48 protein-coding genes and 3 pseudogenes are annotated in these 53,460 nt (G+C 70.7%); 27 read left to right on the forward strand and 24 right to left on the reverse strand.

From position 1 onward, the window contains the following. A partial coding sequence (locus tag AC3ETA_RS41665) for a methyltransferase (RefSeq protein ID WP_432198158.1) occupies positions 1–1,130 on the reverse strand: 1,130 nt, incomplete at its 3' end. Between the two features lie 85 nt (positions 1,131–1,215). On the opposite strand from AC3ETA_RS41665, the gene AC3ETA_RS41670 reads away from it, so the two are divergent. The 3 genes from AC3ETA_RS41670 to AC3ETA_RS41680 all read left to right on the forward strand — a co-directional run bounded on the left by AC3ETA_RS41670 (position 1,216) and on the right by AC3ETA_RS41680 (position 3,692). Beyond that, positions 1,216–1,860 carry an alpha-ketoglutarate-dependent dioxygenase AlkB family protein gene (locus AC3ETA_RS41670; protein WP_432198114.1) on the forward strand — a complete coding sequence of 215 codons (645 nt, stop codon included), beginning with the start codon at positions 1,216–1,218 and terminating at the stop codon, positions 1,858–1,860. A gap of 36 nt (positions 1,861–1,896) precedes the next feature. Then, on the forward strand, positions 1,897–3,135 hold the full coding sequence (locus AC3ETA_RS41675; RefSeq protein WP_432198115.1) for an ROK family protein: 1,239 nt from the start codon (positions 1,897–1,899) through the stop codon (positions 3,133–3,135). Positions 3,136–3,242: 107 nt separating this feature from the next. Continuing rightward, positions 3,243–3,692 (forward strand): RpiB/LacA/LacB family sugar-phosphate isomerase, encoded by a 450-nt coding sequence (locus AC3ETA_RS41680; RefSeq protein WP_432198116.1) that lies wholly within the window; start codon positions 3,243–3,245, stop codon positions 3,690–3,692. On the opposite strand, the pseudogene AC3ETA_RS41685 reads toward AC3ETA_RS41680, so the two are convergent. The 3 genes and pseudogenes from AC3ETA_RS41685 to AC3ETA_RS41695 form a co-directional block, all read right to left on the reverse strand. Beyond that, a pseudogene (locus AC3ETA_RS41685) lies at positions 3,589–4,441 on the reverse strand (phosphotriesterase family protein). The gene AC3ETA_RS41680 and the pseudogene AC3ETA_RS41685 sit on opposite strands and share 104 nt — an antisense overlap. After that, the gene (locus tag AC3ETA_RS41690; RefSeq protein ID WP_432198117.1) at positions 4,438–5,022 is read right to left on the reverse strand and encodes a DUF4865 family protein; all 585 of its coding nucleotides are present in this window, start codon (positions 5,020–5,022) and stop codon (positions 4,438–4,440) included. Before AC3ETA_RS41690 ends, AC3ETA_RS41685 begins: the two are co-directional and overlap by 4 nt. A 36-nt stretch (positions 5,023–5,058) precedes the next feature. Then, the gene (locus AC3ETA_RS41695; protein ID WP_432198118.1) at positions 5,059–5,649 is read right to left on the reverse strand and encodes a TetR/AcrR family transcriptional regulator; all 591 of its coding nucleotides are present in this window, start codon (positions 5,647–5,649) and stop codon (positions 5,059–5,061) included. A gap of 192 nt (positions 5,650–5,841) precedes the next feature. On the opposite strand from AC3ETA_RS41695, the gene AC3ETA_RS41700 reads away from it, so the two are divergent. Genes AC3ETA_RS41700 through AC3ETA_RS41710 form a run of 3 tightly spaced genes read left to right on the forward strand, consistent with a single transcriptional unit; the run spans position 5,842 to position 9,439 of the window. Then, on the forward strand, positions 5,842–6,126 hold the full coding sequence (locus tag AC3ETA_RS41700) for an SHOCT domain-containing protein (RefSeq protein WP_359043680.1): 285 nt from the start codon (positions 5,842–5,844) through the stop codon (positions 6,124–6,126). Next, complete coding sequence (locus tag AC3ETA_RS41705; RefSeq protein WP_432198119.1) at positions 6,123–6,881, forward strand: ABC transporter ATP-binding protein; 759 nt, start codon at positions 6,123–6,125, stop codon at positions 6,879–6,881. Before AC3ETA_RS41700 ends, AC3ETA_RS41705 begins: the two co-directional genes overlap by 4 nt. Beyond that, positions 6,878–9,439, forward strand: coding sequence for an ABC transporter permease (locus AC3ETA_RS41710; protein ID WP_432198120.1), 2,562 nt, complete (start codon positions 6,878–6,880; stop codon positions 9,437–9,439). The genes AC3ETA_RS41705 and AC3ETA_RS41710 overlap by 4 nt, the downstream gene beginning before the upstream one ends. A gap of 109 nt (positions 9,440–9,548) precedes the next feature. On the opposite strand, the gene AC3ETA_RS41715 is transcribed toward AC3ETA_RS41710, so the two are convergent. Continuing rightward, positions 9,549–10,100, reverse strand: coding sequence for an ATP-binding protein (locus AC3ETA_RS41715; protein WP_432198121.1), 552 nt, complete (start codon positions 10,098–10,100; stop codon positions 9,549–9,551). A gap of 184 nt (positions 10,101–10,284) precedes the next feature. Then, positions 10,285–10,608: a hypothetical protein gene (locus AC3ETA_RS41720; protein WP_030955556.1), complete on the reverse strand. Its 324-nt coding sequence runs from the start codon at positions 10,606–10,608 to the stop codon at positions 10,285–10,287. Positions 10,609–10,948: 340 nt separating this feature from the next. Between AC3ETA_RS41720 and cds1 the strand changes: the two genes are divergently transcribed. Continuing rightward, complete coding sequence (cds1, locus tag AC3ETA_RS41725; RefSeq protein WP_432198122.1) at positions 10,949–12,073, forward strand: L-cysteine desulfhydrase Cds1; 1,125 nt, start codon at positions 10,949–10,951, stop codon at positions 12,071–12,073. A gap of 155 nt (positions 12,074–12,228) precedes the next feature. On the opposite strand, the gene AC3ETA_RS41730 is transcribed toward cds1, so the two are convergent. Together AC3ETA_RS41730 and AC3ETA_RS41735 are read right to left on the reverse strand one after the other, a co-directional pair. Then, entirely contained in the window at positions 12,229–12,702 is a 474-nt protein-coding gene (locus tag AC3ETA_RS41730; protein ID WP_432198123.1) for an SRPBCC family protein, read from the reverse strand. A gap of 59 nt (positions 12,703–12,761) precedes the next feature. Then, positions 12,762–13,592: a DeoR/GlpR family DNA-binding transcription regulator gene (locus AC3ETA_RS41735; RefSeq protein ID WP_432198124.1), complete on the reverse strand. Its 831-nt coding sequence runs from the start codon at positions 13,590–13,592 to the stop codon at positions 12,762–12,764. 338 nt (positions 13,593–13,930) lie between these two features. Between AC3ETA_RS41735 and AC3ETA_RS41740 the strand changes: the two genes are divergently transcribed. Then, positions 13,931–16,240, forward strand: a complete 2,310-nt coding sequence (locus tag AC3ETA_RS41740; RefSeq protein ID WP_432198159.1) for a hypothetical protein — start codon at positions 13,931–13,933, stop codon at positions 16,238–16,240. Between the two features lie 20 nt (positions 16,241–16,260). On the opposite strand, the gene AC3ETA_RS41745 is transcribed toward AC3ETA_RS41740, so the two are convergent. The 4 genes from AC3ETA_RS41745 to AC3ETA_RS41760 all read right to left on the reverse strand — a co-directional run bounded on the left by AC3ETA_RS41745 (position 16,261) and on the right by AC3ETA_RS41760 (position 20,900). Next, entirely contained in the window at positions 16,261–18,702 is a 2,442-nt protein-coding gene (locus tag AC3ETA_RS41745) for a right-handed parallel beta-helix repeat-containing protein (protein ID WP_432198125.1), read from the reverse strand. Between the two features lie 109 nt (positions 18,703–18,811). Next, positions 18,812–19,417, reverse strand: coding sequence for an Rv1733c family protein (locus AC3ETA_RS41750; protein WP_432198126.1), 606 nt, complete (start codon positions 19,415–19,417; stop codon positions 18,812–18,814). A gap of 180 nt (positions 19,418–19,597) precedes the next feature. Beyond that, a complete protein-coding gene (locus AC3ETA_RS41755; RefSeq protein WP_432198127.1) occupies positions 19,598–20,425 on the reverse strand; it encodes an MOSC domain-containing protein in 828 nt (275 codons plus the stop codon). 43 nt (positions 20,426–20,468) lie between these two features. After that, complete coding sequence (locus AC3ETA_RS41760; protein WP_432198128.1) at positions 20,469–20,900, reverse strand: DUF6643 family protein; 432 nt, start codon at positions 20,898–20,900, stop codon at positions 20,469–20,471. A 299-nt stretch (positions 20,901–21,199) separates the two neighbouring features. On the opposite strand from AC3ETA_RS41760, the gene AC3ETA_RS41765 reads away from it, so the two are divergent. After that, positions 21,200–22,498, forward strand: coding sequence for a TerD family protein (locus tag AC3ETA_RS41765; RefSeq protein ID WP_432198129.1), 1,299 nt, complete (start codon positions 21,200–21,202; stop codon positions 22,496–22,498). Here AC3ETA_RS41765 and AC3ETA_RS41770 read toward each other — a convergent pair whose 3' ends face one another. Next, a complete protein-coding gene (locus AC3ETA_RS41770; RefSeq protein WP_432198130.1) occupies positions 22,499–23,674 on the reverse strand; it encodes a glycosyltransferase in 1,176 nt (391 codons plus the stop codon). A gap of 57 nt (positions 23,675–23,731) precedes the next feature. Between AC3ETA_RS41770 and AC3ETA_RS41775 the strand changes: the two genes are divergently transcribed. Then, the gene (locus AC3ETA_RS41775) at positions 23,732–24,517 is read left to right on the forward strand and encodes a glutamate racemase (RefSeq protein WP_432198131.1); all 786 of its coding nucleotides are present in this window, start codon (positions 23,732–23,734) and stop codon (positions 24,515–24,517) included. Between the two features lie 144 nt (positions 24,518–24,661). After that, complete coding sequence (locus AC3ETA_RS41780) at positions 24,662–25,204, forward strand: hypothetical protein (protein ID WP_432198132.1); 543 nt, start codon at positions 24,662–24,664, stop codon at positions 25,202–25,204. 208 nt (positions 25,205–25,412) lie between these two features. Here the strand turns inward: AC3ETA_RS41780 and AC3ETA_RS41785 are convergent, their stop codons facing one another. After that, entirely contained in the window at positions 25,413–26,480 is a 1,068-nt protein-coding gene (locus tag AC3ETA_RS41785) for an O-antigen ligase family protein (protein ID WP_432198133.1), read from the reverse strand. 462 nt (positions 26,481–26,942) lie between these two features. On the opposite strand from AC3ETA_RS41785, the gene lnt reads away from it, so the two are divergent. The 4 genes from lnt to AC3ETA_RS41805 all read left to right on the forward strand — a co-directional run bounded on the left by lnt (position 26,943) and on the right by AC3ETA_RS41805 (position 32,028). Further along, positions 26,943–28,553: an apolipoprotein N-acyltransferase gene (gene lnt, locus AC3ETA_RS41790; RefSeq protein ID WP_432198134.1), complete on the forward strand. Its 1,611-nt coding sequence runs from the start codon at positions 26,943–26,945 to the stop codon at positions 28,551–28,553. A gap of 109 nt (positions 28,554–28,662) precedes the next feature. Then, positions 28,663–29,142, forward strand: coding sequence for an NUDIX hydrolase (locus tag AC3ETA_RS41795; protein ID WP_432198135.1), 480 nt, complete (start codon positions 28,663–28,665; stop codon positions 29,140–29,142). A gap of 54 nt (positions 29,143–29,196) precedes the next feature. Beyond that, positions 29,197–30,006: a 3-hydroxybutyrate dehydrogenase gene (locus AC3ETA_RS41800; RefSeq protein WP_432198136.1), complete on the forward strand. Its 810-nt coding sequence runs from the start codon at positions 29,197–29,199 to the stop codon at positions 30,004–30,006. A gap of 75 nt (positions 30,007–30,081) precedes the next feature. After that, positions 30,082–32,028, forward strand: a complete 1,947-nt coding sequence (locus tag AC3ETA_RS41805; protein WP_432198137.1) for a helix-turn-helix domain-containing protein — start codon at positions 30,082–30,084, stop codon at positions 32,026–32,028. A 55-nt stretch (positions 32,029–32,083) separates the two neighbouring features. On the opposite strand, the gene AC3ETA_RS41810 is transcribed toward AC3ETA_RS41805, so the two are convergent. Then, complete coding sequence (locus AC3ETA_RS41810) at positions 32,084–33,475, reverse strand: MFS transporter (RefSeq protein ID WP_432198138.1); 1,392 nt, start codon at positions 33,473–33,475, stop codon at positions 32,084–32,086. A gap of 919 nt (positions 33,476–34,394) precedes the next feature. Here AC3ETA_RS41810 and AC3ETA_RS41815 point away from each other — a divergent pair. The 4 genes and pseudogenes from AC3ETA_RS41815 to AC3ETA_RS41830 form a co-directional block, all read left to right on the forward strand. Continuing rightward, positions 34,395–34,703, forward strand: a pseudogene (locus AC3ETA_RS41815) (IS5/IS1182 family transposase); the annotation flags it as partial. A 237-nt stretch (positions 34,704–34,940) separates the two neighbouring features. Next, complete coding sequence (locus AC3ETA_RS41820) at positions 34,941–35,402, forward strand: lipocalin-like domain-containing protein (protein WP_432198139.1); 462 nt, start codon at positions 34,941–34,943, stop codon at positions 35,400–35,402. A gap of 694 nt (positions 35,403–36,096) precedes the next feature. Next, complete coding sequence (locus AC3ETA_RS41825; protein ID WP_432198140.1) at positions 36,097–36,231, forward strand: hypothetical protein; 135 nt, start codon at positions 36,097–36,099, stop codon at positions 36,229–36,231. 54 nt (positions 36,232–36,285) lie between these two features. Beyond that, the gene (locus AC3ETA_RS41830) at positions 36,286–37,056 is read left to right on the forward strand and encodes a transposase (RefSeq protein ID WP_432198141.1); all 771 of its coding nucleotides are present in this window, start codon (positions 36,286–36,288) and stop codon (positions 37,054–37,056) included. A gap of 110 nt (positions 37,057–37,166) precedes the next feature. Here the strand turns inward: AC3ETA_RS41830 and AC3ETA_RS41835 are convergent, their stop codons facing one another. Then, positions 37,167–38,102, reverse strand: a complete 936-nt coding sequence (locus AC3ETA_RS41835; RefSeq protein ID WP_432198142.1) for a transposase family protein — start codon at positions 38,100–38,102, stop codon at positions 37,167–37,169. Between the two features lie 43 nt (positions 38,103–38,145). Between AC3ETA_RS41835 and AC3ETA_RS41840 the strand changes: the two genes are divergently transcribed. The 3 genes from AC3ETA_RS41840 (at position 38,146) to AC3ETA_RS41850 (ending at position 39,469) form a co-directional block, all read left to right on the forward strand. After that, positions 38,146–38,343, forward strand: a complete 198-nt coding sequence (locus tag AC3ETA_RS41840; protein ID WP_432198143.1) for a DUF2255 family protein — start codon at positions 38,146–38,148, stop codon at positions 38,341–38,343. A 154-nt stretch (positions 38,344–38,497) separates the two neighbouring features. Further along, complete coding sequence (locus tag AC3ETA_RS41845) at positions 38,498–39,022, forward strand: cyclophilin-like fold protein (RefSeq protein WP_432198144.1); 525 nt, start codon at positions 38,498–38,500, stop codon at positions 39,020–39,022. Between the two features lie 162 nt (positions 39,023–39,184). Next, a complete protein-coding gene (locus tag AC3ETA_RS41850) occupies positions 39,185–39,469 on the forward strand; it encodes a hypothetical protein (RefSeq protein WP_432198145.1) in 285 nt (94 codons plus the stop codon). A gap of 149 nt (positions 39,470–39,618) precedes the next feature. Here the strand turns inward: AC3ETA_RS41850 and AC3ETA_RS41855 are convergent, their stop codons facing one another. The 7 genes and pseudogenes from AC3ETA_RS41855 to AC3ETA_RS41885 form a co-directional block, all read right to left on the reverse strand. Further along, positions 39,619–39,807, reverse strand: coding sequence for a hypothetical protein (locus AC3ETA_RS41855; RefSeq protein WP_432198146.1), 189 nt, complete (start codon positions 39,805–39,807; stop codon positions 39,619–39,621). Between the two features lie 162 nt (positions 39,808–39,969). Next, on the reverse strand, positions 39,970–41,076 hold the full coding sequence (locus tag AC3ETA_RS41860) for an XdhC family protein (RefSeq protein ID WP_432198147.1): 1,107 nt from the start codon (positions 41,074–41,076) through the stop codon (positions 39,970–39,972). Positions 41,077–41,239: 163 nt separating this feature from the next. Beyond that, on the reverse strand, positions 41,240–43,435 hold the full coding sequence (locus AC3ETA_RS41865; protein ID WP_432198148.1) for a xanthine dehydrogenase family protein molybdopterin-binding subunit: 2,196 nt from the start codon (positions 43,433–43,435) through the stop codon (positions 41,240–41,242). Beyond that, entirely contained in the window at positions 43,432–44,412 is a 981-nt protein-coding gene (locus AC3ETA_RS41870) for an FAD binding domain-containing protein (RefSeq protein ID WP_432198149.1), read from the reverse strand. Before AC3ETA_RS41870 ends, AC3ETA_RS41865 begins: the two co-directional genes overlap by 4 nt. A 6-nt stretch (positions 44,413–44,418) precedes the next feature. Continuing rightward, on the reverse strand, positions 44,419–45,066 hold the full coding sequence (locus tag AC3ETA_RS41875) for a (2Fe-2S)-binding protein (RefSeq protein ID WP_432198150.1): 648 nt from the start codon (positions 45,064–45,066) through the stop codon (positions 44,419–44,421). A 142-nt stretch (positions 45,067–45,208) separates the two neighbouring features. Then, on the reverse strand, positions 45,209–45,931 hold the full coding sequence (locus AC3ETA_RS41880) for an SDR family NAD(P)-dependent oxidoreductase (protein WP_432198151.1): 723 nt from the start codon (positions 45,929–45,931) through the stop codon (positions 45,209–45,211). Positions 45,932–46,569: 638 nt separating this feature from the next. Then, a pseudogene (locus tag AC3ETA_RS41885) lies at positions 46,570–46,689 on the reverse strand (IMP dehydrogenase); the annotation flags it as partial. Positions 46,690–46,855: 166 nt separating this feature from the next. Here AC3ETA_RS41885 and AC3ETA_RS41890 point away from each other — a divergent pair. Then, positions 46,856–47,746, forward strand: a complete 891-nt coding sequence (locus AC3ETA_RS41890) for a helix-turn-helix transcriptional regulator (protein WP_432198152.1) — start codon at positions 46,856–46,858, stop codon at positions 47,744–47,746. A gap of 432 nt (positions 47,747–48,178) precedes the next feature. On the opposite strand, the gene AC3ETA_RS41895 is transcribed toward AC3ETA_RS41890, so the two are convergent. Beyond that, a complete protein-coding gene (locus AC3ETA_RS41895; protein ID WP_432198153.1) occupies positions 48,179–48,832 on the reverse strand; it encodes a TetR/AcrR family transcriptional regulator in 654 nt (217 codons plus the stop codon). A 163-nt stretch (positions 48,833–48,995) separates the two neighbouring features. On the opposite strand from AC3ETA_RS41895, the gene AC3ETA_RS41900 reads away from it, so the two are divergent. From AC3ETA_RS41900 to AC3ETA_RS41915, 4 genes are all read left to right on the forward strand, one after another. Further along, entirely contained in the window at positions 48,996–50,201 is a 1,206-nt protein-coding gene (locus tag AC3ETA_RS41900) for a cytochrome P450 (RefSeq protein WP_432198154.1), read from the forward strand. Positions 50,202–50,257: 56 nt separating this feature from the next. Next, the gene (locus tag AC3ETA_RS41905) at positions 50,258–50,455 is read left to right on the forward strand and encodes a ferredoxin (RefSeq protein ID WP_432198155.1); all 198 of its coding nucleotides are present in this window, start codon (positions 50,258–50,260) and stop codon (positions 50,453–50,455) included. After that, entirely contained in the window at positions 50,452–51,642 is a 1,191-nt protein-coding gene (locus AC3ETA_RS41910) for an NAD(P)/FAD-dependent oxidoreductase (protein WP_432198156.1), read from the forward strand. The genes AC3ETA_RS41905 and AC3ETA_RS41910 overlap by 4 nt, the downstream gene beginning before the upstream one ends. 690 nt (positions 51,643–52,332) lie before the next feature. Continuing rightward, positions 52,333–53,337, forward strand: a complete 1,005-nt coding sequence (locus tag AC3ETA_RS41915) for an alpha/beta hydrolase (RefSeq protein WP_432198157.1) — start codon at positions 52,333–52,335, stop codon at positions 53,335–53,337. The last annotated feature ends 123 nt before the right edge of the window (positions 53,338–53,460 follow it).

Genomic DNA, 53,460 nt, shown 5'->3' on the forward strand with positions numbered 1-53,460 from the left:
CGCTTGACGGCGCGCAGCACCACGAACTTCGGGTCCCCGGCGACCAGTTCACTGTTCCCGAACAGCCGCCGCAGCTTCACGTGGTACCCGAGATGCCGGTTGCCGATCACCCACAGCTCGCCGCCCGGCCGCAGGGCGCGCCTGGCGCCCGTGAACATGCGCCAGGCCGTCGCGTCGGTCGTCGCCTGGTGCGAGTGGAACGGCGGGTTGTTCAGGACGAGGTCGACACTGCCGGCCGGCACGCCCGCCATGCCGTCGCCCACCCGGAACTCGGCGTGCCCGGGCACCCCGTTGGCCCGGTACGTCGCCTCCGCCGAGGCCACGGCCTGGAACGACTCGTCCACGAACAGCACCTCGGCCTCGGGATTGGCCAACCCGACCGCCGTACCGACGATGCCGTTGCCGCAGCCGAGGTCCACCACCCGCTGCGCGCCCTTGCCGTCGGGCAGATGCCCCAGGAAGAACCGCGTCCCGATGTCGAGCCGGTCGGCGCAGAAGACGCCCGCGTGATTGACCACCGTGCCCTGCGAGACCGCACCGATGCCGTCGGGGAGCGTGTAGGCGTACGGCCAAGGGTTGGCGGCCGGCTCCTGGGACGGCTCGGGTGTGCAGAAGATCAGCCGGGCCTTCTTCTCCGCGAGCGAGGTGCGGGTCGGGCCGAGGATCCGCTCGAACAGCTGCAGCGTCGAGGTGTGGATCTCCTTCACCATGCCCGTGCCGACCACCACCGTGCCCTCGTGCACCGCGGGCGCCAGCCTCAGCAACTGGTCCTCCAGCAGCGCCAGGCTCTTCGGCACCCGCACCAGCAGGACGTCGATCCGGTCCGGCGGCGCGTCCTGCGTGGTGAGCAGCCGGACCGTGCCGGGCTCGACGCCGTGCCGGGCGAGGTTGGCGCGGGTGGCCTCCTGCGTGAGGTACGAGTCCGTGATCTGCGTCGGCCGGTGCGCGGCGAGCGCCGTGACCAGTGCGCCCCAGCGGTCGCCGACGACCACGACCGTGCCGGACAGCGGGACCTCCCGCTCCGCCAGGTGCCTGAGGAGGTACTCGTCGGAGGCGTCCCAGGCACGCAGCCGCTCGCGCGGGTCCTCGGGGAAACGGGTCAGGGCCAGGTCGCCCCAGGGCGTCGTCATACGGTCGTTCATCGTGCGTCCAGGCTAGCCGAGCCGCAGCTCACGGCCGGTGGGGAGGAAGAGCCGGTGGGGGAGGATGGGAGACATGGACGCCGAGCTGTTCCCCCGGGAGCGTACGGAGGTCACGCCGGGGGCGGTGCATCTGCCCGACTGGCTGGACCCGCCGGCCCAGCGCGAGCTGCTGGAGGCCTGCCGTGACTGGGCCCGCCCACCGGCCGGCCTGCGCACGGTCCGCACCCCCGGCGGCGGCACCATGACCGCCCGGCAGGTCTGCCTGGGCCGGCACTGGTACCCCTACGCCTACGCCCGCACGGTCGTCGACGGCGACGGCAGCCCGGTGAAGCCGTTCCCCGACTGGCTCGGCGAGCTGGGCCGCCGCGCGGTGCGGGACACCCTGGGCGAGCCGCACGCGGCGGCCTACGACATCGCACTGATCAACTTCTACGGCGCCGACGCCCGCATGGGCATGCACCGCGACAGCGACGAGAAGTCGCACGCGCCGGTCGTGTCCCTGAGCCTCGGCGACACCTGCGTCTTCCGCTTCGGCAACACCGAGACCCGGACCCGGCCCTACACGGACATCGAGCTGCGCAGCGGCGACCTGTTCGTGTTCGGCGGCCCCGCCAGGCTCGCCCACCACGGAGTGCCGAAGGTGTACCCGGACACCGCACCGCCGGAGTTGGGGCTGACCGGGCGGCTGAACATCACGCTCAGGGTGGGCGGGCTGTAGGCCGGCCCGCTCGCGGATCATGGGAGACTCGCCCTCATGAGCGGCAAGGCGGACCCCCGGCCGGCGGGGGAAGGGACCACCTCGAGGACGCGGTTGGACCGGGGGCGCGGTGCGCTCGGGCCCGCGTTGGAGCTCGTGCACACCGGACGGGCGCCCACGCGTGCCGTCCTCACCGCCGAGCTCGGGGTGACCCGGGCCACGGCCGGCGCGGTCGCCGCCGAGCTGGAGGCGCTCGGGCTGATCCGGGTCGACGCCCGGCCCGCCGCGGCGGCCGGTTCGCAGGGGCGGCCCTCGCACCGGCTGTCGGTCGCCGAGGACGGGCCCGTCGTCCTCGCCGCACAGGTCCACGCCGACGGGTTCCGCGCGGCGCTGGTCGGCCTCGGCGGACGTATCGTCGCCACCGCGCCCGGCTGCGAGACCGTGGACGCCGATCCGGCCAAGGTGCTCGGCTCGGTCGTGGAGGCGGGCGCCGACCTGCTGCGCACGACCGGGCGGCGCTGTGTCGGGGCCGGACTCGCCGTACCGTCCGCCGTCGCCGAGCCCGACGGTCTCGCACTCAACCCGCTGCACCTGGCCTGGCCGGTGGGCGCGCCGGTGCGCCGGATCTTCGCCGAGTGCGTGCGCGCGGCGGGGATCACCGGTCCGGCGTTCACCGGCAACGACGTCAACCTCGCCGCGCTCGCCGAGCACCGGCACGGCGCGGGGCGCGGTGCGCGTGACCTGCTGTGCGTGGCCACCGGGCACCGGGGCGTCGGCGGGGCGCTGGTGCTGGACGGCCGTCTGCACACCGGCAGTTCGGGCCTGGCCCTGGAGGTCGGGCACCTCACCGTGAACCCCGAGGGCAGACCCTGCCACTGCGGCAGCCGCGGCTGTCTCGACGTCGAGGCCGATCCGTTGGCCTTCCTCACCGCGGCGGGGCGGGAACCGGGCCCCGAGGTCTCGCTGCTCCAGCAGTCCAAGGACCTCATCGGCAACCACTACGACGACCCCACCGTCCGCACGGCCACCGAGGCCCTCATCGACCGCCTCGGCCTGGGCCTGGCCGGTCTGGTGAACATTCTGAACCCGGACCGCATCATCCTCGGCGGCCTGCACCGCACCCTCCTCGACGCCGACCCCGAACGCCTGCGGGCCGTCGTCGCCGACCGCAGCCTGTGGGGCCAGAGCGGCAGCGTCCCGATCCTCGCGTGCACCCTCGACCACAACAGCCTGGTCGGAGCGGCCGAGTTGGCATGGCAGCCGGTGCTCGACGATCCGCTGGGAGCATTGACCTGACAGACCGACGGCCCACCGAGTCCGGGGGTGGGCATGTCCGCCTTCACCCCCACGACGGACGGCCGCCCCACCCGTGGGCGGTGTGCCTCGCCGAGTAGGCTCGGAACATGCGGATCTCCGTTTCCTCGGACATGGACGAATCGGTGGCGCGCTCGCTCGTCTCCGAACTGCGCGAGCGGGGCCATGAGGTGGTGGCCTACGGCGCACTGAGCCCCGGCTCCGACCCGCAATGGGCCGCCTGCTCCGAGGCAGCCGCCCGAGAGGTGGCCGCCGGCACCGCGGACCAGGCCGTGGTGTGCTGCTGGACCGGCACGGGCGCCTCGATCGCCGCGAACAAGGTGCCGGGCGTACGGGCCGCCCTGTGCACGGACGCCTACACGGCGGACGGCGCCCGCCGCTGGAACGACGCCAATGTGCTGGCCCTCGGCCTGCGGCTGACGTCCGAGCCGCTGCTCAAGGAGATCCTCGACGCCTGGTTCGCCGCTGAGGCCGGCACGGATGCCGAGGACCGGGAGAACGTGGCCCGTATCGAGCGGCTGGACCTCGGCCGGGCGTAGGCGCCGCATCGACGGCTGGACCTCGGCCGGCCCAGGGGCGGCACAGCACCCTCATCCGGCCGCCCGCACCTCCGGCACCCCGAGATCCTCGTACAGCCGGTGACGCTGGCCGGGGCCGAGCGTGCCGCACACGCGGCGAGCGTGCGGTCCGCCGGCCCGTGCGGGGCGGCCGAACCACCCGGTGCGGCGGGACGCCCGACTCGCCGCACAGAAGCTCCAGTACGTCGACCGCGCCCGTCCCCGCCTCCAGATGCACGGCGATCGGCGTGTCCGTCGCGTGGTGGGCCTCGGCCGCGGCGGTCATCGTCCAGCGGGCGTGCGCGTCGAGGGCGTGGAAGCCGCCCACGACCTTGACGATCCCCGCGCGCACTCCGGAGGTCCCGATGCCCACGGTCAGCTCGGACACGAGGACGTCGGCGAGTTTCCCGCGCACTTCATGGAGCAACTCCGCGGCGTGTGCGCCGCTTGGTGCAACCCCGTCGCGCAGACCAGGTGCACCCCGGCGGCCCGGGACGGCGGCGGCAGACCGGCGGCCCGGCGCCCCATGCCGTACGGCGTCCACTGCACCACCGCCGAACCGCCGAACCGCCCGCCGCCCGGAACGCGTCCAGCTCGGCACGCGCGGCGGAGGCGTCGTTCGGCTCCTGGCCGGGCAACGGAGGGCTGCTCAGGAAGAGGCTGTCGTGCGCGTCGCACCCGCCGGGCTCCTCGGACCGCACATCGCCGAGGACCGTACGGACCGCGCTCACCACTGCCTGCCGCGCGGCAGCGCACCGCGTCCCGGCGACGACAGGTGCAGCACCTGGTACACCTCGCCCTCGGCCTTGGGTGCGTCGTGCTCCCAGAGCGAGAAGTGGACCACCTCCCACGCGTGCGTGTCGACGACGGCAGCCGCCAGCACGGCACCGGCCCGCTCCGCCAGCCGCGCGGTCTCGTCCACGGCCTCCGCCACGACCGCGGCCAACTCCACGCCCTCCGGGACCCGTTGACACCGGCGCACCGCGAATGCCGCGGGGGAGTGGGCCGCGCCGCCCGCCTCGTGAGCGAGGCCCGTCCACTGCCGCACCCGTGGCCGCCCGAAGTCGTTCACGGGCCCCTGGAAGGCGCCGCCCCACAGGAAGGCGTTCATGCCCGCCACGGTGTTCCAGAGGTAGAAGGGCCCGTACTGGTTCACCGCCGACCCGCGCACCCCGCGCTCGCGCAGCAGATACGCCTTGACGCCGAGGCCGTCCCAGTCGTCCAGCAGATGCCCGACGCGGGCGACACGGGAGCGGATGACGTCCATGTCGTAGTCGGCGGGCAGGGTGAACTCGTACTGCATGGCGTGCATGCCAAGTCCCTCCTCAGGACGGGGAGTCGGACCTTCTCACGGAGTGCGGGTGTCCTCCCGCGGGGCGAGCAGCGACAGCAGCCCTCTGACACCCGCGTCGAAGGCGGCGGGTGCACCGGACGCGCGGGCCAGGACATAACCGCCCTGTACGGTCGCGACGACGGTCGCCGCGATCGACTCGCCGTCGAGGCCGGCCGCGAACTGCCCCTGCTCCTTGCCCTCCTCGACGATCCCGGCGAGCCGCTCCCGCAGCCAGTCCAGCGTCTCGTCGACGGGCGCCCGCAGTTCGTCGCTCGCGATCACGTCCGGGTCCATCGTCAGCCGCCCGACCGGGCAGCCGCGCAGCACATCGCGCTCACGCCGCAGATACGCCTCGATGCGCTCGTACGGTGTGCCCGGCCCGTCGAGTACTCCCGCGGCGGTAGCCCGCATCTCCTCGGCGGTCCGCCGGATCGCGGCCAGCGCGAGATCGGGTTTGCCCTTGAAGTGGTGGTACATGCTGCCCTGCCCGGCGCCCGCGCGCTCCAGGATGGCCTTGGGGCTGGTGCCGACATAGCCGCGCTCCCACAACAGCTCGCGGGTGGACTCGATCAGCCGGTCCGAGGTGCTCATACCGTCACTGTACATACTAGTAGTTACAGGAGTCGAGAGCGAAAGCGCCCCGCACGAGCTCCTCCGGAGCAGCGGAACCGGCCTCCCGTACTCCCCGCGAGGTACACGCACTGCCGCTTGCCGTACGACGACCCGGACCCCCTCCCGGCGCGAGTCTCGAGACATCACCGAACGATCCCACCGAACCGACTCGGGAGATGACTCGAGATGCAGACCCTGGCTCACTTCGCGGACGGCGGCCCCGGGCCGTGGATCCTCCTCTTCCCGCTGATCTGGGCGGCCGTCGTGGTCGGCGGCATCACGCTGCTGCGCCGCACGGTGTGGCGCGGACGCCGCGGCCCCTGGCGCGCCCCTGAGGTCGACGACAACTCGCCCATCGCCGTGCTCGGCCACCGCTTCGCCTCCGGCGAGATCGACGAGGACGAGTACTGGCGCCGGCTGTCCGTCCTGGACGAGCAGTTCGGCCGCAAGGGCAAGGGCGGTGCGGCATGACCGCCACGACCGCCACCACGATCACGCCGACGGCCGCCCGCGTGGTCGACGCCGTCAAGGTGTACGGCAGCGGCGACACCGGCGTGCGGGCCCTGGACGGGGTGAGCGTCGACTTCCCGGCCGGCCGCTTCACCGCGATCATGGGGCCCTCGGGCTCCGGCAAGTCCACGCTGATGCACTGCGCGGCCGGCCTCGACACCCTCACCTCGGGCACCGCCCACATCGGCGACACCGAGCTCAGCAGCCTCGACGACCGGCGCCTCACCCTCCTGCGCCGGGATCGCGTCGGCTTCGTCTTCCAGTCCTTCAACCTGGTGCCGACGCTGACCGTCGCGGAGAACATCACGCTGCCGCTCGACCTCGCGGGCGGCGACGGCGACCCGGAGTGGATCAGCGCCCTGATCGACGTCGTCGGCCTGCGTGACCGGCTCCACCACCGCCCCTCCGAGCTCTCCGGCGGCCAGCAGCAACGCGTCGCCGTAGCCCGGGCCTTCGCCGGCCGGCCGGAGGTCGTCTTCGCCGACGAGCCGACCGGCAACCTCGACTCCCGCTCCGGCGGCGAGGTCCTGGGCCTGCTCGGCCGCGCGGTGCGCCGGACCGCCCGGACGGTCGTCATGGTCACCCACGACCCGGTGGCCGCCGCCCACGCCGACGAGGTCGTCTTCCTCGCCGACGGGCGCCTGGTGGACCGTATGGAAGCGCCCACCGCCGACAAGGTCCTGGACCGCATGAAAGCCTTCGAGGTGCCGTCGTGAACGCCTCTGTCCGCCTCAGCGCCTCCTCCCTGCGCGCCCACAAGCGGCGCTTCGCCGGTACGTTCCTCGCGGTGTTCCTCGGTGTGGCGTTCCTCGCCGGCACCCTCGTCATGGGCGACACACTGCGTGCCAGTTTCGACACCATGTTCGGCAACGCGGCCGGCGGCACCGACGCCGTCGTGCGCAGCGCCGACGCCATCACCACGCCGGGCGAGAGCGAGGGCGTACGCGAACCGGTCGCCACCGACCTCGTCGGCACGATCGAGAAGGTCCCCGGCGTCGCGGCCGCCGCACCCAACATCCAGGGCGCCGGCCAGCTCATCGGCAACAACGGCGACCCCATCGGCGGCCAGGGCCCGCCCACCCTCGCCGGTAACTGGATCACCGACCCCGAGCTCAACGCCTACCAGCTCGCCGAGGGCCGTGTCCCACACAGGTCCGGCGAGGTCGTCATCGACCGCGGCACCGCCGAGCGCGGCGACCTGAAGATCGGCGACACGACCACCCTGCGCACACCCGACCCCGTCGAGGTGACCGTCGTCGGCCTCGCGACCTTCGGCGGCGAGGACGGTATGGCCCAGGTGACCTTCACCGGCATGACCCGCGCCGACGCGGAGAAGTACCTCACGGCCGCGCCCGGCGAGGCGGCGACCATCCAGGTGCGGGCCGGCCCCGGCGTCAGCCAGCAGGAGCTGGTCGACGCGCTGACTCCCGTGCTCCCCAAGGGAGTCGAGGCCATCACCGGCCAGGAGTCGGCCGAGGAGAACACCGACATGATCTCCGGCCGGTTCCTGTCGGTCTTCACCACCTTGCTGCTGGTGTTCTCCGGCGTCGCGCTGCTCGTCGCGACCTTCTCCATCCACAACACCTTCGCGATCGTGGTTGCCCAGCGCACCCGCGAGAACGCCCTGTTGCGGGCCCTGGGCGCCGCACGCCGTCAGGTCACCGCCGCCACCCTGGTCGAGGCGAGCGCCGTGGCCGTCACCGCGTCGGCGGCCGGCCTGGCGGGCGGCATCGGCATCGCGGCCGGACTCCAGGCACTGTTCCCGGCGATCGGATTCCCCTTCCCCGACGGTGACTTGGTGATCAGCGCCCTGTCCATGGCCCTGCCGCTGGCCGTCGGCGTCGTGGTCTGCCTCGGCTCCGCCCTGCTGCCCGCGGTACGCGCCGGCCGCACCGCGCCGCTGGCCGCCCTGCGAGAGACGGCGGTCGACACCTCCGGCGCCTCCCGCACCCGTGCCGTCACCGGCCTGGCGCTGATCGCCCTCGCGCTCGGCGTGACGCTCACCGGAGTCCTCGCCTCCCCGTCCATCTGGCTCGCGGCCACCGGCGCGGTCCTCGCCCTGATCGCCTTCGTGGTCCTCGGCCCGGTCGCCTCCACCACGGCCGTACGTGTCCTCGGCGGCCCCCTGGACCGACTGCGCGGCGTCACCGGCGGCCTGGCCCGGCGCAACGCCCTGCGCAGCCCGAAGCGCACGGCCGCCACCGCGAGCGCCCTGATGATCGGCGTGGCGGTGGTGTCCCTGTTCACCGTGTTCGGCGCCTCGCTGAAGGCGACCATGGACCAGACCGTGGCCCGCTCCTTCGCCGGCGACGTGGCCATCAGCACCCCGTCGTTCGGCGCGGGCGGCAGCGGCCTGAGCCCGCGCCTCGCCGGCGCGGTCCAGCGGCTGCCCGAGGTGGACACGGCCGTCGGACTCGGCCGCGGCGTCGCCGAAGTCGACGGCAGGGGACGGGCGCTGACGGTCACCGACCCCGTCGCCCTGGAGCGCACCTTCGACCTCGGCGAGATCCGGGGCTCGATGGACGGCCTCGGCACCGACGGCATCGCCGTCACCGAGAGCGAGGCCGGCAAGCAGCACCTGACGACCGGTGACAAGGCCCGGCTCACCTTCACCGACGGCCGTACGCGGACCTTCACGGTCCGCGCGGTCTACGGCCGGTCCGAACTCGCCGGCGACTACGTCATCACCCGCGACGCCTGGGCCCCGCACCGCACCCAGGACGCCGACACGCTGGTCGCCGTCTCCTTCAAGGACGGCGTCGGCACGGCCGACGGCAAGGCGGCGGTCGAGAAGGCCGCGGCACAGTACGGCAACCCGGAGGTGCAGACCCGCGACGAGTACGCGCAGTCCGCGGCGGGCGGCATCGACATGATGCTGACCCTCGTCTACGCGCTGCTCGCCCTCGCGGTACTCATCGCACTCCTCGGCATCGCCAACACGCTCAGCCTGGCGATCCACGAGCGCACGCGCGAACTGGGCCTGCTGCGGGCCGTCGGCCAGACCCGCGCGCAGGTGCGCGCCATGGTCCGCTGGGAGTCGATCCTGGTCGCGGCCTTCGGCACGGTCGGCGGCCTCGCCCTCGGCGGCTTCCTCGGCTGGGTCCTGGTCGAGGCGTCGGACGGCGCGTCCGACAGCGCCTTCGCCTTCGCGATGCCGCCCCTGCAACTCACGGTGGTGGCCCTGGTCGGCCTCACCGCAGGAGCCCTGGCAGGGCTGCGCCCGGCGCGCCGCGCGGCACGGCTGGACGTACTGCGGGCCATCGCCACGCAGTGACACGCGCGTGCCCCGCGCCCACGGGGTGCGGCAGGGCCCTCAGGGCCGACGGCCTGTCCACGGCCGCCGGTCCTGAGGGCCCACCCGTCGAAGCTCTCTCACCGCCCGGTCAGCCGACAACGGCCGACCGGGCGGGAGCGTGTTCGGGCCGGCGCAGGTCGACGCGCTGTCCGACCTCCGCGAACCGCCGCGCGGGCGTGTCCACGGCCACGGCCGTCGTCCGCTGCGGCGGGCGTGCGGGCGTGGCCCGTACCGCCGCCACGGGCGCCGGCAGCGAGAACCACACGACCTTGCCCGACTCGTCGGGCCGCACACCCCAGCTCTCGCTGACCGCGGCCACCATCGCCAGCCCGCGTCCGCAGGTGGCGAGCGCGTCGGTGCCCGCGGCTTCCGCCAGGACCGGCAGTCGGGGGTCGCAGTCACGCACCGAGACCGTGAGCCGGTCGAGCAGCAGCTCGATCTCGACGGTGCACGTCTTGTCGGGCTGGGCGTGCTGGTGGACGTTGGTCAACAACTCGGTCACACCGAGCGCGGCGCGGTCTATCAAGGGGTCCAGATGCCAGTAGCGCAACTGCGCAGAGACGATTCTGCGGACCTGGCCGATCCGCGACGGCAGGGCTTGGAGCTCCACCGTGCAGTGCCTGCTTGGGTAGCTGATCACGGCTGCGACTCCCCGACTGAAGAGGTCCGGAAGAACACGGAGTACGGATCCAGCAGGGTGCTTGAAGAAAACGGCCGCCTGCTGTCATGGCCGGCGGGCTGGTTCGCAGCGTTGTCGCCGGTAAACCCAGAGTGACGTGAGACCAGAGTGACGCAGGAGTTGCGACACCGCAACTCGCCGTGACTCAGCCCTTACGCCCCGCAGCCTTCCGTACGGCCTCGATGAACCGGCGCGCCGCGGGCGGACCGGGCTCTCCCGGAGCGGGGTCGTGGTCGCCCAACGTCAGTGAGTAGCGGTTGCCGTTGAGGTCGGCGAGCGCCCGGTCGTCGGCGGCGAACCAGGGCTTGGACGCCCGTACCGCCTGCACCGGCGCACTGTCGATCTCGCTGCCGTAGCTGGTGAGCAGTTGCAGCCTGCCGTCGCTTATCCGCACCTGTCCGGCCCGGGTCAGGGAGCGCAGTCGCTTCCCGATCCGCACGCCCGTGGCCCTGAACTCCGGCTCAGCCATGCCCCGCCCCTTAGCGCGTGTCGGTGTGCCGGTCCGTCCTTGTGGGCCGTGGCCGGCTCTGGTCGTGATCCAGTGTGCCCCCGTTCGGGAAACGCTGTCCCGTCCGGTGCAGTCTGCCCGCGGACCGCGTCGAGCACCAGTACGCACGTCATGCCGGGAAGGGGGCGTTCGGAGCACTCGCGCGAATGCGCCCCCGAGGGCTCGGTGAGACATCGGTCCAGGGCTGCCTTTGAGGCTCTCAAAGGTGTGTTTATGCAGGTGAGAAGCGTGCGGAAGATGTTTATGCTCGAAGCGACGGCGGCGCGAGCCGGTGCTGCCGCACAGCTTGAGGAGTACCGCCGTGAGCACCGTCCAGCAGACCCCGTCCGGCGTGACCCTCGACGTCGACCGCACCGACGCCGCCTACCGTGACTGGCTGAAAGAAGCCGTGCGCAAGGTCCAGGCCGACGCCAACCGTTCGGCCGACACGCACCTGTTGCGCTTTCCGCTGCCGGAGCGGTGGGGCATCGACCTGTACCTCAAGGACGAGTCGACGCACCCGACCGGAAGCCTCAAACACCGGCTCGCCCGCTCGCTGTTCCTCTACGGCCTGTGCAATGGCTGGATCCGGCCGGACCGCCCGGTGATCGAGGCGTCCAGTGGTTCGACGGCCGTCTCCGAGGCGTACTTCGCGAAGCTGATCGGTGTGCCCTTCATCGCGGTCATGCCCCGCACGACCAGCGCCGAGAAGTGCCGTCTCATCGAGTTCCACGGCGGACAGTGCCACTTCGTGGACGACTCACGGAAGATGTACGAGGAGTCCGCCCGCCTCGCGGTGGAGACCGGGGGCCATTACATGGACCAGTTCACCTACGCCGAACGGGCAACGGACTGGCGTGGCAACAACAACATCGCCGAGTCCATCTTCCGTCAGCTGGGGCTGGAGCGGTTCCCGGAGCCCGCGTGGATCGTCGCCACGGCAGGCACCGGCGGCACCTCGGCGACCCTCGCCCGGTACGTCCACTACATGCAGTACGACACCCGTATCTGTGTCGCCGATCCGGAGAACTCCTGTTTCTTCGAGGGCTGGACCAACGGCGATCCGGACGTCACCTGCGACTGCGGTTCCCGCATCGAGGGCATCGGCCGCCCGCGCATGGAGCCCAGCTTCGTGCCCGGTGCCGTCGACCGGATGATGAAGGTGCCGGACGCGGCGAGCGTGGCCGCCGTCCGCGCCCTGGAGCAGGCCATCGGCCGCAAGGCGGGCGGCTCGACCGGCACCGGGCTGTGGAGCGCCCTGAAGATCGTCGCCGAGATGGTCGCCGAGGGGCGCAGGGGGAGCGTGGTGACCCTGCTGTGCGACCCGGGCGACCGTTATCTCGACAAGTACTACTCCGACGCGTGGCTGACCGAACAGGGCCTGGACATCGCGCCGTACGCGAGGGCCATCGAGCAACTGCTGGAGACAGGCGTCTGGCCCGAGTGAGGGAAGCTCGGGCGGCCTGGTGCAACTGCCTTCGGCAGCGCGCTGAGCGGCCTCGGCGCAACCGCCCACGGTCGGGCAACCCCCTCAGAGGCGCGGGGAACCGCGCGACCGGCCACGACGGCCCCGCAGACGCCCGGCGACCTCTCCCGGCTCTCCTAGCGGAGCGACAGCCGCCGCTCCAGCGCACCGACCGCGCCGCGGAACGTCCGCCCCAGCCCCGGCTTCGCAAGCCCGAACGCGAACCGGAACGGGGCGGTACCGTCCACGGCGAACGTCCACTGCACACGCGTGCCCGTCCCCGCCGGAGCGAGCCGCCACTCCTCCACCATCGCCCGCGCTCCCGGCGCGTTCGTGAGGTCGACCCGGTAGGCGTACACCTCGGGGCTCTTCGCCGCGAGGATCGTCTCCTCGAAGCGTGTACCGCCCTTGAGCCGCACCTCGCGCCGGGCCCCGTCGTCCAGCGGTCGGGCCAGCGTCACCGCCGAGAACCACTCCGGCCAGCCCGGCACGTCCTCGGCGAGCGCCCGGTACACCGTCTCCGGCGAAGCCGAGATCTCCCGCGCGAAGACATGCCGTACCGGCGCGCGCCCCACGAAGTCGATCCCCACCTCGTGCAGCAGGTGTGCCATGGACGAAACCCCCCTGTGCCGACAGTGCTCCGGGCAGCGCCACCCTAGCTGGCACCCCGTCAGATGTCTGCACCCTCATCGGGCTCGCCGGCCACCACGAGGCGCCGCAGGTGCTCCGAGACCTCCGAGCGCGCCCCGCTCTCCAGCCCGGCGTCCGTCACCAGCGTGTCGACCTGCTCCAGCGCCGCGAACGAACTGAGCCCCACCACACCCCACTTGGTGTGGTCGGCGACCACCACGACCCGCCGCGCCGACTGCACCAGCCGCCTGTTGGTCTCGGCCTCCGCGAGATTCGGCGTGGACAGGCCGGCCTCGACCGATATCCCGTGCACACCGAGGAACAGCACGTCGAAGTGGAGCGCCGCGATCGCCTGGTCGGCCACCGGGCCCACCAGCGAGTCGGACGGAGTGCGCACCCCGCCGGTCAGCACGACCGTGGCCGCGCCCTGCCGGGGGCCCGTCGTGCGCTGCGCGGCGTGGAACACGTCGGCCACCCGCACCGAGTTGGTGACCACGGTCAGGTCGGGAACCTCGACCAGCTGATGCGCCAGCGCGAACGTCGTCGTACCGCCCGACAGCGCGATCGCGCTGCCCGGCGCGACCAACTCGGCCGCCGCCCGCGCGATGTCCTCCTTGGCCGTCAGCTCCAGACCCGACTTGGCCTCGAAGCCCGGCTCGTGCGTGCTGGCCTCGACCACCGGGACCGCGCCGCCGTGCACCTTCTCCAGCACGCCCTGCCGGGCGAGCGCGTCGAGATCGCGGCGCACCGTCATGTCCGACACGCCGAGCTTGCGGGTCAGCTCGTTGACGCGCACCCCGCCTCGGCGCCGGACCTCGTCCAGGATCAGGGCGCGCCGCTGCTCCGCGAGGAGGTTCTGATTCTCGCTCACGTACGCTCCGGTCCTTTCGCCGCTGCCGTCCGACATCCCTGCGCACCCCCTCCGACAAGGACATTCTCGCGCCTTCCGGGGCGCGGGACGACCCATCCTCGCACGGTAGGGCACGGGTCGCGCCACTGGCCGTCCCGACGCGCGCATGTCACTTCGGCATCTCCCGTGCCCCTGTCCTTCACACGGAACGGGGAGATTCCGTGACGAGAGGTGTGAGGGACCGCTCAGGTGGAGATCCTTGTGCCCGCACGGACAGAAGCCGACGGCTCGTCACGGGGGAAGTGCGAAGAGTGGAACCTGCGCCGGAGCGCGCCGCCATGACCAGGGCGGACGCGACCATGAAAGAGCCCGCCGACCAGGGCACCAGCACCGGGGGCGGGGGAGCCGCACTGGAACTCCTGGTCCACGGCGTAGGCGGCACCACACCGCAGGACATGCTCGACGATCCGCGCACCGTGCGGATCACCGGCGACGACACGGCCGCCGTCTTCCGCCGCGCCGACGACGTCGACGCCGAGGACCGGCCGGACGACCGGCGGGAACAACCCGTCCCCGAGGCCTACGTCTGGTGCAACCTCACCTCCGGCAACAGCGCCCGCGCCCTGTGGCTGTTGCTGCTGCCGTTCATGGTGGTCAACCTCGCCCACTGGATGCGCCCCGCCACCGGTGACCGCACGCGGACGGTGCGCCTGTACGGCCTGCTCGTACGCCTCGCCGGGCTGACACTGACCGTGCTGTTCGTCGCGGCCGCGTGCGAGGTCGCCCTGGACCTCGCGGCCTGGCAGTGCGCGGGCACCCGCGCGTGCGCCGAGCGGCACAGCTGGCTGGGCTTCCTGTCGCCCACGGTCTCGGACGGCGGCTGGTGGAGCGACCCCGGCCGCAGGCTCGCCCTCGCGGCCGCGGTGCCCGCCGGACTGACCGGCCTGCTGTGGTACCTCTCCCGCCGCACCTGGACCGCGTACGAGTCCCAGCGGCCGATGACCCGCGAGGCCGAGCCCGACGAGGAGTCCGGCGGCACCTCCCTGGGCCGCCCGGGTTTCTGGTACGGCCGCCGCCTGGTCGCCCGGCTGCGCGCCGCGCACACCGCCGCAGGCCTGCTCACCGTCGCGGCGGCGGTCGCTTCCGCGGCGGCCCGCTTCGACCGCCGCTCCGGCGGCCCCGCGCTCCTCGACGCACTCGGCTGGGCCCTGGACGCCTCGATCGTCGCCTGCGCCGCCGTCGTGGTCTGGGTGGTCTGCCGCCGCGGCCGCAGCGAGAACCGCCTCGACCGGAAACTCGACGAGCACCTCGTACGACGGCTGCCGCTGGCCGCCCTCGCCCTGCTGGCGCTCGCCCTGGTGTACGCCGGATGGGACCGGCCGGGCTGGACGTCGACCGGCCGCCTCCCGGGCGACCCCACGTTCGGCGCCATCGCCTTCTTCCAGGGCCTGCTCGTCATCGTCCTCGCCGTGGTCGCCCACGTCCTGCACCGCACACGGCCCGACCCGCGCGCCGCCATGCGCGGCCTCGGCGGACCGGCCGTGGCGATGCTGGCCTGCGCCCTCGGCGGCGTCATGTCCGGCGGGGTCGCCCAGCGGGTCGCGGACTGGCTGGACGGCACCGGCGCGTCCATAGTCGGCCCGCCGGTCCTGCTGACCTGGCAGGCGTCCGTGATCCCCCCGCTGCTCGCCCTTCTGCTGCTGCTCTGCGGCGGGCTCGGACGGCGGGCCTGGCGGGTGCGCCGCACCGAGCTCGGCAAGGTCGAGGTCGACTACGTCGGGGAACCCCGCGACACGGCACGCACCCGCCGCATCGCCACCACGCGCGCGATGGCGACGCTCACCGACCGCGCCCCCCTCGTCGTCGCCGTCACCTCCGCGGCGACCCTGCTCCTCGGCGCCGGAGCCCTGGTCGGCGCCCTGACCACGGACAAGACACCCAGCGAGGCCGCGGACGGCACGTACGCCTTCGTGCACGGCGCCGCCGAGACCGCGCAGGCACTCGGCTCCTGGCTGATCGGCTTCGGCTTCATACTCTTCGTCACCTGGGGCCGCCGCGCCTACAAGGACGCCTCCGCGCGGCGCACCATCGGCATCCTGTGGGACGTCGGCACCTTCTGGCCGCGCGCCGCGCACCCCTTCGCACCGCCCTGTTACGCCGAGCGGGCGGTGCCCGACCTGACCTGGCGGATGGCGACCTGGACCCGCGCCGAGGAGGGCCGCCGTCTCGTCATCTCCGGGCACTCCCAGGGCAGCGTGCTCGCGGCCGCCGCGGCCTGGCAGCTCACACCCGCCGACCGCAGGAGGGTCGCTCTCCTGACCTACGGCTCCCCGCTGGAACGCCTGTACGGCCGCTGGTTCCCGGCCCACTTCGGCCAGGACGCGCTCACTCAGCTGCACGACGAGGTCGACTGCTGGCGCAACCTGTACCGGCCCACCGACCCCATCGGCGGCCCGGTGCGACTGCCCGGCGACTGCGGCCCCGCCGTGGACCGTGAGGCCCTCAAGGACCCGCTGGCGTACGGCCGTACCCCCGAACACCCGCTGCCCGCGCCCATCCTCGGCCACGGCGACTACCAGGCGGACCCGGCGTTCGCCGAGGAACGGAGACTGCTGCTGGCCCGTCTCCGACCGGAGCTGCCGGCGCAGCGGCCGGAGCCCGAGAGCTGATCCCACCGGGCCTCAAGGCCTCACATCAGCTCCGGCAGGTCGTCCGCGTACAGCAGCGTCAGGTCGTCCGTGCTGGGCTCCTCCAGCTGGGCGACCCGGCTCGCGTGCCGTTCCACCATCGCCTCGAAGGTCTGGCGCGCCGTGCGGCCGTTGCCGAACGCGGGGCCCTTCGGGATCGCCGTGAAGTACTTCTGCAGGGCCTCCGAGAGCCCCGGACCGAGCCGGTACTCGTGCTCCTCGGCCTGCTGCTCCACGATCCGCAGCAGTTCCTCGGGGCCGTAGTCGCTGAAGGTGATCGTTCGTGAGAAGCGGGACGCCACACCGGGGTTGACCGACAGGAAGCGCTCCATCTCGGCGGTGTACCCGGCCACGATCACCACGACCGCGTCCCGGTGGTCCTCCATCAGCTTCACCAGCGTGTCGATGGCCTCCTTGCCGAAGTCGCGGCCCGAGTCCTCCGGCGACAGCGCGTACGCCTCGTCGATGAACAGCACACCGCCGCGCGCCTTGTCGAAGGCCTCCTGCGTGCGGATCGCGGTGGAGCCGATGTGCTCGCCGACCAGGTCGACACGGGACACCTCGACCAGGTGGCCCTTCTCCAGGACGCCGAGGGAGGCGAGGATCTCGCCGTAGAGGCGGGCGACCGTCGTCTTGCCGGTGCCGGGAGAGCCGGTGAAGACCAGATGGCGCTTGACGGACGCCGCCTTGAGACCGGCCTGCTGACGGCGCCGGCCCACCTCGATCATGTCGGTGAGCGCGCGCACCTCGCGCTTGACGCTGTCCAGGCCCACCAGGGCGTCCAGTTCACCGAGGACGGCCTTGGACGTACGCGCCGGCTGCTCGGCCTCGGCGGCGGCGATCAGCGGCTCCTGCTCGGTGGTGCGCTGGCCGGGGATGGCGCCGAGGAGGCCGGGGGACTGCTGTGCGGTCTGCACGACGGGCTCCGGTGCCGCGGGCGGCTGCCTGAGGCCCGCGCTCTCGTCGCTGGTGCAGTCCTCCACGTCCGGGCCCACCCCGGACGCCGCGTCCGGGCCGCCGTCCGCGAACTCGTAACCGCCGCGCGCACACCGCTCCGTACGGCACTTCCGCAGCGTCGTACGGCAGCCGTCGATCACATGGAAGCCGTAGCCGGCGCTGCCCCTGACCCGGCAGTTGAGGAACGTGCCGCGGCCGCCCGCCGAGACGTAGAACCCGGCCTCCGCCGGGGACTCGACCGTGCAGCGCTCGATGGTGGGGTCGGCGCCCTTGGTGACGATCACGCCGGTCTGCGTGCCGTCCACGGTGCAGTTGTTGAGGGTGCCGCCGCTGCCGTGGTCCCGGAACCAGGCGCCCGTCGCCGCGTCCCGGATCCGGCAGTCGTCGAGCTGTGCGGTCGCCCCGTCGCTCACCGACACGGCCGTGTTGCGCACCTGCGACAGATCACTGTCGACGACGTCCGCGCGGGAGCCACGGTCGAGGACGAACAGTGCGTCCGGCACGTCGTGCACCCGGCACGAGTCCAGCACGGCCGTCGCGCCGTCGCTGACCCACACCGCCGGATAGTCGCCCGTGCTGTCGAAGATCTCGCACTGGTTGGCGTCCACGCGCGTGCCCGGATCCCACACCGACAGGCCGTTGCGCCCGAACTGACGCACCGTCGTGCGGGTCAGCGTCAGCACCGAGCGGGAGCGCAGGTCGACCGCGTTCTCCGGGATGTCGTGGATACGGCAGTCCGCCAGAGTCAGCACCGCGTCGGTGTCGAGGGTGACACCGTCGGCCGTGGTCCGGTGCACGTCGCAGTCGGTGAGATGGGCGGTGGCCCGGCCGGTGACCTGGACACCCGAGCCCCGGACCTCGTAGACCTCGCAACCGACCGCTTCCAGGGCGGAGTTCTCACCGGTCGCCGTCAGCCCCGAGCCGGAGGCGTGGTGCACCCGGCAGCGCTCCAGGCGAGGGTGGCCCCCGCCGCGCACGGCGATGCCCGCCTGACCGGCGGCGACGACCTCGCACTCCTCGAACACACCGCCCCCGCCGTCGAGTACGGCGATGCCGATGCCCGCGGGGTTGTCGACGGTGCAGCGCCGCACGGTCGGCCGCGCACCGCCGCGCACCTCGATCCCCGCCGCGGACCGCGTGACGATCCGGACGTCCGTCAGCTCCGGGGTGCCCTCCTCGACGAGCAGCGCGGGCGCCGCCGCGTCCTGGCCCTCCACATGCAGGTCCTGGACCACCGCCGAGGCACGCACCGTCAACGGCACACCGTCCACGGGCGCGATACGCACCGAGCCGGGGGAGCCCTCGGGGCCGCGCAGGGTCACCGCCCGCTGGACGACGAGGTTCTCCCGGTAGGTGCCGGGCGCGACGGTGAGGACGTCACCGTCGGCCGCGGCCTCCAGGGCGGCGGCGAGCGACGCGTACTCACCCGTGCGGCGCCGCCACCGCGATGTGCCGGTGTGCGTCACCTGGACCGTGCCCTGTGCCATGGCGTTGACGTGCCCCCACCTCGTAGTACGCGGGTTCTGCTGCCGAAGAGTTCGGCCGGTCCACCGTAGCGTGCGCGCGGGCGGTGGGTTGACCAGAGCCGGAAGGCCGTCAACTGCCGGTGCCGGTCCGGCCCCAGTCCGGACCCGCTCTGCCCCAGGCCTGGTCCCAACGGTCGTACCGCAGGCGGACCATGCGCCACACGATCAGCCGTCTGACGCCCTCGATGAACCCGGCCGCCAGCAGGGCCGCGCCGACCCCGGCGATCACGGCGTGCGTCGCCGCCGTCGCGGAGTCCAGCGGGCGGGCCACGGTTCGGCCCTGCCGGTCCGTCCACATCCGGAAGCGGTCGCCCGGCTGCGGTCTGTCCAGGCTCGTCATCGCCCGGCCCTGGTGCGGGGTGCCGTCCGGCGCGGTCCAGTCGGCAAGAACCCGGGTGCGCATGTCCCGCCCGGTCGCCGACTCGGGGTCCACCTCCAGCGACGAACCGGGCAGCCTGCGGACCACCGTCGCCGTCACCAGGTGCCGGGACGCGCGCTGTTCACGCACGGAACTCTGCAAGGCGCCCTGGGCCAGGCCGCCGACGAAGGAGCCCACCAAGGGTGTCACGACCAGGATCAGCAGCAGGGCCGCGAGAGCGATCCAGGCCTCGGCCAGATCGGTCGCCCGACGCAGCGGATTGTGCCGCCAACGCCAGAGTCCGCTGATCGCCCGCATCGCCGGCCACCCCCTTCCCGCCTCCGTGATAGCCCGTGACGGAGCCGTTCACCCGGGGGCCCCGTCCAAGAGAGAGTGAAATCACCTGAGTCGGGGCCCTCTCAGGAAGTTCTCACGAAAGCCCCAACGCGCGGACCCAGGGCCGTGGTTCCCGCCCGGGGCACGCCGCGGGGATCTTCCTCAATCGAGGATCGTGACGGGATCGCCGACCCGGATCGTGCCGCGGTTCAAGGGCACCAGATTCTGGCCGAACACCAGCTTGCCGCCGATGTGGCGATGTCTGCCCAGCGTGAGCAGGGGCTCCCTGCCGCGCTCGGCGGTGCCCTGGTCGGTCGTCGTCACGACGCAGCGCCCGCACATCCTGGGCACGCGGAAGGCGACCTCGCCGATGGAGACGCGCGACCAGTCGTCCTCGGCCCAGGCGGCGGTGCCCGACACGACGACGTTCGGCCGGAAACGGTTCATGGGCAGCGGGCCCTCGTGCGCGTGGTCACCCTGTGCGATCAGGGAATTGAGGGCGTCGAGGGAGGCCGTCGAGGTGAGCAGCAGGGGATAGCCGTCGGCGAAGCTGACCGTCTCGCCCGGCAGGGCGTACTCCGGGTCGACCGGCCGGCACGTGCCGGGATCGGGCATGTGGACCAGGCGCACATCGGCGCCGAGATAGGTGCTGCACCAGGCATGCACGGCGTCGTCCTCGGCGAGGACCGCCTCGACCTTGTCGCGGAAGATCTCCACCGGAACGCTGCCGACCGTGCTCGGCACGGGCACGCTCAGCGGCTCCATACCGGGTGCGCTGAGCAGAACGCCGCCGCCGGGCAGCAGCTCGGCGGCGGCCAGCGCCAGACGCGGTTGCCTGCGCTGCGTAACGACCTTTCCCCCGACGTCGATCAGCATCCAGCGTCGATCTCCGGCCGGCCCCCAGGGCTCCACGACGGCTTCCCGGAGCGCAGTGCCCCGGAACGCCTTGACCGGATGAACGTGAACCGACTGCAACTGTGCGTGCCCCATGGAGCCATCGTGCCAGGTGGCACCGACAGCCCGGGGGAACGGATCAGTAACCGCGGTACTGCTGGTTGTTGTACGGGTCCTGGTAGGGAGCCGCGGGCCGCGGAGCCGCGGGGCGCATCGCCTCGTAGCCCATGCCACCTGGGGCCACCGGCCGAGGTTGCTGAACCTGCTGCGGACCCGGGTAGCCGCGCGGGGCCGCCTGCTGCGGGATGTAGGCCGCGGGCGCCTGCTGCAGCGGAGCCGGCTGCTGTGCCTGCGGATAACCGTAGGAGGGCTGGGACGGTGCCGCCGGGAGGGCGGGCAGTGCCGACGGCAGGGCAGGCAGGTTGCTGCCCGGCATGTCGTACGCGGCGGGGACCCGGATCGGGGCGATCTGCGGGGTGCCCCGCTCGGCGACGAGCCTGTCGTAGATCGGGGTGTCCGGGAAGGAGGCGGAGTAGTAGCCGCCGCCATAGGTGGAGCGGGGGGAGGTCATGGCACATAAGGTAAGCCCACGATGTGCTGGTTGGGGAGACCGATAAGAGGGTTGTTTTCCGTGTCCGCAGTGACGCCGGATCCTCAATGCGAGCGAACTTGGCAAAAAGGGACGCCAATCAGTGCTCGGATCGTGTAAATGCCGAGTTCCGAGCGGGTTACCGGGGGTTGACCACGGGTGTTTCCGCGCCCCTCGTGGGAGTTCGATGTCGCGAGGAATAGGTTGACCCTGTACAAGAACCCAATGAGCTGCCGGGACATGCCTGGCGCCGTGAGCCGGTGATGGGGGCGGACATGTCAATGCCGAAGGGATCGAATGTTCCGGTGCCGACGACGGCACTGCGGGTCGAATTGGGCTGGCGCTCGGGGCCGGGAGTACCCGACGCGGACGCCTCGGCGCTGTTGCTCGTCGGCGGAAAGGTCCGCTCCGACGCCGACTTCGTCTTCTACAACCAGCCCGCGCACTCCTCCGGCGCGGTCCGGCACGAGGGAAAGAGGGACACCGGCGGGCAGGTGACCGACAGCCTCCACGTCGACCTCGCGCGCGTGGAGCCCGCCATCGAGACCGTCATCCTCGCCGCCTCCTCGGACGGCGGATCGTTCGGCCAGGTGCCCGGCCTCTACATCGAGGTCAAGGACGCGGCCCAGGGCACCGTCGTCGCCCGCTTCGACAGCACCGGCGCCGACGTCGAAACCGCTTTCGTGCTCGGCGAGTTCTACCGCCGCCAGGGCGCCTGGAAGTTCCGCGCCGTCGGCCAGGGCTACGGCAGCGGCCTGGAGGGCCTGGCCACCGACTACGGCATCACCGTGGACGAACCCCAGCAGACGGCCCCCACGACGACGCCGGCCGCCCCACCGGTCACCCCCTCGATGACCCCGCCCCCGCCCGCGGCCCCTCCGGTGACCATGCAGCCGCCCGCCATGCCGCCGGTCCCCCCGCCCGCGCCCCCGACGGCGCCGGTCAGCCTGAGCAAGGTCACACTCACCAAGGCGGCCCCCGCGGTCTCGCTGACCAAGCAGGGCGGCACCTCGGGCGCCATGCGCGTGAACCTCAACTGGCAGGTGCGCAAGCAGTTCTCGGGCTGGGCGAGCAAGCTGGGCCGCCCCGTCGCGATGCACAACGACCTCGACCTCGACCTGTGCGCCCTGTACGAGCTGACCGACGGCAGCAAAGGCGTGATCCAGTCCCTCGGCAACGCCTACGGCGCCCTGCACCAGCCGCCGTACATCCACCTCGACGGCGACGACCGCACCGGCGCCGTGGCCAGCGGCGAGAACCTCACCGTCAACCTCGACCACCAGCGTGCCTTCCGCCGCATCCTGGTCTTCGTCACGATCTACCAGGGCGCGCGTTCCTTCGCCGACCTGCACGCCACGGTCACCCTCACACCCCAGCACGGCGCCCCGATCGACTTCTCGCTCGACGAGTGCACGGTCCCCTCCACGGTGTGCGCCCTCGCCCTGATCACCAACACCGGCAGCGACCTGATCGTCCAGCGCGAGGCCCGCTACCTGGTCCCCGAGCGCGGCGTCAGCCCGCAGCGCACGGTCGACCACGCCTACGGCTGGGGCATGAACTGGACCCCGGGCCGCAAGTAGTCACCCCTCGTCGGGCAGCGCGTCCGGACGTGCGTAGGTGCGGCCCTTCCAGGCCGCACCGCGCCCCCTGTAGTGCTGCACCGCGGAATCGACCGTCATCAGGAGATAGAGGAACGCGGTGAACGGCAGCAGCGGAGCGAGCCACGGCGGCTGCCCGTAGTAACGGAGCATCGGGACGTACGTCCCCGCCATCACCAGCCACGCGAGACCGCCGCAGGCCGCCGTCGCCGTGTCCCCGCCCGCCAGACCCGCGACCAGGGCCGCCGGCGGCACCAGATACACCAGCGCGAGCCCGGCGACCGTCCCCGCCAGCACCACCGGGTTGTGCCTGAGCTGCGCGTACGCGCTGCGCGACACCATCCGCCACAGGTCACCGAGCCGCGGATACGGCCGCACGCTGTCCACCCGCTCGGCCAGCCCCAGCCAGATGTGGCCGCCACCGCGCTTGACGGCACGCGCGAGCGCCACGTCGTCGATGACGGCATGCCGGATGGCGTCCGGGATCCGCGCCCTCTCCGCCGCCTCGGTGCGCAGCAGGACACAGCCCCCCGCGGCGGCCGCCGTCCGAGACCTCTTCCCACCGATCCGACGGAACGGATAGAGCTGCGCGAAGAAGTACACGAAGGCCGGCACGACCAGCCGCTCCCAAAGACTCTCCACCCGCAGCCGAGCCATCTGCGAGACCGCGTCGAAGCCACCGGTGCGCGCGGCCGCGACCAGCTCGCGCAGGCTGTCGGGCGCATGCGCGATGTCGGCGTCCGTGAGGAGGAGATACTCGGGGGCACGCGCGCGTGCCAGGCCGATGCCGTGCCGCACCGCCCACAGCTTGCCCGTCCAGCCCGCGGGCGGCTCGCCGGGGGAGTCCACCGTCAGCGGCAGCCCTCCATGGCGGCGCGCGAGCTCACGCGCCAGCTCCCCGGTGCCGTCCGAACTGCCGTCGTCCACCAGGAAGATCTCGGCCCGCCCCGGGTAGTCCTGGGCGAGCAGCGACGGCAGGCTCAGCGCGAGCACCGCGGCCTCGTCGCGCGCCGGCACGACGACACAGACCGACGGCCACTCGTCCGGCCGCGTCCGCTGCGGGAGCCTGACATCCGTACGCCAGAACAAGCCCTGGCAGAACAGCAGCCACAGCCAGGCGGCGAGTGATCCGGCGGCGGTCCACGCGAAGGCGCTCACCCGCGCAGTCTGCCCCACGGGAGCGGCCGGCAAGGGGCCATCGTCTATCGTGGCCGGGTGAAGATCGCGCTGATGGACTCCGGAATCGGCTTGCTCGCGGCCACCGCCGCGGTACGGCGGCTGCGACCCGACGCAGATCTCGTGCTCTCACTCGACCCCGACGGCATGCCCTGGGGTCCCAGGACTCCCGAAGACCTCACCCGGCGCGCCGTGGCCGTCGCCGACGCTGCCGCCGCGCACCGCCCCGACGCCTTGATCATCGGCTGCAACACCGCGACCGTGCACGCGCTGCCCACCCTCCGCACCCGCCTCGAACCCGCCATACCGGTCATCGGCACCGTCCCGGCCATCAAGCCGGCCGCGGCCGGCGGCGGCCCCGTCGCGATCTGGGCGACCCCCGCCACCACCGGCAGCTCCTACCAGCGCGGACTGATCAACGACTTCGCCGACGGCGTGACCGTCACCGAAGTGCCCTGCTTCGGGCTCGCCGAGGCCGTCGAGCACGCGGACGAGTCGGCCATCGACGCCGCCGTCACCGCGGCCGCCGCCCTGACCCCCCTTGACGTGACGACCGTGGTCCTGGGCTGCACGCACTACGAACTCGTCGCCGAGCGCATCCGCGCCGCCGTCCAGCGCCCCGACTTCCCACCGCTCGTCCTGCACGGCTCCGCGGGAGCGGTCGCCGCGCAGGCCCTCCGCCGGCTCGGCGAGCAGCCCGCCCCCGAGGCGGAGGCGAAAGGCACCCTGACCGTGCTGCTGAGCGGCCGTGAGGGCAAGCTCCCCGAGCCCGCCCTGGCCTACGCGGAGGGGCGTCTTCTCCACGCGGTCAGCCCCGCGCAGTGACCGACGATCACGACCGGTAGGCACGAACCGGCCGTCATGGGCCGGCGGGCACGACCGGACGCCGTGGACCGTTGTGCTCCGGTCGGCGCAGTGACCCTGGGCTACGAGGTAGCAGCGCAGCGGATCCTGAGTAACCTCATAGCCATGAGGGACCACCCCCACGGCAGGAAGCCGCATCCTGATGTGTGGACCGGGCGGGCGACCAACCGGGTCCAGTGGTTGCTGGCGCTCGTCGGCGCCGCCTGTATGGCGCTGGGAGTCGAGCTGGCCGTCGACTCGCCGTGGACCGGCGGCGTCGCCCCCCTCGCCATGGCCGTCGTGGGTTGCATCGCCGCCGGACTGCTGGTCCTCTTCGGCACCCTGGCGTTCGTGCACGTCGCCCTGAAGGTCGATCAGGAGTGCCTCGAGGTGCGCTGCGGCCACATCGGTGTGCCGCGCCGCCGTATCCCCTTGTCCGAGGTCGTCGGTGCCGAGTTCGTTCCACTGGTGACTCCGCGCCACTGGGGTGGCTGGGGTTACCGGTGGCGGCCCGAGAAGGGGACCGCCGTCGTCGTACGGCGTGGCGAGGGCCTGGTACTTCGGTTGGGGGACGGCCACACGTTCACCATCACGGTGGATGACGCGGAGACGGCGGTGGGGGTCATCGAGGACCGCCTACGGACTCGTGCGGCCGGTACGGCTCACTGAGCTGGGGTCGACGCCGGGGGCCAGCTGTCGAAAGGAGTCGGCGCCGGCGTTTCGATGTGCTGGGTGCTGGGTGCTGGGTGCTGGGTGCTGGGTGCTGGCGTTGCCGGTTGCTCGTGGCTCGGCGCCGATGAGGGTGGCTTCTGGGCCCATGTGTGCGGACAACACTGCTGTCCGCACATGTGTGGGCGGTAGCGCTCCGTACGTCAGGTCATGGAGCCAGTCGGTCGCCGCGCGTGCGTATGCCGTCCTCGCGTTGTGCTGACTCGACGGCGATCGGGCGTGCTGTCGCCAGCCCCGCCAGCAGGCCCGCGCCCACGGACACCGTGGTGAAGCTGAGCGCGTTGCCGACCGCGGCGATGGCCGCCAACGCGGTGAGTGCCGCGCCCGCGGTGAGGGCGACGGGGGTGGGGCGGGCGGTGCGCCACAGAGCGAACAGCATCCAGCAGAAGGCCGCCGCCAGCAGCAGTACGCCGACGACTCCCTGTTCCGCCGCCTGCTGCAAGGGCGCCGAGTGCGGCTTGCCGTCGGACAGCAACGTCCCGGTCGCCGTCGTACTGAGCTCGCCGAAGCGGCCGGGGCCCACCCCCAGGGCGGGTTCCTCGCGCGCCAGGTGCAGCGCGTCGTACCACAGTTGGATCCGGTGCCCGGTCAGCTGGCCCTCCAGCCAGGTCAGCAGCCCGCCGGGCACCATGTTCCCGGCGACCGCCCAGATCAGGCCGCTGACTGAGGCCGCCGCCAGGGCCAGCCCCGCGATGCCCACGCCGCGATGGCGGAGGTGGCCGGCCGAGAGTGAGCACACCAGGACGGCGGAACAGGCGACGAAGCCGCTGGTCGATCCCAGGACCGCCGCGGTCACCGTGATCCCGGCGGCGAGCAGACGCAGAGCCAGGCGCAGCAGCGGCGCCGAAGCGGACCAGGCGGCGCAGCATGCGGCGCCGGTGGCGAGCGTCAGTACGGCGGCGGTGGCTCCGGCGTGGCCCAGCGGGGTGACGAGCTGCGGGCCGGGCGACAGATGGGGAACGCTGAGCGTCAGGCCCACTCCGGCCAGAGCCGCGGCGCAGGGTACGGCGACCGGCAGCAGCGCGCCGCCGATCCGGCCCGCGGCATAGCCGGCCGCCACGGCGAGGATCGCGAGCAGTACACCCTCGGGGCGGCCGCCGTGTGCGGCAGCGGAGATCAGCGACCAAGCGGCGCAGGCTCCCAGCACCACGACGCCCGCCGCGTCAGAAACGTTTCGTCTGCCGCCGTCCTCTTGCGGACCTGCCGAGGACGTCATTCTTGCGACACCCACCCCGCCCCCCGAAACCGGTCCCCCGACCTGTGACGGAACCTCGGCCACCCGGACCTGACCGGCCGGTACGAATGAGGCTCCGGCATACGGTAACGGCTTATGGCCGGTTTGTGGACGTGTCGTGCAGGAACGATGCGGCGCAGGGGTGCCGACGACGGTGATCTGGGACTGGGGGAGTGGGGCGGGACGCTATGTGGTGTCCCGCTGGGAGCGGCGAGGCGCTGTGTGGGTCCGAGCGGGGTGGGGCCGAGGCGTTATGTGGGCCCGAGCCGTGTGAGGCTGACGCGCTATATGAGCCCGAGCTGTGTGGGTATCGGGAGACGCCATGGGAGCTCGGCGTGCGACGGTGAAAGGTGGGCACTCGTGGGCTCGCCCGGGTGTCTACGGCCCTGCCCGCGAGACGGACCGCGCTGTCCGTGCCAAGGTCAACCGCCGTACACTCCGGGAGTGACCGTCACCGCAACCTCCGTGGACGAGTCGGACCAGCTCGACCCGCAGACCGCGCCCGCCACGCGCGCGGCACGACTCGTGCGCCTCGTTCCGGCCCTCGCCGCCGCGCTCTCCGGAGCGCTGCTCTACGTCAGCTTCCCGCCACGCACCCTGTGGTGGCTGGCCCTGCCGGCCTTCGCCGTCTTCGGCTGGGTACTGCGGGGGCGTAGCTGGAAGGCGGGCCTCGGCCTCGGCTATCTCTTCGGCCTCGGCTTCCTGCTGCCGCTGCTGGTGTGGACCGGTGTGGAGGTCGGCCCTGGCCCCTGGCTGGCGCTCGTCGCGATCGAGGCGGTCTTCGTCGCGCTGGTGGGCGCGGGAGTCGCCGCGGTGTCGAAGCTGCCGGGCTGGCCGGTGTGGGCGGCGGCGCTGTGGATCGCCGGAGAGGCGGCACGCGCGCGTGCGCCGTTCAACGGCTTTCCCTGGGGCAAGATCGCGTTCGGTCAGGCCGACGGTGTCTTTCTGCCGCTCGCGGCCCTGGGCGGCACGCCGGTGCTGGGCTTCGCGGTCGTCCTGTGCGGCTTCGGTCTCTACGAGGTCGTGCGCCTTGCCGTGGAGCGGCGGCGCACCCGGGCCGTGCGGCGGTCCGCCGCTGCCGTGGCCCTGCTCAGCGTCGCCGTGCCCGTGGTGGGCGCCGTGGCCGCGCGGCCGCTGGTCAGCGACAAGGCCGAGGACGGCACGGCGACGGTCGCGGTCGTCCAGGGCAACGTGCCGCGCGCGGGACTGGACTTCAACGCCCAGCGACGGGCCGTACTCGACTACCACGCGCGCGAGACCGAGCGCCTCGCCGCCGAGGTCAAGGCCGGCAAGGTCGAACAACCCGACTTCGTGCTGTGGCCCGAGAACTCCTCCGACATCGACCCCTTCGCCAACCCCGACGCCCGCGCCGTCATCGACACGGCCGCCAAGGCGATCGGTGCGCCGATCTCGGTGGGCGGCGTGGTCGAACGGGACGGCAAGCTGCTCAACGAGCAGATCCTGTGGGATCCGGAGAAGGGGCCTGTCGACACCTACGACAAGCGGCAGATCCAGCCGTTCGGTGAGTACCTGCCGCTGCGGTCGCTCGTCGGGGCGATCAACGAGAACTGGACCTCGATGGTCCGCCAGGACTTCAGCCGTGGCAACGAGCCGGGCGTGTTCACCATGGACGGCGCCAAGGTCGGTCTCGTCACCTGTTACGAGGCGGCCTTCGACTGGGCGGTCCGCTCCGAGGTCGTCGACGGTGCGCAGCTGATCTCCGTGCCGAGCAACAACGCCACCTTCGACCGCAGCGAGATGACCTACCAGCAACTCGCCATGTCCCGCGTCCGTGCCGTCGAGCACAGCCGGACCGTCACCGTCCCGGTGACCAGCGGCGTCAGCGCGGTCATCATGCCGGACGGCGAGATCACGCAGCGGACCGGCATGTTCGTGGCCGACTCGCTCGTCCAGAAGGTCCCGCTGCGCTCCAGCGAGACCCCTGCCACCCGGCTCGGCATCCTGCCGGAGATCGCCCTGGTGCTGATCGCCGCGGGCGGCCTCGGCTGGGCCATCGGCGCCGGGACGCGCGCACGGCGGGCCGGGGACGCGTAGCCGTACGGCGGCGGTCGCGTCCGTGGCCCGGAGTCACCTGCCGGTCGTGCTGATCACAAGCCCTCGGAACCGGCCGGGGAGCCGTCACCGGCCCGTTAGGGTCGGTGACATGGCTACTCCTGACTTCATTCGTACGATCCGTGCCTCCGCCGGTCACCAACTGCTGTGGCTGCCCGGGATCAGCGCCGTCGTCTTCGACGACGAGGGACGGGTTCTGCTGGGGCAGCGCGCGGACAACCAGAAGTGGACGGTGATCACTGGCATCCCCGACCCCGGTGAGCAGCCCGCGGACTGTGCCGTGCGGGAGGTGCACGAGGAGACGGGTGTCCGGTGCGTCCCGGAGCGGGTGGTGCTCGTCAGGTCCAGCGGTGAGGTCACCTATCCCAACGGCGACATGTGCCAGTTCATGGACATCACCTTCCGTTGCCGTGCCGTCGGCGGTGAGGCACGCGTGAACGACGACGAATCGGTCGAGGTCGGCTGGTACGAGGTGGACGCGCTGCCCGAGATGGAAGAGCGTCAGCTGTTTCGGATCAAGCAGGCACTGGCCGATGAACCCACGTGGTTCGAGCCTATGAGTACGGACTGAAGTATGGGTTGTGACCATATGTGGCCTGGCAGGGGCGCTGCCTAGGGTCGAGCCATGACCGCGCCCAGCATCTTCCCGGCTCAAGGCCCGTCCTTGCCCTCCCCGCTCGACCTCGGCGGCCGCACCGCCCTTGTCACCGGAGCCGCCGGTGGCATCGGCCGTGCCTGCGCGCTACGGCTCGCGGCCGCCGGGGCCAAGGTCAGAGCGGTCGACCGGGATGCCGCCGGCCTGGAGGAGCTCGCCGAGCAGGCCCGCGGGCTCGCGGGCGCCGTCGAACCGCACGTCCTCGATCTGACCGATCTGGACGCCGCGGAACTCGCAGCCGCCGGCACCGACGTCCTGGTGAACAACGCCGGGTTGCAGCTGGTGCGCCCCATCGAGGAGTTCCCGCCCGACGTCTTCCACACGGTGCTCACCGTGATGCTGGAGGCACCGTTCCGGCTCATCCGTGGAGCCCTGCCCCATATGTATGGGCAGGGCTGGGGCCGCATCGTCAATGTGTCCTCCGTACATGGGCTGCGCGCCTCGGCATTCAAGTCGGCCTATGTGGCCGCCAAACACGGCCTGGAGGGACTCTCCAAGACCGCAGCCCTTGAGGGCGCAGCACATGGGGTCACCTCGAACTGTGTGAACCCGGCCTATGTGCGCACCCCACTGGTCGAGAAGCAGATCACGGACCAGGCCAGAGCGCACGGCATCCCCGAGGAGCGGGTGGTGTCCGAGGTGATGTTGCAGGACAGCGCGGTCAAGCGGCTCATCGAACCGGATGAGGTCGCCGAGGCCGTGGCGTATCTGTGCAGCCCGCACGCTTCCTTCGTGTCCGGTACCTCGCTCGTGCTCGACGGTGGCTGGACCGCGCACTGACCGGCCGGGACCGGCGGGATTCCGAGTTGTCCACAGGGCTGACGGGGTGGCCGTGCGATGAGCAATCCTGTCGGCATGCCCCGCGATCACATGCACTCCGACCAGCGCTCACCAGCCGATGCGGGAGCGCCCCTGAGCAGTGCCGAGACACCGTTCCTCGAGCTGCTGGCCAGAGGCGCGTCCGCCGACGCCTATGAGCAGCCGGTGCTACTCGCCCGTGCCGAGGGCAGATCCACCGAATGGATCGTCGCCCTCGAACAGGCCAGGCTGCTCGCGCTGCGCGTCCGCTCCGAGCTGGAGGGACGGCGCAGACGCGAGGCCGAGTTGTCGGCCCTGTTCGAGACGGCCCACGACCTGGCCGGGCTGCGGGATCTGGACGCCGTGCTCCAGGCGATCGTGCAGCGCGCCCGATCCCTGCTCGGCACGGACGTGGCCTATCTCAGCCTGAACGACCCGGCCCGGGGCGACACGTACATGCGGGTGACCGAGGGCTCGGTCGCCGCCCGCTTCCAGCAGCTGCGGCTCGGCATGGGGGAAGGCCTGGGCGGCCTCGTCGCACAGACGGCCCGCCCGTACGTCACCGACGACTACTTCAAGGACGACCGCTTCCAGCACACCCTCAGCATCGACGCCGGTGTGCGTGACGAGGGGCTGGTCGCCATCCTCGGGGTGCCGCTCACGCTGGGCCACCATGTCATCGGGGTCCTCTTCGCGGCGGACCGGCGTGCCCGGGTCTTCGAGCGGGAGCAGATCGCGCTGCTCGGCTCCTTCGCCGCCCTGGCGGCGGCCGCCATCGACACCGCGAATCTCCTCACCGAGACCCGCTCGGCGCTCGCCGATCTGGAGCGGGCCAACGAGATCATCCGGGACCGCAGCGGAGTCATCGAACGCGCCTCGGACGTGCACGACAGGCTCGCCCAACTCGTGCTGCACGGCGGCGGGGTGCACGACGTGGCCGCAGCCGTCTCCCAAGTCCTCGACGGCACAGTCGAGTTCACGGATGCGGCCGCCACACCCGCCAGGGCCCTGGAAGCGGCCCGCGCCGAGGGCCACGCGGTGCGGCACGGCGACGACTGGATCGCCGCCGTGATCGCAGGCGGTGAGCTGCTCGGCGCGCTGGTCCTGCGCGGCCACCCCGGCCTCGACCCCGTGGACCAGAGCACACTGGAGCGGGCCGCGACCGTCACCTCCCTCCTCCTGCTCGCCCGACGCTCCGCGGCCGAGGCCGAACAACGGGTCCGGGGCGAACTGCTGGACGACCTGCTCGACGCCCGCGACCGCGACCCGCGGCTGCTGCGCGAGCGCGCGGCGCGGCTGTACGCCGACCTCGATGCCACCCACGTCGTCCTCGCCGCCCGCCTCGACGTCACGACGGCAGACGGCGACCAGGAGGCGGTCGCCCGCAGACGCCTGTGGTCCGCCGCGTCCCATCTCGCCGCGACGCGTCACGGCTTGGCCGCAGCCCGCGACGGCGGCACGGTACTTGTCCTTCCCCTCGAAGGCGGGGACACCGCCACCGCAGTGGCCCGCCGAACCGCGCGCCACCTGGGGACGGCCGTCCAGGAGCCGGTCACCGTCGGTGCCTCCGCTCCGGTGGAGGCACCAGCCGCCCACCCCGACGCCGTGGCCGCCGCCTACGAGGAGAGCAGGCGCTGCCTCGACGCACTGCGGCTGCTGGGCCGCTCCGGCGACGGCGCCGCCGCCGAGGACTTCGGGTTCCTCGGGCTACTGCTGGCCGGCGACCGCGACATCGCGGGCTTCGTCGACCGCACGATCGGCCAGGTCGTCGCCTACGACGAACGGCGCGGGACCGATCTCCTGCAGACCCTCGACGCGTACTTCGCCTGCGGCATGAGCCCGGCCCGCACCAAGGACGACCTGCACGTCCACGTGAACACCGTCGCGCAGCGTCTGGAGCGCGTGGCTCGTCTCCTCGGCGTGGACTGGCAGAGCCCCGCACGGGTCCTGGAGATCCAGCTGGCCCTGCGCCTGCACCGGTTGTCGGCATCGACACAGCGCTGACCCCCGCACGCACGGGCGTACGGGGGCCGATTCCCAGGACCTCACGGGCGGACCGTCAGACGGTGTGAGCGTCCGCATCCCGGGCCGCCGCCGGCTCCGCATCCGCCGAGCGCTCCACATCGGCCAGGTCCCGGTGACGGGTCTCCTTGGCGACACCGACCGCGATGAGCGTGAGGACGGCCGCGCCGATGACGTAGAGGGCGATCGGGGTGGAGCTGCCGTAGGAGTCCAGCAGCGCGGTGGCGATGAGCGGGGCCGGTGCGCCCGCCGCGACCGAGGCGAACTGGGCGCCGATCGAAGCACCGGAGTAGCGCATCCGGGTCGCGAACATCTCGGAGAAGAAGGCCGCCTGGGGCGCGTACATGGCGCCGTGCAGCACGAGTCCCACGGTCACGGCGAGGAGCAGGTTGCCGAAGCCGCCCGTGTCGATGAGTGAGAAGAACGGGAACATCCACAGCCCGACTCCGGCCGCGCCCAGCAGATAGACGGGACGGCGACCGATCCGGTCCGACAGGGCACCCCAGCCCGGGATGACCGCGAAGTGGACGGCCGAGGCGATGAGAACCGCGTTGAGCGCCGTCTGCTTGGAGACACCGGCCGATGTGGTGGCGTAGACGAGGATGAACGCCGTGATCACGTAGTAACTGATGTTCTCCGCCATACGCGCGCCCATCGCCACCAGCACATCACGCCAGTGGTGCCGCATCACGGAGACGAGCGGCAGCTTCTCGGCACCGGCACCGGCCGCACGCGCCGACCTACGCGCCTCCGCCTGCGCCAACGCCTGCTTGAAGACCGGCGATTCATCGACAGACAGACGAATCCACAAACCGACGATCACCAGCACGCCGGAAAGCAGGAACGGTATCCGCCAGCCCCAGCTACCGAAGGCACTCTCCGACAGCACGGCGGTGAGCAGCGACAGCACACCGGTCGCGAGCAACTGACCGGCCGGCGCACCGGTCTGCGGCCACGAGGCCCAGAACCCACGCCGCCGAGCGTCCCCATGCTCCGACACCAGCAACACGGCCCCGCCCCACTCACCGCCGAGAGCGAAGCCCTGCACGAGCCGCAACACGGTCAGCAACACCGCCGCCGAGGAGCCGATGGTGGCGTGCGTCGGCAACAGCCCGATCGCGAAGGTCGCCCCACCCATCAGCAGCAGGCTCAACACCAACAGCTTCTTACGCCCGAGCCGGTCCCCGTAATGCCCGAACACGAGCGCACCCAACGGCCGCGCGGCGAACCCGACGGCATAAGTCAGGAACGACAGCAGGGTGCCGACGAGCGGATCGGAGTCCGGAAAGAACAGCTTGTTGAAGACGAGGGCGGCGGCCGATCCGTAGAGGAAGAAGTCGTACCACTCGATGGTGGTGCCGATGAGGGACGCGGCGACGATGCGCTTGAGGCTGGCGGGGGTTGGTGGAGCGGTCGCGGGGGAGGACATCGGCACCACTTCCTGGCGGTTGGCGGGGACGTTTGCGTGTCGCCATACCGTAGGAACGTGCAGGTCAGAGGCGTATGTGGCGGGACACCATAGTTCCTGGCGTAGGAGTGAGCGTTCCCACCATGTGTGCAGGGTGGGAGGTGCTGCGGAGGCCTTGACGGGGCACCTCGGGATGGTGTCCAAATTGCTTAGGTCGGGCATGATTTGGAGGCGGGGCGCTGACCCCCGTGCTGGTTTGGTGCTGACTGAAACCCCACGTCATCACCTGTCTTCGTGTCTCCCGTGCTGACTTGGTGCTGACTACGCTGCGTTGAAGTAGGACATCTCGGGTCCAAGGGGCGGGCCGGGTAGCTGTGATGGCCTTCATGCTTTGGGATCGCCGACGACCGGAGTTCTCCTGCGCGCCCGGCGGGCTGGCAGCACATCGGACTTCGTCCGCAGCGACTTGTAGGAGGTAGCCGACGAGCGGTGTCGCTCGGCCCAGCCCATCGTCACCAGCAGGTCGGTGACCTCGATGCCATTGCGGGAGGGGAACTCGTAGAATGTGCGGACCGCGGTTCAGGCTGTAGGCCGTGCAGGGGTGCTCGACGGTCGGAGGCACCGCCACAGTTTCGTTCTGGACAGGCGGCGGTAACCGCAGCCAAGCCACGAACCCCGCGACTGACTCGAGGTTGACTGTTTTCGAGCAGTGAGGTATGCCACCAGGAACGACTCCCTCGGCCGACCGGTCGTAGATCGTCTCCTGGCGGCGTCCACGACCCCGGCGTCGAACGGGGCGCCAACACCCTCTGCGCGCGCATCGCGCCTCCAACTCCTCCGTGGTGGATGGCGGCAGATCACTGCATCCACCCTGGGAGTTGGGTGACGTTCGAAGTCCTTCATGCAGATGAAGGACACACCGGTGCCGGCTCATGACAACGGCTGCGAACGGGTCATCCTCACCGGCACGATCGGGCTCCTCCTCGCCGTGATCGTCACCCCACGAGCCCAATACGCCCTGGGGATGCGATTCCTCGACCAGGTCACCCCGGAGGCCCGCGGCTTCCACGTCGTCAAAAGACGCTGGTTCGTAGAACGCGGCATCGGACAGATCACACTGCACCGAATTCAGGGCCACGGCTACGAGAACCTCAGCGCCGACTGCTGAGGCATGATCCATGTTGCCTCGATCGACAACCTCGCCAAGCACACAACGGACGAGACCACACCCACCTGGCGAGGAAATTGAGGAGGAGCGATCGCCATGCCTGGCGGGCACATTTTCCACCTTCAGGGCCGGATTCGCGGCAGATAGAGGGGGCCTTCCAATACCCCTACCATCAGGAACTCCCTGCCAGCCAGGCGGCCAGGTTTGCTGAGTAAGGGACGTCGATGGCCGAAGGGCCATCTGCCGATGGTTCGGCCGGTAGCGGAGGTCAGCGGCTACCAGGCACCATCCATGAGGAAGAGAAGGAACTGACAAAGTATGACGACGAAGCTAAAGATCGGCTCGCTTGCGGCTGCGCTCGCGCTCCTAGTCTCCGCCTTTTCGTTCGCCCAGCCCAGCGCAGCTCATAGCGGGACGTCTCCCCTCGTGGGCGGGTGGCGCATGACCTCGTTGGAGGCCGGCACCGAAGGAAACCTTCGGCCCGTGCCGTACTCCGGCCAAATCATCTTCACTAAGTCTGGCACCATGTCGGTGCAGGCCATGAATGCCGACGCCGACGCTACGGACACGCCGTACACGAGGAACGGGTACGAGGCCTTCTATGGAGTTGTCACCGTCAACAAAGCTACCAACAGGTTCGTCGTGACCGTCAAGTCGTCATTGGTACGCGACCTTATTGGGCAGAGCCTGACTCGCGTCTACAAGCTGTCGGGTAACACGCTGGTCGTGACGCCAGTAGACCCGGCAGAAGGTTGGCGGGTCACCTACCGGCGCTTCTGACGGTAAGGCCCCGCTCACCCGCTGGGCCATTCCCCTACAGGGGAATATGTGCTTACTCCCGCAGTAGGCTCACGGGCCCGCCGCGGGAAGACAGTTGCGGATGGCGCCGGTGCCTTGGCTGCGCATCTGGGCGAGTTCGTGTTTCGAGCGTGCCCACGAGCGGTGCAGGTTGACGGCGTTGACCCGCGACCTCGGCTGGCTCGTCGGCCGCGTCTATTGCCTCGTGGGCCATGTCGCTCGGCGCGCCCCGCAGCTGGTGATCGGCCGCGATCAGAGTCTCGGTGGTGGTCTGCAGCGCTGCCCGGTTGCTGTCGACCACGGCGACCGCGGAACCGGCCCTCGGCGAACGCGCGGGCGGTGGCCAGGTCCATGCCGGAATTGGCGCTGGCGACCAAGGCGACCTGGCCGGTGATGTCGTAGATAGGTTCGTCGGCGGGCGTGCCCTTTCTCGAGCGCTTATTGTCCCGTTACCACCCCGTCTGGCGGCTACTCCGCGATCCGCCAGGCTCCGGCAGCGTCTCGCGCCGTCTCTGCCGAGCCAACGGGCGTGGCGTTAGTCACCGAGCGAGGGGTTCTCTCTCAGTACCTGCCTCAGCAGGGACGCCCTCCTGCTTGACGCATTGGCAAGTATGGCTGGTGAAGGCCAAGTTGCATCCGCATTCAGACGACTGGACGGAGAGAGATCGAACGCGGCATGACTGTTTGGACCCGCGAGGAGTTCACCGAAGTCGAGGCGGCTGGCGAGTTGCAGATCTCCACCCTTGGCCGCGCTGGACGCTTCCGGGAGTCGGTGCAGTTCTGGGTGGTTGCTGACGGTGACGATCTCTAGATCCGATCTACGGGGTGTCCCGCAACTGCCGGTCACGGAGGAGATGATCTTGCTGTGTCTGGTGTGCTCACGGCATCGGGGCCGTCCTGGATAGCCCCGTTCACCGGCCTGAGTCCGCGTCAGTTCAGCAAGCTGATCACCGCGTCGCGGCGTGAGGGCGCGGACCCGGTCCGCAAGGGCCGGCCCTGGAGCCTGCCGCTGGAGGACCGGGTCCTGCTCGTTGCCGCGTACTGGCAGACCAACCTCACGCTCCGGCAGCTGGCGCCGCTGTTCGGGGTATCGAAGTCGGCCGCCGACCGTGTCATCGACCACCTCGGCCCCGCGCTTGCCCTCCAGACGCGCAGGCGGTTCCGCAAGAACGCCGTGCTGATCGTGGACGGCACCCTGGTCCCCATCCGCGCCCACACCGTTGCCGCGCAGTCGAAGAACTATCGGTACTCCACCAACCACCAGGTCGTCATCGACGCCGATTCCTGCCTGGCCGTCGCCGTCGGCCGGCCGCTGCCCGGCAACCGCAACGGCTGCGAGGCATGGGAGCTGTCGGGCGCGAAGGACGCCGTCGGCCACACCACCGTGATCGCCGACGGTGGCTACCGGGGCACCGGCCTGGTCATCCCGCACCGCCGCGAGCGCGGCCGGGCCGAACTCCCGGCCTGGAAAGAGGAACACAACACCTCCCACCGCAAGGTCCGAGCCCGTGCGGAGCACGCCTTCGCCCGGATGAAGACCTGGAAGATCCTCCGCGACTGCCACTTCAAGGGCGACGGCGCCCACCACGCCATGCTCGGCATCGCCCGCCTGCACAACCTCACCCTCGCGGGGTGAGGAGAAAACAGCCAGGCCATCCAGCATGTCAAAGATCATTTACGGGACAACGCTTACGACCTCGTGCACGGTAGGCCGTGGCGCGTCGAGGTGTGTGGCGTGGTCGGTGTTCAGGCTTGAAGGCCGTGGTCGCGGGCGGCGGTCTGTTGGTGTGAGAGCAGTCCGGCGACGGCTTGGACGATGTCACTCATGTGCTCGCGTCGGCCAAGGTGTCGGGTCAGAGCCCGCCAGTTCTTGAGGTGCGCGATGCCGTGCTCGACGCGGATGCGCCGTGACGAGTGCGCCTTGCGCTGCTGCTCGTGTCGCTCCTCGTACCAGGCAGGGGCGTTCTCTTTGAATTTGCGATGCGGCGGTGTGATCACCCGGCCGCCGGTCTGCGCCCCCATGCCCTGGTAGCCGGCATCCGCGAGGATCTCCATGAACGGTCCGTCGGCCAGGAGCTGTACCAGGCCCAGCTGCCGGGCCTGGGTGATGTCGGCGCAACTGCCCGGCCGAACCGGGCTGCAGAACAGCACGCGCCCCTCGGCGTCCGTGAGGACCATGGACTTCACGGCGTTCTGCTTGGTCTTTCCGGAGACGAACTTGTCGCGGTCCTTGCGGCCTGCGGCCGGGCGGCGCACGCGGATCTCCGTGCCGTCGATGATGCCGGTCCGACCGTCGACGCCCAGGTACTCGATGACCTCGGCGAGAGTACGCAGACGGACGTCCGGTGCGATGGTGCAGCCCCGCTGCGCGAGCAGGGGCCGCACCTCGCCGATGGCGCGGGTGATGGTGGAGCGGTCCACGCCGAACCAGCAGGCCAGCACGTCATGAGTGGTGCCATGGCGCAGACTCACCAGCGTGGCCAGCAGCCGGTCGATGAAGACCAACTGGTGCTTCGCCCCGGCTCCCACCGCCCGTTGCCGCGGCCGTGCCGTCAGGCGTGCCTGATGCCGTTCATGCCACAACGGGCCTATCTCGGCGATGAGTTCAGCGATCACAACTGGCGACAGCCCGGTGATCCGGTACTCCGCCACGATCAACTCACGCGCCCCAGCCTCCATCATGCACAGCTCAACGAGCCAGCCGAGCACCGAGCCACGGCCTACCGTGCACGAGGTCGTTAGCCATGCCGGTGACAGCGGCTGGTATCAGGGCACCCAAGTGCAGCCGTACGGCGACATCAGTGCCCGCGGCGTCGACCGGGACGTCACTACCACCGACGTCGGCGACGATGCTGTGAATTCCCGTATCGACGCTGCCTACCGCACCAAGCACCGGCACTACGGCGCCGCTGATTTCGAATGATGACCGGTCCTCAGGTCCGCGCTTCTACACTCTGGATCTTTCCGTGCTGAGTAGTCGCCATCAACGCGGTCAGGACACGGGTGCGCTGACAATGTGCGGCAAATTGGTGCCCTGCCCGATTCGATTTACGAGACTACGCTGAAAGGTATGGCACGTGCGACGCACCGCTTCGCTCACCGGTTCCCTGGCTCTTCTGCTCGTCGTCGTGGGATGCACGTCCGCCCCGGCCTCGTCCGAGTCCAAGAATGGCGTCCCGTCGGCTTCCACGGTTGGTACGCCCTCCGCGGCAACCTCCTCCGGCGCCCAGCGTCGGATCGAGGGTTCCACTGTGCGCTTCACCGCGGGAGGTACGTCGATCGACGTCACCATGGGCGAGGAAAGTCCAGCCGTACGTGATTTTCTCGGAATGCTTCCACTCACCCTGCCTTTCGAGGAGTACGCCGGCGAGGAGAAGATTGGCTATTTGCCCCGGAAATTGAACATCGAAGGTTCGTCGGGGTCGGACCCTGAAGATGGCGATCTCATCTACTTCGTCCCATGGGGAAATCTCGGCTTCTACTACAACACCAACGGGGTTGGCTACTCCGACGATGTAATTTACATCGGTCGATACGAAGCCACAGTGGACCAACTCGAACGCCTCGAGGACGGCGAGGTCACCATCGACCTCGTCGAATGAACCAGGCCTGGACGAATGCCGCGCCAACAAGACCTGCTGTGCCCCTAACCGCTGCATGGGCTGCTCACCCTGACCTGGGTGGTGGGGCCCATGGCATCGCCACCGTGTGTATCGGAGAAGGTCCAGCCTTCCCTGGCCGCTGCACAACTTACGGAGATCCCCATGGCACACCGACGGTGGTCCGTGCTGGCCACTGCCCTGATGATGGCCGCTGCTGGCTGCGAGAGCGCCGGGCCACCCGACGAGACGGCCCCGCCCGTGGCGTCGGTCGCGACAAGGCCCGTCACCAGCACGCCCGGCACGACCCCGGACCTCGACGCCCCGGAAGTGATGGCGCAGGGCCTCGATGTGCCGTGGGGGCTGGCGTTCCTGCCGGGAGCAGGCAAGGCGACGGGCCGGTTGGTGACTGCGGGCTGGCTCAGCAAAGGAATACCTGGAGCGACGTAAGACAGGGCGTGAGGGCGTGCCTCGACGTGAGATGCGCGGCCTGGTAACTCGCTGGGGTGGGCGATGCCGTGAAGTCGTACCCCTATCGTGTGAGCGAAGGGCTTCACATCGGCCTGCGCGCCGACGCGCCGGCGGTCGCGGCCGGGCTGTCAGGGGGGTGGTTCCGTGATTTGTTCGTCGTCACTGCAGGTGAGGTACTCGTCCACGACAAGGCTCGTGGACAGGGCGGGGGAGGTCGGCACGGACGTGTAGGCGGTGTGGGGGAAGTGCGTGGAGGCGCCGGGCGTCCACGCCGCGATGAGCTGAAGAGACACCAGGAGAGTGACCACCGTGAGCATGAGCCAGGATGTCCTGCCGCGCCCCATGAGCCCCCTTTCAGCTGTGCAAGTCACGCGAATTGCGCCTCGTCTTCGGGTGCGGTGATGCCGGGTGAGGACATGGGCGACGGCGATGCCGAGTTCGTGATGCCTTCACATGGCTGACGCGGGTGTCCTTCTCGGTCACAGCCGGTGGATCGGGCCGGTGATCTGGGAAAGAGGCCGACCCGTACTGCGGTTGGTGTGGGCGATGATCTCCGCTGCGATGGAGACTGCTGTCTCCTCGGGTGTGCGCGCGCCGAGGTCAAGGCCGATGGGGGAGTGCAAACTGGCCAGTTGTTCCTCGGTCGCGCCCGCTTCACGCAGGAGGCGCAGGCGTTCGTCGTGGGTGCGCCGGGATCCCATCGCACCGATGTAGCCGACGGGCGTGTCGAGTGCTAGGCGCAGCAGGGGGATGTCGAACTTGGCGTCGTGGGTGAGGACGCAGATGGCCGTACGGGCGTCCAGGGATGCCTTCTCCAGGTAGCGGTGAGGCCACTCGACGACTACCTCGTCCGCGTACGGGAAGCGGGCCACTGTGGCGAAGACGGGGCGGGCGTCGCAGACGGTGACCCGGTAGCCGAGGAAGGCCCCGGCCTGGCTGAGGGCGGCGGCGAAGTCGACTGCGCCGAAGACCAGCATGTGGGGGCGGGAGGCGTGGACGTGGACGAGGAGGGTCAGCGGTTCGGGGCAGCCGTCCCCGTTCCCGCCGACCGTGATGCGGGCGGTGCGGCCCGCCAGCAGCAGAGCCCTGGCTTCGCCCGCGACCAGTCGGTCCGCCGACGCGCCGTCCAGGGTGTCGTAGGTGATGCCACCGTCCGCGAGGACGCTCAGGGTGGCGCCGAGAAGGTGGTCGGGGCCGTCGACGACCTGGGCCACGGCGGCAGGCCGGCCTTCCACGACCTCCCCCAGGGCCGTCGCGAGGTGCGGACCGTCGGACCAGTCGACCCGCTGGACGAACACCTCTAGCTCGCCGCCGCAGGTCAGCCCGACAGCGAAGGCGTCGTCGTCGGAGTAGCCGAACCAGGCGCGCTGGGCGCCTCCGTCGCGCAGAACCTGCCGGCACAGCTCGTACACGGCACCCTCGACACAGCCGCCGGAGATGCTGCCGACTGCGTTGCCGTCCGCGTCCACCGCGACCGAGGTACCGACGGGCAGCGGCGCGCTGCCGCGCACGTCGGTGACGGTGGCCAGGGCGAAGGGGCGTGCTTCGCGGCACCAGCGGTGGAGTGTGTCCGCGATGTTCAGCATGGGCTTCTCTCCGGGGCAAGTGTGGTCCTCGGTGCGGGTGGGGCGGGCCGCCGCTGCGCCCAGCAGGGGAGTGGGGGCGCAGCCGACGGCCCTGGACGGGACCGGCAGCCGGACGGGGGCTGGCTGCCGGACCCGGTCTGGGTGGCCTGTGACGGTGCCTGGGTCAAAGCAACGCTTCGGCTGTGATGGGCAGTTCGCGGATCCGGCGGCCGGTGGCGTTGAAGACCGCGTTGGCGATGGCGGACGCCACCCCGACCTGGACGATCTCTCCGACCCCCTTGACGCCCAGCGCGTCGGCCTGCATGTCCTCGCCTTCCAGGTAGATCGCCTTGATCTCGGGGATGTCGGCGTTGACGGGGACGAGGTAGTCGGCGAGGTTGGCGTTGACGATCCGGCCGTCGCGGTGGTCGGTGACCGTGTGCTCCAGCAACGTCTGGCTGATGCCGCCGATCATGCCGCCCAGTGCCTGGCTGTCGGCGAGCTTGGGACTGACGATGCGGCCACAGTCGTACACACCGATCATCCGCCGCACCCGGACCAGGCCCAGCGACGCGTCCACCCCGACCTCGGTGAAGACCGCGCCGTAGGAGAAGTACGAGTGTCGCGCGGGATTCGGCGGCCCGGCGTAGGTGCCGTCGGCTTCGAGGTGGGTGAGCTTGTTGCGGGCCAGCAGCCGTTGGTAGGTCTCGCCGCGGGTCGGGTTGCCCTGAACGTGCAGTCGGCCGCCGCGCACGACGATGTCCTCGGCCTTGACGCGGTACAGCGGTGACTCCTCGTCCTCCACGGCCAGTTTGATCGCCTCACGACGGACCTTGTCGCAGGCGTCGAGGGTGGCGGAGCCGACGCTCGCCAGGGTCATCGAGCCGCCGTGCGGCGGAGTCGGCGGATAGCGGGAGTCGCCCAGCCGGAAGGTGACCTTGCGCATGGTCAGCCCGAGCGCGTCGGCGGCGACCTGGGTCTGGGAGGTGTAGGTGCCCGGACCCATGTCGCTGGAGGCGGCCTCGGCCACGGCCGTACCGTCTGCGTCCAGACGGACTCGGGCCTCGGCCGCCACGCGCCCGGGGTCGTAGACGGCCGCGGCCATGCCCAGACCGATCAGCCAGTCGCCGTCCCGCGTCGAGCGGGGCTTCGGATTGCGCCGGTTCCAGGCGAACTCCCGGGCGCCCACGGTGTAGCACTCACGCAGTCGGCGCGTGGACCAGGGCAGCCCGTTGGACTCGTCGTCGGCTGGTTCGTTGCGCAGGCGCAGTTCGATCGGGTCGATACGGAGCCGGTGTGCGAGTTCGTCCATGGCCGACTCGATGGCGAAGGACGCGTTCGCGAAACCCGGACCGCGCATCCAGATCGGGGTGTTCACATTCAGGGGCACCTTGCGGTACGCCTGGCTGACGTTGGGCGTGCTGTAGAACATCTGGCCGGCGAGCATGATGGCCTCGTCGAAGGTCTCGTACGACGAGGTTTCCGCGTCCATCTCGTGGGCCATGGCCCTCAGGCGACCCCGCTGGTCACTGCCCAGGCGCAGTCGGTACTCGTACGCGGGTCGGAATCCGACGCCGAAGTACATCTGCTTGCGGCTCAGGACCACCTTGACGGGACGCTTCACCTCACGGGCGGCGAGTGCGGCGACGACCGTGTGCGGCCAGCAGCGTAGTCCGCTGCCGAAGCCGCCCCCGACGAACGGGTTGATGACCCGGACGGATTTCATGGGCAGGTCGAACACCGTGGAGAGTTCGGTCTGGGTGCCCACCACCCACTGCGTCTTGTCCCACACCGTCAGCTTGTCGCCGTCCCAGCGGGCGATGGTGGCGTGGGGCTCCATCGGGTTGTGGTGGTTGCGCGCCATTCGATATGTCAGGTCCATCCGCACCGGAGCGTCGCGCAGACCGGCGTCGGCGTCACCACGCGCATAGTTGGTCGGCTCGCCCGGCTTGCCCTCGGCGAGGTCCGTCGAGGGCTCTTCGGCGTCGTAACTGACCTTCACCAGGCTCGCGCCGTGTTGCGCGGCCTCCAGGGTAGTGGCGACGGCGACGGCGACCGGCTGGCCGTGGAAGAGGACCTTGTCGTCCTGGAAGACCCGCAGCCGACGGCCCGCCGGGTTGTTCGACCCGGGATTGTCGCGGTACGGCAGCTTCGGCGCGTTGCCGATGTGGATCACCCGCAGCACGCCCGGGACGGCTTCGGCGGCGTCAGTGTCGATGGATGTGATGCGGCCACGGCCGATGCTGCTGTCGACGATGACCGCGTGCAGGACGCCCTTGGCTTCGTGCTCGGCGGCGTACAGGGCCTGGCCGGTGACCTTCAGCCGTCCGTCCACCCGGGACAGCGGCGCGCCCACGGCGGCTTGGGGCTGGGGGCTCACTTGGTACCTCCTACGATGCGCAGTTGGCGTTCGACGGTCCGCTTGAGCAACTCGACCTTGAAGCGGTTGTGTTGCAGCGGCAGGGCTCCGTTCGCCGCGTGCGCGGCAGCAGCGGACCAGAGGGCCTCCGAGGGGCGTTCGCCGACGAGGTGCTGCTCGACCACGGGCAGCTTCCACGGCACGGTGCCCACCCCTCCGGCGGCGACCTTCGCTTCCTGGATGACCCCGCCGCGCACGTGCAGCGCGACGGCCGCCGAGGTCAGCGCGAACTCGTACGACTGCCGGTCACGCACCTTCAGATAGCCGGACTTCAGCGGCCGCGGAAGCCCCGGGATCTCCACCGACGTGATCAACTCACCCTGCCGGATGCGGTGTTCACGGTTGGGTGTGCTGCCGGGCTTGAGGAGGAAGTCGGTGAACGGCACCGTGCGCTCCCCGTCCGGGCCCAGCAAGTGCACGTTCGCCTCCAGCGCCGCGAACGCCACCGCGACATCGGAGGGATGCGTGGCCACACACGCGTCGGAGGTGCCGAGGATCGCATGGGTGCGGTTGTGGCCCTCCCGTGCGGCACAACCCGAGCCCGGCTCACGTTTGTTGCAGTCGGCGGTCACGTCCCGGAAGTACGTGCACCTGGTGCGCTGCATGATGTTGCCGCCGATGGTCGCCATGTTCCGCAACTGCGCCGACGCGCTCAGCTCCAGCGACTCGGAGATGACCGGGAACAGCGTGCGGACCTTGGGGTGGGCGGCGGTCTGGGACATAGTCACAAGGGCGCCGATTCGCAAGCCCCCGCGCTCGGTGACCCTGACTTCACGCAGCGGCAGGTCGCTGATGTCGACCAGGGTCTCGGGCCGCTCGACGGTCTCGCGCATCAGGTCGACGAGGGTGGTGCCACCTGCGATGTAACGGCCGCCGAGACGACCGGCGTTGAGGGCCTCGCGGGTGCTCTCGGCCCTGGTGAAGGCGAAGGGATGCATCGGTCCTCACTTCCGGCCGGCGGTCTGCTCGACCGCGCGGGTGATTTTGACGTAGCAGCCGCAGCGGCAGATGTTGCCGCTCATCCACTCCCGGATCTCCTCCGGGGAGCCGGTGTGGCCCTCCTTGATGCAGCCGACACCGGACATGATCTGGCCAGGCGTGCAGTAGCCGCACTGGAAGGCGTCCTCGTCGATGAACGCCTGCTGCAGTGGGTGCAGTTCGTCGCCGTCGGCGAGGCCTTCGATCGTGGTGACTTCGGCACCCTCCAACCGCACCGCCAACGTCAGACAGGAGTTGACCCGCCGACCGTCGACCAGCACCGTGCACGCACCGCACGCACCGGCGTTGCAACCCTTCTTGGAGCCGGTCAGACCGAAGTGCTCACGCAGCAGGTCCAGCAGCGAGGTGCGGTTGTCCACCGTCACAGTCCGCCCGGTGCCGTTCACCGTCAGGGAGACACGGCTCTGTGACACAGCCTCGGCGGCGGCCACCTCGTCATCGACGAACAGGGTGCCCCCGATCACACCGCCCGCGACAACGGCACCACCGACCACAGTGGTGGTCGCGATGAAGGTGCGCCGGGTCGGTGCCTGGGACGACCCGATGGATCCCGTTGGGGGTGGGACAGCGGCTTCAGGGAGTTCGGTGGACATACGTACCCTCTCGTGTCGCGATGGACCAGCCGCGTACAACAGCACGGCAGGGGGAAGTTCGCCCATTCAGTCCTCGGCTGGGAGAGGACAGAAATCGGCGATGACGGTGTGAGTGGTGGCGTGACCCTTTGCGGAAGTCTGGTCACTCGAGCGGGACGCCCGTGTGGTTCTCCAGGACGTGGATGAGGTGAGCCTGGAACTTCGCGTCGCGCGCCGCAGGGTGCGGTGACTGGGATTGGCGGTGGTACCAGTAGCCGCCGGTGTTCGGCATCACGTTGTGGTCGGTGGCCAGCCAGACCTGTGTCTCGTGCCCGGCGGCAAGGTCATCCGGTGCGCCGGGACCTCCCATACGGGTCGGGACCCAACCGGGGTCGACAGCATGGCTGGTGGTTCCCTCCCACCGGGAGGCGAGGGCGAGCGCGAGAGTGGTGACCCACAGTTTGGTGTCGTCGTAGGAAGCCGGGCCCTCGGTCAGCCGTCGCAGGTCGGTGGAACCGGTCCGGTGCATGGAGCTGCTCAGGAAGACGAGCCTTGCCGGCTTGTCCATCAGCGCCGTCAGCACGTAGGGGGCAACGGTATTTACGGTGAGCGCTTCGGGGGCGTGCAGGACGCCTGCGTTGTGGATGACAGCGTCGAAGCGACCGAACTCGGCAGCCTGCCGGGCGACGCCGCGGACCCCGTCGAGATCGGTCAGATCCCCGGTAACGGCGCCCTTCCACCGCACAGTGTCGCCCAGTTCAGTGAGACGGGCCGGGGTGCGGACGTGGATGACGACGTCGTGTCCGTCGTCGGCCAATGCGTTCGCCGTGTTGCGTCCGAGTCCGCTGGAGGATCCGGTGACCAGGACCAGCGCCACGTCAGTCATCTCCCGTCTTGGTGCCGTGCGTTGCGATGACCCGGTGATGAGGAGGCGCCTGTTCCTGGTGAGAGTGCGAAGTTGTCGCAGCCGCCTTTGGTTGGACCTGCTCGGCGCGGGCGTCACCAGGCATACGTTTGAGGGGCTTCCCCCGGCCCGGGCCGGGGTCGAGTCGTTCCACGACCGAGTCGTCCGGCTGCATGGACAGCGCGTCGAGGGCGCAGCCACCTGCCGATGGTCTTCTCCGAGACGCCGTATCCCTTGTCCGTGTCCGTTGACTGCGGCTCGTCATACACTTCGGCTGTGTCGAGATACACCTCGGCTGTGTCGAGGAGGTTGATACCCGCCTCGACCGGGGGTCCATGATCGCGAAACTGCTTGCCCTGGTCACGGTGAAGCCGAGGTTTATCGTTCCGAGGCCGATCCGGCTGACGAGCAGGCCAGAGCGGCCCAGATGTCCGTCTCTCATCTCATGGTGCATCCGCGCATAGCCCTTTCGTATGGGGGTCCGATGGGGCTGGGGGCCCGATGGGGCCCGACACTCGGAGCGCTCAGGCCGTCAGGGCTTGAGCAGTACTTTGCTGGCGCGGCATTGGACCTCGCCGGGGGCTGTCGGTTCCGGATGTGGTCGATCAGCCGGGGCAGATGCTGGTGCACACGCGGGTCGCTGCCACGCGGATGATCGCGTCCGTGGGCTTGAGGATCTTGGGGTCCTCGAGTTCCTCGACCCGGAAGTCGCCGGGAGCGTGCATCACGGCACCGCGCATGGGAATTGCTCCTTACCTGCGGGGGAACCGGCCATGTGGGGCGGCCGGGCGGCTGAATACCCACGCCGTCCAGCTAACCTGCACCCCACGAGGGCAACCAGATACTGGTGATGGGGGTACTGGCAGTGCATCCCTCCGGCCGGGCGGACGCCGTAGGGTCGGGCGGGTGGACAACCGTGATGAAGTCCGCGAGTTCCTGACCTCGCGGCGCGCCAGGATCACCCCCGAGCAGGCCGGTCTACCGACCGGCACCCGACGCCGCGTGCCCGGGCTGCGTAGGAGTGAGGTCGCCGCCCTGGCAGATGTCAGCGTCGAGTATTACGTCAAACTGGAACGTGGCAGCCTCGCGGGCGTCTCGCCGGCCGTGCTCGAAGCCGTCGCCCGCGCCCTCCAGCTCAACGACCCAGAGCGCGCCCACCTGCTCCACCTGGCCCAGGCCCAGGAAGGGTCCGACGTACTTGCCCGGCCCCGTACCCGCTCCAGCAGGCAGTGGAAGCCGCCCAAGAGCCTGCAGTGGACCCTGGATGCCGTCACGGCCGGACCTGCCTTCGTTCTCAATGGCCGCCAGGACCTGCTCGCCGCCAATCAGCTCGCCCGCGCCTTCTTCAGTGACGTCTACCACGAGGCCGCGACGCTGCCGAACATGGCCCGTTTCCAGTTCCTGAACCCCGCGGCCCGCCGCTTCTACCCCGACTGGGACCTCGTAGCGGACATGACCGCGGACGTCCTGCGCATCGAGGCCGGCCGCAACCCCCACGACAAGGACCTGCACGACCTGGTGGGCGAGCTGTCCACCCGCAGCGACGCCTTCCGCACCCGCTGGGGGGCCCACAACGTCCGCCGCCACGGCACCGGCACCAAACGCTTCAACCACCCGGTCGTCGGCGATCTCACCCTCGCCTGGCACGGCACAGCCGTGGACGACGAACCCGGCCTCACCCTTGTCATCTACTCGGCCGAGCCGGGCTCACTCTCCGAAGAAGCCCTGCGGCTGCTCGCCTCCTGGGCCGCCTCTCAGGAGGGCGCCTCTTCCGACCAGAGGTCGGCACACGGCTGACGGGTCGGCCGTTCGGCAGCGGGTGCGAAAGCGGTCGCGCAGGTGCTTGCGTTGGTCATGGCTTGAGTCAGGGCCTTGGTGGCGATGCTTCCCACGCATGGCCTCGCAACAGGTGGGACGCACCGCCTCCGGCAGGGACTGCTCGTCGCCGACGCACTGGGCGATGCACAACGCGACACAGCAGGAAGACCCAGGCGTGACGAGTAGCGGACCTGCTCATGCTGGTGACGAGCGACTGTCTGCCGTCAAGATCATCTGACAGGAGTTTGCAGGTCCCGTTGGGGCCGCAGGCCAGCCGCCGGCCTCGACTGCTGCGCCGACATCCCGGGGCCACGACCTTCCGACTCCTGATCGGGTATACCGACCACTCAACGAGCGATCGTGCGCTTCCTCCAAGCTGCTTTGAGGGCAGTGGGAGGCTCTCCTGCACTGTCACTCGGTGGAGTTCGGAGCGTCCGGTTCCGGGAGCAGGCGTCGCAGCAAGGACTCCTCCAGCTCGATCAGGATGGCTTCGCTGTCGGCGACGGGGCTCGGCAGGGTGCGCCACAGGACGAGCTGGCCGTGCAGGGCGGTCCACAGGTGGATACCCAGGTCCTGCGCCTCCGCCCGACGAGCGGGCGCCGCTTCGGCGAGGTAGGCGTCAGTCGTATCGGTCCAGGCCTGGAGCACGGTGCTAACGGGATGGTTGGTGGAGGGCTGACGCTCGGGCTCGTACTCCAGGCTGAACATCAGTCGGTAGCGGCGGGGCTTGTCGATGGCAAACCTGCGGTAGGCCGTCACGGTGGCCCGCATGCGCCCCCACGGGTCCGCACCCGCTGCGGCGGCCGACTCGCCGGCCCCGCTCATCACAGCGGCCAGCGCGCGATAGGTGGCATCGAGGACAGTGGAGACCAGGTCGGCCTTGTCCTTGAAGTGCCGGTAGACGCTGGGCGCGGAAATGCCGACCTCGCGGGCGATCCCGCGCAGGGAGAGCGCGTCCTCGCGCCCCGTCTCCTCCAGGATGCGGGTCGCCGCGTCGAGGATCTCCTGCCGCAGCCGCTCGCCTTCGCCGCGCACGTTGGGCACCCGCTTGACCTGCGACTTCATGAACCCTCCTCACGACCCGCAGCCTACCGCCCTCGATGTGCCCCACCTCCGATCGTCGGCGCTTCGTCAGGCCCGACACCGGGGCTTCCGATTCCTCGATTAACGCTGTTAGCCTAACAGTCGTCCGACTAACGGTGTTAGTCTACCGTGGAAAGGAACAGCCATGACCTCGTCTTCGGCCGTCCCCGCGTTCACGCTCACCCGCCCGCACGACGCGCCCCTGGCCCCCCCTCCGCTGTATGCGCGGCTGCGTGAGGAACAGCCCGTCACACGTGTCTCCCTGTGGGAGGGGCGCCTGACTCCGTGGCTCGTGACCCGCTGGGAGGACGCCCGCTCGGTGCTGGGCAGCCCGGCGTTCAGCACCGACACGACGCGCCCCGGTGCGCCCACCTTCAGGGAAGGCACCCGGAAGAACCCGCGCGGCTTCTTCCAGAACTACGACGACCCCATCCACGCGACGATGAGGCGCACCCTGACCCGCGAGTTCATGGTCAAACGCGTCGACGCGCTGCGCCCGGCCATCGCCCGTCTGACCGACGAGCTCCTCACCGGTATGACCAGGCTGAGCGGCCCCGCCGACTTCGTGGAGCACTTCTCGCTGCCGCTGCCGTCCCTGGTCATCTGCGAACTGCTCGGCGTCCCCTACGAGGACCACCCGTTCTTCCAGGAGCAGTCGAAGACCCTCGTCGACCTGAACGCCACGCCTCAGGAGTCGGCCCAGGCGTTCGCCAACCTCGGCAAGTATCTGCTGGAACTGGTGCAGGCCAAGCGCACCGCACCCGGCGACGACGTGATCACCCGGCTCGCCGCACAGGCGGACGAGGGCGTCATCACGGACCAGGACGCTGCCGACCTGAGCGCCTTCCTGCTGTTCGCCGGGCACGAGACCACCGCGAACATGATCGCGCTGAGCGCCATCACCCTCCTCAACCACCCCGACCAGATCCCGCACATCCTGGGCGGACCGGACCAGGTCGCGGGCGCGGTGGAGGAACTCCTGCGCTACCTGACCATCGTGCACGGCGGACTGCGCCGCACCGCCATCGACGACATCGCCATCGGCGGCGTGACCATCCGTTCGGGCGACGGCGTGATTATTTCCGTCAACGTGGCGAACCGTGATCCAGAGATCTTCACCGCCGCCGACGACCTCGACCTGGAGCGTGCCAACGTCCGCCGGCACCTGGCCTTCGGCTACGGCATCCACCAGTGCCTCGGTCAGCCGCTGGCCCGCGCCGAACTCCAGGTCGTCCTGCCCGAGGTCTTCCGGCGGCTTCCGGATCTGAAGATCGCCGTACCGATGGAGGAGATCGCCTTCAAGCAGGCCACCGCCGTCTACGGCGTCCGCGAACTGCCCGTCACCTGGTGACCGGAACCGGAACCAGCTGATCTCTCTCCCCCCACGAAGAGCAGGGAAGAAACGTCATGCATGTAGAAGTCGACGTCCCCAGGTGCGTCGCCTCGGGCCAGTGCGTACTGCTCGCCCCCGATGTCTTCGACCAGCGCGACGAGGACGGCATGGTCGTCCTCCTCGATGACAACCCGCCGGCCGAACTCCACGACGCCGTCCGTGAATCCGCCACTGTCTGTCCTGCGGCCGCCATCCGTCTGGAGGGGGCGTGAGCGTGCCCTCGACCGGCCGCGTCGTCATCGTCGGCGCCTCCGCGGCCGGCCTCGCCGCCGCCGAAACGCTCCGCCGGGAGGGCTTCACCGGCCCTCTCACCCTCATCGGCGACGAGCCCCGAGCCCCCTACGACCGCCCGCCCCTGTCGAAGGAGATCCTCTCGGGCGCCTGGGCCCCGGACCGACTGCCCCTGCGCACCCCGGCCGACCTCGACGCCCTTGACCTGGAAGCCCGTTACGGCTGCGAGGCCATCGGCGTGAACGTCGCCAACAGTACCGTGCTGCTGGCCGACGACACGGAGGTGGCCTACGACGGACTGATCGTGGCCACCGGCGTACGGCCCCGGCGCCTGCCCGGCGCACCTGCCCCCGTCCTGCGCACCCTGGACGACGCCCTCGCCCTGAAGGACCGCCTCGGCCCCGGCCGCACACTGGCCGTGGTCGGCGCCGGATTCCTCGGCGCCGAGGCAGCGTCGGTGGCGGCCGGCCTGGGCACCCGCGTGATCCTCCTCGAACCCGCGCCCGTCCCGCTGGCCCACGCGGTCGGCGAGGACGTCGGCCGCATGCTCGCCCAGGCCCACCTCGACCACGGCGTGGACCTGCGCACCGGGACCGCCGTCGGCGAGGTGGTCCCCGGCGGCGTCCGGCTCTCGGACGGCAGCGCGGTCGAGGCCGACACGGTGCTGGTGGCCGTCGGCTCCCGGCCCAACACCGAATGGCTGACCGGCAGGGGCCTCACCCTCGAGGACGGGCTGGTCTGCGACGAGTTCTCCGCGGCCGCACCCGGCGTGTACGGCGCGGGCGACGTGGCCCGGTGGCACAACCCGCTCTTCGGCACCTCGATGCGCATCGAGCACCGCACCAACGCCGCCGAGCAGGGCATGGCCGCCGCCCGCAACCTTCTGGGCGCCCAGCGGCCCTTCGCACCCGTGCCGTACTTCTGGTCGGACCAGTACGACATGAAGATCCGTGCCTATGGCTACCTGAGAGGCCATGAGGAGATGCGGATCGCCGAAGGCAGCCTGGAGGACCGGCAATTCACCGCCGTCTATCGCACCGGCGACCGTCTCACCGGCGTCCTGGCAGTCGGCATGCCGCCCAGGAGCGTTCGCCCCTGGCAGCGGGCCATCGCCGCCGGCAGCTCCTGGCGCCAGGCGACATCCCTCCTGGAAGGCGCGGCAGCATGACACGGGGGACTTCGAGGGTGGGGCGTCGCCGTCGCCGGAGTCGGCTCCGGCATCGGACACGCCGCGGCGCTGCGGTTCGCGAGCCTGGGATCCAGGGTTCTTGTCGCGGACATCGTGTGCGGCAGGGCGGCGGTCACCGTCATCGCCCCCTGCGGCGCATAGGCGCACATCGCCGACAGCGTCACGTTCGATGGCGATGACGCCAACGTGGGCCGTGGAGGGGCGGCGGAGGAGTCGCCACGGCCATCGTGTTCGCCGCCTCGGACGCGGCGAGCAACATCAGTGGCGCCGTGCTCCTCCTCGACAACGGCTCGTCGGCCGTCTGAGCCCGCCGCCCATGCTGTGTCCGGCCCTCACGGCGAGGCTGGACACAGCATGCCCATGCCCCATGGGATCGCTTCCCGAGGGGCGAGTGGATCTTCGTGCTGGCGCAGGCGCGGCACAGGACGGGGCGCACCTTTCGTCGCGGGCATGGGCCAGCCGCGCTCACCAGCCCACGGTGGCCGATGTTCCGGCGCAGCGTTGACATGTGGAGGATTCGACCGGCCGGGTACGGAACAGTCCGTGCCCCGGCGCCCGCCACATGGCGGGGGGACCGACAGCTCTTCCCGCCACCTGCGGGTACCTTCGTCCACGCCTGTCGCTGAGAGTGGACGCATTGCTGACCACCCAGTCCTGAAGGAAAGTGCGATGACCGAACAGACGACGGCAGACCTCTTCGGCGCTACGACCATCCGGCCGCCCTTCGACCCGGAACTCGCGCCCATCGCGGAAGCGGTGGCGGCCGCCCTGCCACCCTTGTCGGATGAGACTCTCCCGGAGATGCGACGGCTCACGGCCGAGGGTATGCCCGGCCTGGAGCCTGTGGACCTGACGGCGGGCGGGAAGGTAAGGGTGGAGGAGCGCCGGGTCCCCGGGCTGGAGGGCGGGCCGGACGTCACGCTGCTGATCCTTAGGCCGGTCGAGGACCGCGGCCCCAAGAGCGGCATCTACCACATCCACGGCGGCGGGATGGTCTGCGGGGACAGCCGGACAGGTGTGGGCCTTTTCCTCCCGCATGTGGCCGAGGGCGGTGCGGTGCTGGTGTCGGTCGAGTACCGCCTGGCCCCGGAACATCCGGACCCCGCCCCTGTGGAGGACTGTTACGCCGGGCTCGTCTGGACGGCAAAACATGCTGCTGAACTGGGCATCAATCCTGAACGCCTCCTTATCCTCGGGGGCAGCGCCGGTGGCGGGCTGGCGGCCGGTACCGCGCTTCTCGCCCGTGACCGGGCCTTCCCCAAGCTGAGCCACCAGGTGCTGATCTGTCCCATGCTCGACGACCGCTTCGAGACGCACAGCAGCCGGATGCTGGATGGCGAGGTCGTCTGGGACCGCAACGCCAACCTGTACGGCTGGACCGCGTTGCTGGGCGATCGCCGCGGCGGTCCCGATGTGTCGCCGTACGCCGCACCGGGTCGGGCGCAGGACCTCAGCGGCCTGCCCCGTACCTACATCGACACGGGCTCGGTCGAGGTGTTCCGCGACGAGACCCTCGACTACGCCCGCCGCCTGTCCGAGGCAGGCGTGAGCGTCGACCTCCACATGTGGGGCGGTGGCTTCCACGGGTTCGACGGGGTGGCGGCCCACGCGGCGGTGTCGCGGGCATCCATCGCGACCCGTGACGAGTTCATCCGACGGGCGCTGGAGGACTGAGCGGGGCGGTGCTGGCTCCGGCCGTGGTGCGGAGCGATAGTGGCCTGGGAGGTTCGCATGCGTGATCTGATCGGGAGGCTGGAGGACACCGATGACGCGGCGGCCGGCGCCTTGCGTGTCATT

Source organism: Streptomyces sp. bgisy027 (assembly GCF_057710365.1).

Excerpts from the sequence above, each read along its gene's own strand:
- AC3ETA_RS41670 (WP_432198114.1), top strand. The coding sequence starts at position 1,216 with ATGGACGCCGAGCTGTTCCCCCGGGAGCGTACGGAGGTCACGCCGGGG.
- AC3ETA_RS41675 (WP_432198115.1), top strand. The coding sequence starts at position 1,897 with ATGAGCGGCAAGGCGGACCCCCGGCCGGCGGGGGAAGGGACCACCTCG.
- AC3ETA_RS41680 (WP_432198116.1), top strand. The coding sequence starts at position 3,243 with ATGCGGATCTCCGTTTCCTCGGACATGGACGAATCGGTGGCGCGCTCG.
- AC3ETA_RS41690 (WP_432198117.1), bottom strand. The coding sequence starts at position 5,022 with ATGCACGCCATGCAGTACGAGTTCACCCTGCCCGCCGACTACGACATG.
- AC3ETA_RS41695 (WP_432198118.1), bottom strand. The coding sequence starts at position 5,649 with ATGTACAGTGACGGTATGAGCACCTCGGACCGGCTGATCGAGTCCACC.
- AC3ETA_RS41700 (WP_359043680.1), top strand. The coding sequence starts at position 5,842 with ATGCAGACCCTGGCTCACTTCGCGGACGGCGGCCCCGGGCCGTGGATC.
- AC3ETA_RS41705 (WP_432198119.1), top strand. The coding sequence starts at position 6,123 with ATGACCGCCACGACCGCCACCACGATCACGCCGACGGCCGCCCGCGTG.
- AC3ETA_RS41720 (WP_030955556.1), bottom strand. The coding sequence starts at position 10,608 with ATGGCTGAGCCGGAGTTCAGGGCCACGGGCGTGCGGATCGGGAAGCGA.
- AC3ETA_RS41730 (WP_432198123.1), bottom strand. The coding sequence starts at position 12,702 with ATGGCACACCTGCTGCACGAGGTGGGGATCGACTTCGTGGGGCGCGCG.
- AC3ETA_RS41740 (WP_432198159.1), top strand. The coding sequence starts at position 13,931 with ATGAAAGAGCCCGCCGACCAGGGCACCAGCACCGGGGGCGGGGGAGCC.
- AC3ETA_RS41745 (WP_432198125.1), bottom strand. The coding sequence starts at position 18,702 with ATGGCACAGGGCACGGTCCAGGTGACGCACACCGGCACATCGCGGTGG.
- AC3ETA_RS41750 (WP_432198126.1), bottom strand. The coding sequence starts at position 19,417 with ATGCGGGCGATCAGCGGACTCTGGCGTTGGCGGCACAATCCGCTGCGT.
- AC3ETA_RS41755 (WP_432198127.1), bottom strand. The coding sequence starts at position 20,425 with ATGGGGCACGCACAGTTGCAGTCGGTTCACGTTCATCCGGTCAAGGCG.
- AC3ETA_RS41760 (WP_432198128.1), bottom strand. The coding sequence starts at position 20,900 with ATGACCTCCCCCCGCTCCACCTATGGCGGCGGCTACTACTCCGCCTCC.
- AC3ETA_RS41765 (WP_432198129.1), top strand. The coding sequence starts at position 21,200 with ATGCCGAAGGGATCGAATGTTCCGGTGCCGACGACGGCACTGCGGGTC.
- AC3ETA_RS41780 (WP_432198132.1), top strand. The coding sequence starts at position 24,662 with ATGAGGGACCACCCCCACGGCAGGAAGCCGCATCCTGATGTGTGGACC.
- AC3ETA_RS41785 (WP_432198133.1), bottom strand. The coding sequence starts at position 26,480 with ATGACGTCCTCGGCAGGTCCGCAAGAGGACGGCGGCAGACGAAACGTT.
- AC3ETA_RS41795 (WP_432198135.1), top strand. The coding sequence starts at position 28,663 with ATGGCTACTCCTGACTTCATTCGTACGATCCGTGCCTCCGCCGGTCAC.
- AC3ETA_RS41800 (WP_432198136.1), top strand. The coding sequence starts at position 29,197 with ATGACCGCGCCCAGCATCTTCCCGGCTCAAGGCCCGTCCTTGCCCTCC.
- AC3ETA_RS41805 (WP_432198137.1), top strand. The coding sequence starts at position 30,082 with ATGCCCCGCGATCACATGCACTCCGACCAGCGCTCACCAGCCGATGCG.
- AC3ETA_RS41810 (WP_432198138.1), bottom strand. The coding sequence starts at position 33,475 with ATGTCCTCCCCCGCGACCGCTCCACCAACCCCCGCCAGCCTCAAGCGC.
- AC3ETA_RS41820 (WP_432198139.1), top strand. The coding sequence starts at position 34,941 with ATGACGACGAAGCTAAAGATCGGCTCGCTTGCGGCTGCGCTCGCGCTC.
- AC3ETA_RS41825 (WP_432198140.1), top strand. The coding sequence starts at position 36,097 with ATGACTGTTTGGACCCGCGAGGAGTTCACCGAAGTCGAGGCGGCTGGC.
- AC3ETA_RS41835 (WP_432198142.1), bottom strand. The coding sequence starts at position 38,102 with ATGATGGAGGCTGGGGCGCGTGAGTTGATCGTGGCGGAGTACCGGATC.
- AC3ETA_RS41850 (WP_432198145.1), top strand. The coding sequence starts at position 39,185 with ATGGCACACCGACGGTGGTCCGTGCTGGCCACTGCCCTGATGATGGCC.
- AC3ETA_RS41855 (WP_432198146.1), bottom strand. The coding sequence starts at position 39,807 with ATGCTCACGGTGGTCACTCTCCTGGTGTCTCTTCAGCTCATCGCGGCG.
- AC3ETA_RS41860 (WP_432198147.1), bottom strand. The coding sequence starts at position 41,076 with ATGCTGAACATCGCGGACACACTCCACCGCTGGTGCCGCGAAGCACGC.
- AC3ETA_RS41870 (WP_432198149.1), bottom strand. The coding sequence starts at position 44,412 with ATGCATCCCTTCGCCTTCACCAGGGCCGAGAGCACCCGCGAGGCCCTC.
- AC3ETA_RS41875 (WP_432198150.1), bottom strand. The coding sequence starts at position 45,066 with ATGTCCACCGAACTCCCTGAAGCCGCTGTCCCACCCCCAACGGGATCC.
- AC3ETA_RS41880 (WP_432198151.1), bottom strand. The coding sequence starts at position 45,931 with ATGACTGACGTGGCGCTGGTCCTGGTCACCGGATCCTCCAGCGGACTC.
- AC3ETA_RS41895 (WP_432198153.1), bottom strand. The coding sequence starts at position 48,832 with ATGAAGTCGCAGGTCAAGCGGGTGCCCAACGTGCGCGGCGAAGGCGAG.
- AC3ETA_RS41900 (WP_432198154.1), top strand. The coding sequence starts at position 48,996 with ATGACCTCGTCTTCGGCCGTCCCCGCGTTCACGCTCACCCGCCCGCAC.
- AC3ETA_RS41905 (WP_432198155.1), top strand. The coding sequence starts at position 50,258 with ATGCATGTAGAAGTCGACGTCCCCAGGTGCGTCGCCTCGGGCCAGTGC.
- AC3ETA_RS41915 (WP_432198157.1), top strand. The coding sequence starts at position 52,333 with ATGACCGAACAGACGACGGCAGACCTCTTCGGCGCTACGACCATCCGG.